Raw genomic sequence first — 55,518 nt, 5'->3', positions numbered from 1 at the left:
TCCCGCCATCCGGGCACGCGTCCACCGCCGTCCCTCCCGTACCCTCGACCTCATGTCGCTCTACGCCGCGTACGCCGGCAACCTCGACCCGCGGCTGATGACGCGCCGCGCTCCGCATTCCCCGCTGCGCGGAACGGGGTGGCTGAACGACTGGCGGCTGACGTTCGGCGGGGAACAGATGGGCTGGGAAGGCGCGCTCGCCACGATCGTGGAAGCACCCCGCCACCAGGTCTTCGTCGCCCTGTACGACATCGCGCCGCTGGACGAGGAGTCCATGGACCGGTGGGAGGGCGTCGGGCTCGACATCTACCGCCGGATGCGGGTGCGGGTGCACACCCTGGACGGCGAGGAAGCCGCCTGGGTGTACGTCCTGAACGGGTACGAGGGCGGCCTGCCGTCGGCCCGGTACCTCGGGGAGCTGGCGGACGCCGCCGAATCCGCGGGCGCGCCGCACGACTATGTGATGGAACTCCGCAAGCGGCCCTGCTGAGCCTGCGCCCCGGCGGGGGCCCGCGCCCTGGCCCCGCCCCCGCCAGGGCATTCGGCCGGACCCGCCGGGACAATTGGTCGGAAACGACAAAGCAACGATCCGAACACCGTGAGCTGTGCCATCTACGCGCGTAGGGGCAGAGCGGTTACGCTCGTCCGCGTGAACGCATCTGTTACCGATCCCCACGCCGCCGCCGACGCCGCGGCCGCGCGTCTGCGTGAGCTCACCGGCGCCGAAACCCACGACGTCGCCCTCGTCATGGGCTCCGGCTGGGCGCCCGCCGCCGAGGCGCTCGGCGCCCCCGAGGCCGAGTTCCCGGTCACCGAACTCCCGGGCTTCCCCCCGCCCGCCGTCGAAGGACACGGCGGCAAGATCCGCTCGTACAAGATCGGCGACAAGCGCGCGCTGCTCTTCCTCGGCCGGACCCACTACTACGAGGGCCGCGGCGTCGCCGCCGTCGCGCACGGCGTCCGTACCGCCGTCGCCGCCGGCTGCAAGACCATCGTCCTCACCAACGGCTGTGGCGGCCTGCGCCCGGGCATGCGCCCCGGCCAGCCGGTCCTGATCAGCGACCACCTCAACCTGACGGCCACCTCGCCCATCATCGGCGCGAACTTCGTGGACCTGACCGACCTGTACTCGCCGCGCCTGCGCGCGATGTGCAAGGAGATCGACCCGTCGCTGGAAGAGGGCGTCTACGTCCAGTTCCCCGGCCCGCACTACGAGACCCCGGCCGAGATCAACATGATCCGCGTCATGGGCGCGGACCTGGTCGGCATGTCCACCGTGCTGGAGGCCATCGCGGCCCGTGAGGCCGGCGCCGAGGTCCTGGGCATCTCCCTGGTCACCAACCTGGCGGCGGGCCTGTCCGGCGAGCCGCTCAACCACGAAGAGGTCCTGCAGGCCGGCCGCGACTCGGCCGCCCGCATGGGTCAGCTGCTCACCCAGGTCCTCGCCCGGATCTGAGCCATCCGAGCCGGCCGTACGCAAGGCCGCGAGGCCGCGAGGTTACGAGAAGTAAGGCGGAAGCAGTGCAGGAACAGGACGACCTGATCGGCCGGGCCCAGGCCTGGCTGGCGGAGGACCCGGACCCGGAGACCGCCGAGGAGCTGGCGCAGCTCATCGAGAAGCGGGATCTGGACGAGCTGGCGGACCGGTTCTCCGGTCTGCTCCAGTTCGGCACCGCCGGCCTCCGCGGCGAGCTGGGCGCGGGCCCCATGCGGATGAACCGCAACGTGGTCATCCGTGCCGCGGCGGGCCTCGCGGCCTACCTGAAGGCACAGGGACACGCGGGCGGCCTCGTGGTCGTCGGCTACGACGCGCGCTACAAGTCGGCGGACTTCGCGCGGGACACCGCGGCCGTGATGACCGGCGCCGGTCTGCGCGCGGCCGTCCTGCCCCGCCCGCTGCCGACGCCGGTCCTCGCCTACGCCATAAGGCACCTGGGCGCCGTCGCCGGCGTCGAGGTGACCGCGAGCCACAACCCTCCCCGGGACAACGGCTACAAGGTCTACCTCGGCGACGGCTCGCAGATCGTGTCCCCCGCGGACACGGAGATCGCGGCGCAGATCGACGCGATCGGCGCGCTGGCCGACGTACCGCGTCCGGAGAGCGGCTGGGAGGACCTCGGCGACGAGGTCCTGGAGGCCTACCTGGCGCGTACGGACGCGGTCCTGACCCCTGGGTCGCCCAGGACCGTACGGACCGTCTACACGGCCATGCACGGCGTCGGCAAGGACGTCGTGATGGCGGCCTTCGCCCGGCACGGCTTCCCGGCGCCGGTGCTCGTCGCCGAGCAGGCCGAGCCGGACCCGGCCTTCCCGACGGTGGCCTTCCCCAACCCGGAAGAGCCGGGTGCGATGGACCTGTCCTTCGCAACGGCCGCCCGGGTCAATCCGGACATCGTGATCGCGAACGACCCGGACGCGGACCGCTGCGCGGTCGCCGTCCCGGACGACTCGGCCGCCTCCGGCTGGCGGATGCTGCGCGGCGACGAGGTCGGCGCGCTGCTCGCGGCGCACCTGGTGGCCAAGGGCGCCCGCGGCACCTTCGCGGAATCGATCGTCTCGTCCTCGCTCCTGGGCCGGATCGCGGAGGCGGCGGGCGTCGGCTACGAGGAGACCCTGACCGGCTTCAAGTGGATCGCCCGGGTCGAGGGCCTGCGCTACGGGTACGAGGAAGCGCTCGGCTACTGCGTGGACCCCGAGGGCGTCCGCGACAAGGACGGCGTCACGGCCGCCCTGCTGGTGGCGGAGCTGGCCTCGGTCCTCAAGGAGCAGGGCCGCACCCTGACCGACCTGCTGGACGACCTGGCGATGGCCCACGGCCTGCACGCCACCGACCAGCTGTCGGTCCGCGTCGAGGACCTCTCGGTCATCGCCTCGGCGATGGCGGCACTGCGCGCGCGCCCGCCGGTCTCCCTGGCGGGCCTGCGGGTGGTCTCGGCGGAGGACCTGAACGAGGGCACGGCGTCACTGCCGCCCACCGACGGCCTGCGCTACTACCTCGACGGCGCCTACAAGGCCCGCGTGATCGTCCGCCCCTCCGGCACCGAGCCCAAGCTCAAGTGCTACCTGGAGGTAGTCGTCCCGGTCCCGGACGCCCCCGCCCTGACCGGGGCCCGCACCCGCGGCCAGGAAATCCTGGACGCGATCAAGAAGGACCTGTCGGAGGCGGCGGGCATTTAGCCCTTCGCCGCAGACACCCGAAGGCCCCCCGAGCACCGGGCGGTTTCTAGGGATCGTTGCAACACGTGGTTGTGTTGATCAGACCGCGAGCAGTTTGTGCAGGCGCTCGGCTGGGGTTTCCCAGCCGAGCGTTTTGCGTGGGCGGCCGTTGAGCTGTGCGGCGATTGCGGCGGATCTCCCGGCTGACTGTGGACGGGCTGCGGCCCAGCTCGGCTGCGATCGTACGGATGGTGGCGGCAACGTCGCCCTATTCGTCATCCTGACATGAATTGGCCCGAACCTGGCTGCCGTTCGATCTGACTCTGCGATGCTGGAGGCCGATCGAGAGGGGCGGCAGCGATGCAGTGGAAGATCCACGGGGAACGTCCGATCTACGAGAACAAGTGGGTGAACCTCTGGCTCACCGACATCGAGACGCCGGACGGGAACCGCTGGGAACACCACGTCGTCAAGCTCCGCCACCTGGCCGTGGCCGCTGTCATCAATGACCGCCAAGAGGTCCTGATGATGTGGCGCCACCGCTTCATCACGGACGCGTGGGCTTGGGAGCTGCCCATGGGTCTGGTGGAGGCGGACGAGACGCCCGGCGAGGCTGCCGCTCGTGAAGTCCTCGAAGAGACCGGCTGGCGTCCGGGTCCGATGAAGCCGCTGATCTACGCCGAACCGGCAAACGGCATCACGGACTCACAGCACCACCTGTTCCGCGCGGACAGTGCGACGTACGAGGGGCCGCCGACCGAGAAGAACGAGTCGGACCGGATCGAGTGGATCCCGCTGGCGAACATCCGGGGCATGATCGACCGCCGCGAGATCGTCAGCAGCGGCTCCCTCGTAGGCCTCCTCTACGTCCTGATGGACGAAGGGGTTCGCTGACCCGGCGGGGGGAGCATCGCTCGTAGGCGTGCCTCGAAGGCAACCGCGGCCGGCACCTCGCGATAGGGCGCAAGCTGCTCGTAGAACTCGCGAAGGTGTCCGGTCACCCGCTCGGACGACACGGCTGCGGCGGGTACCAGTGCCTCGATCGCCGTGTGGCACGCCTGGTCGAGCTTGCCCCGCTGGAGCTGGGTACGGGCCAACCAGAAGGCGTGAAGCGCCCTACCGCGCTGGTTCGCGGGGTCCTCCCGCTCCAGTGCATCCGCGATCAACGGTTCGGCAATCGCCGCCTCGCCGAGACGGCCGTGCGCGATGCCCGTGTCCACGATGAGCTTCAGCTCGTCGAAGTACGCCACCCATGCCGGGTCCGGGTCATCCGCTTTGATCCGCCCGTACTGACTGTGCGCCTCCGAGATCGCGGTGTGGGTCGCTGTCCGGTCACCCAAGGTCGCATGGGCGAACGCCTCCCGCATGGCCAGCATGGCCCGGACTCTCGGCGTAGTGCCGAGGGCCGCTCGGGCCTGGTCCTGGGCAGCAGACACCAGCGCAAGCGCGTCCGCCGGCTTGTCCTGGTACGTCGCTTGCAGGCTCATGCACGCCAGCACGTTGGCCATGAATGGGTGGTCGTCAATCTCACGGGCCAGTCGCAGAGCCTCCGCGAAGTACGCGCGGGCCTGGTGGTACTGCCGGGCATCGAAGAACGTCCACCCGGTCAACCGCGCCAGCTCCGCCGCGATGCCGTACAGGCCGTGCTGGATCAGCCTCGGCCGCTGGTCCTTGAGCAGCCCCTCGACATATCGCAGCTGGCCGACGACGGCGGGTCGAAGCGTCTCGCCCCCGTGCTCGTCATCGCGACGCCAGTAGTCCTCGATCGAAGAGCGTAGGGCGTGCAGCGTGGATGGGCTGGGGTTCGTCCCGGCGGCCAAGGCCAGGATGCTGTCCACCTCCACGCTTGGTAAGACGCTGAGGGGTTTGGGTTCAGCCGCCAGGTGGCCGAACTCCGGCCTCCCCTGCTCGGCCGCTGCCAAGACAGCGGGCGTCTCCCACGTGCGGCGGGCAAGCCCAAGCATGTGCCCCGGGATGCGCAATCCATCGGCGATCCGCTCGATCACTTCCATGTGGAGGAGCTGCCGCTGGCCCGCGATCACCTCACCCACTCGGCTCGGCGTCAGTTCGCACTGCCGCGCGATCATCGACGGGTAGATGCCCGCCCGCGTCTTCACCAGCCGGAAGACCCTCGCGAAGTCACGGGCGCGGCAAGCGTCGATCATCTCGGGCTCGGTGAGCAGACTCGCCGGAAGTTCCTTCGTGCGACGTGACTCGGGCATCGGGGCACGCTCCGGAGGAAGACTACGGATCGCTGCAAGGTCTCAACCGAACGTGATGTTACCCAAGTTGGGTAATCCGCTGGACCTTTCTGGCCCGTCGTCCTGATCGCGATCCTTCTGGACATGGCGAAGCGACCGAGGACGACCGCCTTAAACGAGTCGGCGGGCACTCCTGACACAGAGCGAACGGCCCTCGGAAAGACCTCTGACCTGGGCATAGAACCCCGCGTCCGGATGAGCATCCGGGTGTCTCGGGACTCGGGCCGGACGTGGTCGCCGAGCACGCGGGTCCTGGAAGGCGACCCGTTCGACATCCTTTCCAACCCCGGCCGCTACCCACCGTGCGAGTGCCCCCGCTGTGGCGGTACGTCGTCGTCGGCCCGTGCCCTTCGGCCGGCATCCATCGCGCCGGGGGCGGCGTAGTGACCGCTTCGGCACGAATCCCGAGTTCGCGCGATCCGTGGCCTCGCGCCACCCCCGTCTCCTCACCGGCCCGGAATCACCAGGCGCTGGTGAGGCACGCCCCATCGGGGCTGGGCCGGCACCCGTCGGCCCTGGACTTCCAGGAAATGGAGACACACATGGCAGCACAGAAGGAAGACCTGCTGATCGGCGTCGAGAGCCTGATCAAGGTCCAGGACCGCTTTACCGCTGCGGCGGCGGAGTCCGACTCCACCGGCACCTCCGCGGGCGACGACGGCGAGAACCGCGACGGCCTGAACCTCCCGCAGGAGTAGCCCCGCCAGTACGCCACAGCACCACCCGGGGGCCCGTCATCCACAGCGGGCCCCCGGCCTTCACCCGCTATGACACCGACCGGAGGAACACGTGGACCACCTCTTCGTCACCGCACTGGAGAAAGCCCTCGGCTGGGACGGGCCCGGTGAACTCGGAGCCGCTTTCGCCCGGGGAACGATCGAAGACCTTGCTCTGCTCGATCGCCTGCTCAACCCCAGGAAGCTGCTGGACCTGGTGATGCGCCGCAGCGTCACCACGCCCCAGTTCCGCATCTTCCAGGGCGGGGCCGAACTGCACCCCGGCCGCTACATCCACCCCTCCGTCACCCGGCGGGGACAGGCCATCCCCATGGCCGACATGCGCCGCGTCGGCGGGCTGATGCGCGAGGGCTGCACCATGGTCCTGGACGAGGTCGACTTCTTCGACCCGGCCATGGAAGCCACTTGCCGCGCCCTCCAGTGGTGGGCCCGCGAGCTGGTGCAGGTGAACGCCTACCTGACCACCCAGGACGCCAGCGGCTTCAAGCTCCACTGGGACGACCACGACACCGTGATCGTCCAGCTCGCCGGCCGCAAGAGCTGGGAAGTCCGCGGTACCTCGCGCAAGGTTCCGATGTACCGCGACTCCGCCCCCAACGCCGAGCCCAGCGAGGACATCGTGTGGCAGGGCGTCATGGAGCCCGGCGACGTGATGCACATCCCGCGCGGCTTCTGGCACCAGGCCACCCGCCACGACCAGGGCGACGGCTACAGCCTCCACGCCACCTTCGGCATCGTGAAGCGCGTCGGCGTGAACTGGCTGGCCTGGCTCGCCGACCAGGCCCGCACGCAGGACCTGTTCCGGTACGACCTGGACCGCTGGAACTCCCCCGGCCAGTGGGACGGGCAACAGCAGCTCCTGGCCGACGCTGTCGCCGAGATGGCTACGAAGCTGCCCCCGCAGGCCTTCTTCAATTCCCGTGAGCGGGAACGGCTGGCCGCCCGGCACGTCCCGGCAACCGGCCTGTTCGGCAAGCCCGCGGCCGTCGTGTGCGTCACCGACTTCGAGCCCGTGATCGAGCAGCACCACGACACCGTGGACGTGCTCGCCGCGGGCAAGAAGCTCACGTTCACAGGCAAGGCGTACCCCGCCCTCACCCTGCTGCTGAGCGGCCACCCCGTCGATATCGCCGACGCCACCGAGAAGACCGGCCTGGACGTGGATCAGCTGGCCGAGAACCTGCTGAAGGAGGAACTGTGCACGGAGCTGACCCCCGCCTTGTCCTCGGCCTACACCGGTCTCGTCACCACCGCGACATCCTGACGGCCGCACTCGACCTCGGCATCACCACCCTGGACACTGCGGCTCCCTACCTCGGCTTCCGCTCTCACGCGGTGCTGGCCGAGACGGCCGCCGATCTGCTGCCGAAGTTCACCCTCTCCACGAAGGTGGGCTTCTTCCCAAGCCCCGGAGGTGCTGAGCACTCCCTTGATCCGGTCCGGCTGCGACTGGCCGTTGAGCGAGCGGCCCGCGAACTCGGCAGGGAACCTGACACCGTGCTCCTCCACAACCCCGAACGGAGCCTCGCGGGTCTGTCCCATGCCGATGGCCACGCCCTCCTCGGCCATGCCTGCACCGCCCTGGCCGACGCCGCCCGCGACGGTCTGTGCCGCGTCTGGGGTGTGGCCTCCTGGGATACCCGGTCGCTCGGAATGGTCCAGGTGGACGACCTGCCGTCCCCGGACGTCTTGATGGTCCGGGCCGGGTTCCTCGTGGGCGTCGACCTCCTCGACGCCACAACCGCCCTGCGCGCCGTCTGGCAGGCGGGAGAGACCTGGGGCATGAGCCCCTTCGGCGGCGGCCACAGGAAGGTGTGGGAGGAGTTCGACCCCCGCCCGTTCCTCCGATCGCCCCACGATGGGTTGTCCCGCGTGCAGGCGGCATTCCGTACGGCGTTCCACTTGCCGAGCGCTGCTGCGGTCGCGGTTGGAACCGACGACCCTGGGCACCTGGCCCAGTTGGTCGAGGCCTTGGGCGCGGAGGTGGACGCCTCCGCCGTCAGTCAGTACGTGCGGGCCCTCCATGGACACCGTCAGAGCTGAAGCTCGGCCACCAGACGCTCGGCTTCCTTCCGGGCCGGCGCCAGCAGCGGATCCTCCTCGTACGCGTAGGGTCCGACGATCTTCGACAGGAAGAACAGCGACATCAGCTTGCCGTCCCGGCTCTCCAAGTCCGCACGCCGCTCCTGGTGGACGCGGTCCGCGAGCCCCGGGACGGCCAGCGCGTTGCCCCACAGCGTTGCCGCGTCCAGGCCCCGGGGCGCCATGCCCCAGTCCTCCCAGTCGATGAGGGAGAACTCCGGTCCCATCACGTTGGCCCAGGTCAGGTCCGCATGAGCCGGCGCCCACCGCTCGATCTGTGTGTCGGCCACCCCGGGGAAGACCGCCCCGAGAGTCTGGGTCACCTGCTCCTGCGTGATCGTCACCGTGTCCGGCGTCGCGATCCGCGGTGTCTGCTGTGAGGCAAGCGCGTCCAGCGAGGCGTTCAACGTCTCCCACCACTCGACCGGCAGGCCCGGGTCTTCGAGCACCAGGGCGCCCTTGCCGACAGACGGCGACGCAAGCAGCTCCAGCTCATCCGCGCGCCACATCACCGGCTCGCCCGGCTCGCGCCACGCCACGCCCTGGTACCACTCGGGCATCGCGACCCCTTGCAGCACAGCGGCGGCCTCGGTCCCGTTCCAGCCCTGCTGGCCGATCCGCTCGAATCCCCGCCGCTCGATACGTACCCACGTACCCCGCTCCGTAGGGCCTCCCAAGGAACGGCGCTTGCGTACGAGCGCCTGCCGATCCAGTCGTACGTGCAGGGCCTCTTCTACCCGCTCCAGCACGTCTTCCACCGGCTGACGGCGCAGATCCACGTGGGCAGCGATGGGCAGGGATCCATTCATCACAACCTCCTTGGCGAACGGATGACCGTAGCAGGAAGAGGCCCAGCCACACGATTGGCGCGTCGACACGGAGTCCATCAACTTCCTCCGCTCCGCTGACCGTTGCAAGAACGACCATCGCCTCGCCCGGCGGTCCCCAGGGGCTGTCGCCGCCCCCGGCCCCTGGCACGGCTCCGCGCGCCGACGTGATCATTAAGGTTCGGTCATGACCACACGGGACGACTTGCTCATCGATCTGATCAACCGGACGGAGATGGAGGGCCAGGGGCCGCGCATCACGGTCGTCGCGCAGGGCGTGGTGATAACCGGTCGCATCGCTGCCCGTCGGCACTGGGCGACGGGCCTTGCCGGGCGGCTCGGCGACGCGGAGCTGCCCGACGAGCGGTTCGCCGAGGACTTCGCCCGGGAGGCCGGGGAGATCCCCGATTACCCTCCGGCCTTCCTCCACCTCCAGGGCTGCCAGCTCATCTCCGGCTCCAGCAGCCTCCCCGCCGCGCTGGGCGAGTCCTTCAAGGTCCCGCTCGCCGCGATCAGCGCGTGGAGCGTGCGGTAAGCGGCGCCGCGGGGCCCCTTACGCCCCTGGTCCCGCGCTCGGCGGCGCTGCCGCCGAGCGGCTTGGTTTGACCACGTCGCCCAGGGTCGGGATGGATTCCGGGCGGGCGCGGACGGCTTCCGTGCATTCCCAGGTGCGCGGCGGGTCCGCGTCGGGGCCGCCCAGGGTGACGGGGCCCGCGCCCAGGCCCGCCGCTTCGTTGCCCGCGAGCGTGCACACGATCTGGGACAGGGCGATCGGCGGCAGGTCCTCCGGCTTGCGGCTCAGGCGCAGCGTGCCCTTGGGGTCGCCGGGGCGCGCCGTACCGGCCGCGAGGTTCTGCGGCACCCCCGTGCTGAACCCGGCGTCGGTCTCCTGCGCGGACGGCGCCCGTTCCAGTGCCTCCAGCAGGGCCTGCGCGACCAGGGCCAGCGGGTCGCGCACGGTGCTCTTCTCCGGGAGCGGAACCACCCGGTCGACGCCGACCAGCTGCGATCCGCACACCAGCTGCACGGTGGCCCGGAAGCCCTGGGCGTCCGCGCCGTTCTGGGCGGGCGTGTCGCAGGAGACCCGCGAGGGCGCCGCCCCGACGTCCACCGGGACCGTCGTGGCCCGGATCCCGCAGCCTGCCGTGCCGGCCAGCAGCCCCGCGGCGGCCACGCCGAAGAGCAGCCCGTTGCGCAGCCCGTTGCGCATCCGCCTCATCCGTCCGAAGCGATCCCTCATCCGCCCGCACCTCCTCCCAGGTCCATCGGCAGCCGCAGCGTGAACACCGCGCCGCCGCCGTCCCCGTTGGCGGCGGTGATGTCACCGCCCTGGATGTGGGCGTTCTCCACCGCGATGGACAGGCCCAGCCCGCTGCCGTCCGACCGCGGCCGGGAGGCGCTCGCCTTGTAGAACCGGTCGAAGACGTGCGGCAGCACCTCCTCGGGGATTCCGGGCCCGTTGTCCTTGACCTCGATGACCAGCCACGACAGGCCCTCTTCGCGGTCCTCCGAGCGGTCCTCCGAGGGGTCGGAGACCCGCACCGAGACCCGCACCGGCGAGCCGCCGTGCTTGAGGGCGTTGCCGATCAGGTTCGCGAGGATCACGTCGAGGCGGCGCGGGTCGAGGCGCGCCACGATGCCGCGCTCCGCGTCCAGTTCCACCGCGTCCAGCCAGGCCCGCGCGTCGATGCAGGCCGTGACCTGGTCGGCGACGTCGACGTCGTCCAGCACCAGCCGGGCCGTCCCCGCGTCGAAGCGGGTGACCTCCATCAGGTTCTCGACCAGGATGTTGAGCCGCCGGGTCTCGCTCACGACCAGCCCGACCGCCGGTGCGATCATCGGATCCAGCGTGTCGGCTTCCTCTTCCAGCACCTCGGCCACCGCCGTCAACGCCGTCAGCGGAGTGCGCAATTCATGCGACATGTCGGCGACGAAGCGCCGGCTCGACTCCTCCCGCGCGCTCATGTCGGCGACCTTCTTCTCCAGCGCCTCGGCCGTCTTGTTGAAGGTGTGCGACAGATCGGCCAGTTCGTCCGTCCCGGACACCTCCAGCCGGGTGTCCAGCTCGCCCTCGCCGAGCTTGCGCGCCGCGTCCCCGAGCCGCTGCACGGGCTTGAGCACGGTGCGCGCCGCCGCCTGCGCGAGCAGCGCCGAGCCCAGCAGGGCGAGCCCGGTCGCGATGCACAGCGACCAGGCCAGCGCGTTCAGGTCGTCCCGTTCCTGGGCGAGCGACTTGTACATGTACCCGGTCGGCCCGCCGCCCACGATCCGCGTCCCGCCGACGAGGTACGGGTGGCCCCGTGGCGTCGTACGCTGCCAGTACATGTGGTACTCGGCGTTGTTGGCGGACGTGGTCTTCTGCCGGTCGTTGACGGCCTGTTGCAGGGACTTCGGTACGTCGTCCAGCCCGAAGGAGTCGGGACCCGCGGCCCCGAACACCTTGCGCCCGTCCTTGCCCTCGCGCACCAGCAGCACGCTGTAGCCGGGGCTGCTGCCCGCCATCAGCTCGGCGGTGCGCTGCAGCTCCTCCTGCGAGGGGTCGGCGGGCAGCGCCGCCGCCCGGTTCTGCATCTCCTGCCGGAAGTCGCCGAGCGCCGCGTCCTGGGTACGGGTGAGGACCGCCTCGCGGTTGAGCCAGTACGCGATCCCCGACGCCGAGACGGCCGCCGTCAGCGCGACCAGCGCGAAGACCAGGAGCAGCCGCAGCCGCAGACTCGTCCAGCGCCGGCCCGCGAGCAGCGACACCGCCGCCGCACGGATCACTGCGGGGAGTCCAGGCGGTAGCCGACGCCGCGCACGGTGCGGATGAGCGTCGGCGAGGAGGGGATCTCCTCCACCTTGGCGCGCAGCCGCTGGACGCACGCGTCGACCAGGCGCGAGTCGCCGAGGTAGTCGTGCTCCCAGACCAGGCGCAGCAGCTGCTGGCGCGAGAGCGCCTGCCCGGGCCGCCGGCTCAGCTCCAGGAGCAGCCGCAGCTCGGTGGGCGTGAGCTGGAGGTCCTCGCCGTTCTTGGTCACGGTCATGGCGGCGCGGTCGATCACCAGCGAGCCGAAGACCGCCGAATCGGTCGCCTCGCGCTCGCCGCGGCGCAGCACGGCCCGGATCCGGGCGTCGAGCACCCGGCCCTGGACGGGTTTGACGACGTAGTCGTCGGCCCCCGACTCCAGGCCCACGACGACATCGATGTCGTCGTTGCGCGCGGTCAGCAGGATGATCGGCAGCTGGTCGGTGCGCCGGATCCGGCGGCACACCTCGAAACCGTCGATCCCGGGCAGCATCACATCCAGCACGATCAGATCCGGCCGCTGCTCGCGCAGCAGTTTCAGGCCGTCCTCACCCGTCGCCGCGGTGGCCACACGGTGGCCCTGGCGTGACAGGGAGAGTTCGAGGGCCGTGCGGATGGCGTCGTCGTCCTCGATCAGCAACAGGAAAGGCACGGGCTCATTCTGTCCCATCGACCGTCCGGCGTACGACCGTCGCGCGGACCGTCCTGCGGCGAACCTGCGGCGAACTCCGGCCACGGGCACATCCACAGGTGGCTGTGACAGGCCTGTGACAGTCGAAGGACACCCCGGTTATCTGCCGTGGGCAGTCTTCTACCAACGCACAAGACGCAGGACCAGCAGGACCCAGCAGGACCAGCGGGACCGAAGCAGACACACACACTCCACGACGGGGGGCGCGAGATGAACACGCTGTACGGCACCACGACCAGCGCGGTTGTCACGCGGCTGCACGATGTGAACCGACGGGCGGGTGTCCGTCCGGTCACCGTCGCCCGGCAGCGGCCGGCGCACACGGTAGCCATCGACGCACAGAAGTACTCCGCCCCCTCCGTGGCCCCCGCGGCCGCACCCGTCCCGTCGGTCACGGCGGAAGCCGAGTTCACGGCGTACGTCGAACAGCGCCGGGCCTCGCTCTACGCGACCGCCTTCCACCTCACCGGTGACCGCCACGAGGCGGAGGACCTGCTCCAGAGCGCACTGTTCTCCACGTACCGCGCCTGGGACCGGATCAGCGACAAGGCGGCCGTCGGCGGCTACCTGCGCCGCACCATGACCAACCTGCACATCAGCGCCTGGCGCCGCCGCAAGCTGAACGAGTACCCGACCGAGGAACTGCCGGAGACGGCCTCCGACACGGACGCGATGCGCGGCACCGAGCTGCGCGCCGTCCTGTGGCAGGCCCTGACCCGCCTCCCGGAGCCGCAGCGCACGATGCTGGTGCTGCGCTACTACGAGGGCCGCACCGACCCGGAGATCGCCGAGATCCTGGACATCAGCGTCGGCACGGTCAAGTCGAGCATCTGGCGCTCCCTGCGCCGCCTGCGCGAGGACGAGGCCCTGAGCTTCGGCGCGGACGAGGCGGAGTCGTTCGAGGAGCTGGTGGCGTAACGCCACGGAGACCACACGGCCGGGGGGACCGTCCTACGGGGGTGGGACGGCGGCCACGGAGGGGGAACGAGCGGGATCAGGCGGCCGGGGGTCCGCGTGATCCCGCTCGTTTTTTACGTCCTGGAGTTACGCCGCTTTTACGTACCCGGAGCTACGCCGCCGCGCCGCTGCGCGTCGTACGGTGACGCCCTGCCGCGGCGGCGGCCAGCCGGCCGAGGGCCTCGTCCCGGGCGCAGGCGTGCGCGCCCAGCGCGGTGTGCCGCGCCACGATCCCGCGCTCGGCCCGCATCAGCCGCCAGCCCCTGCGCAGCAGGAACGGCACCGACTTGCGGCCCTCCCGCAGATCGCGCGCGAGGCGCCGCCGGAAGGTGGTCGCGGGCCGCCCGCGCAGACAGATCGCGTCGGCCAGCAGGCCCAGCTCCTGGCACCGGGCCACGATGTCCGCGGCGAAGATGCCCTCCGCGATGAACAGCGGGGTGCGCGCTATGTCGAGGGTCTCGGAGCCGGTCCGCGAGCTGGTGGCGATGTCGTACACCGGCACCTCGGTCCGGCCGCCCGCGCACAGCTCGGCGACGGCCGCGACCGCCGCGTCGGTGTCCCAGGACAGCGGCGAGTCCCAGTCGATGTCGGAGCTGCCTTCCACCAGCGGCAGGCTGGGGTCGTCGCCCTCTTTGTAGAAGTCGTCGAGGCGCAGCACGGGCAGCCCGGAGCGCGCGGCCAGCGAGGATTTTCCGGAGCCCGACGGACCGGTCAGCAGGACGACTCGGGTCGGGGAGGGAGAGGAACAGCTCACGGGACACCAGTCTGAACCATTAACCCGCGTAGGGAGTCCCCCAGGTGGCCGGTTGGTATCCAGGATCACACCTCCACTACGCTGCGTGCGCACGCGACTACGACCGCAGACGCAACCACAGGTGGAATTCCATGGCACGTCACGCAGCCTCCTCGTCGGTCCTGCGCACCGCAGGCCTCACCCTCACGATGGCCGGTGCGGCCCTCGCCCTGGCCGCGGGCGCGGCCCAGGCGGGTGAGCTGGACGTTCCGGCCGCGCTGGCCGGGGTCACCGACCCGATCAAGAACCTCCAGGTCAACCCGCTGGCCAACACCGGTGTGGACCCGCTGAACAACGGCATCGCCACGAAGGTCGCGGACTTCCCGTCGGTCGGCACGAACATGGTCACCGACAGCGTGACCAAGGGCGCCAAGGTCGGCGAACTCCCCCGGGCGGCGGCCGCCTCGCTGCTGGGGCCGCTGCTCCCCGGCGCCGTGAAATAGACGTGAAGTAGACCCGGGAGCGGGTACGGGAAGGCCCCGACAGCACGGGGGTCGCTGTCGGGGCCGGTCTCAGGAGGCCCGTAGGCCGGTCAGGGGCTGGGCCCCGTCGACCTAGTAAGCGGAGCCGGAGGCGCCCAGCGAGCCCGTGGGGTGCCAGACCGTCTTCGTCTCCAGGAACGCGGTCATCCGCTTCGTCCCCGGGTCGGCGCTCCAGTCGTCCGCGGACGACCGGCGCAGCACGCGCTTGAGGTTGTCCGCCGCCGCGATCTCCAGCTCCTTGGCCAGCGCCTCGTCGGCACCCGCCAGGTCGATCGCGTTGACGTCCTGGTGCGAGGCCAGGTGCGGGCCCATCTCGGCGGCCTTGCCGGACAGGATGTTGACCACACCGCCGGGCAGGTCGGAGGTGGCGAGCACCTCGCCCAGGGAGAGGGCGGGGAGCGGGGACTTCTCCGAGGCGATGACGACCGCGGTGTTGCCGGTCGCGATCACCGGGGCGATCACCGAGACCAGGCCCAGGAAGGACGAGTCCTGCGGGGCCACGACCGTGACCACACCGGTCGGCTCAGGGGTGGAGAGGTTGAAGAACGGCCCCGCGACCGGGTTCGCCCCGCCCACGAGCTGCGCGATCTTGTCGGTCCAGCCCGCGTACCAGACCCAGCGGTCGATGGCCGCGTCCACGACGGCGGCCGCCTTCGACTTGGACAGCCCCTCGGCCTCGCCGACCTCGCGGACGAACTGGTCCTTGCGGCCCTCCAGCATCTCGGCGACGCGGTAGAGGATCTGGCCGCGGTTGTAGGCGGTGGCGCCCGACCAGCCGCCGAAGGCCTTGCGGGCGGCGACGACCGCGTCACGGGCGTCCTTGCGGGAGGACAGCGGGGCGTTGGCCAGCCACTTGCCCTTCGAATCGCTCACCTCGTACACCCGGCCGCTCTCGGAGCGGGGGAACTTCCCCCCGACGTACAGCTTGTAGGTCTTGAAGACGCTCAGCCGCGTCGCGGCAGAAGACTCAGACATCGAGGTAACCCTCCAGGCCGTGGCGGCCACCTTCGCGGCCGAAGCCCGACTCCTTGTAGCCACCGAAGGGCGAGGTCGGGTCGAACTTGTTGAACGTGTTGGCCCAGACGACACCCGCGCGGAGCTTGTTCGCGACCGCGAGGATGCGGGAGCCCTTCTCCGTCCAGATGCCGGCGGAGAGCCCGTACTGGCTGTTGTTCGCCTTGGCGACCGCCTCGTCCGGGGTACGGAACGACAGCACCGACAGCACCGGGCCGAAGATCTCGTCGCGGGCGATGGTGTGCGCCTGGGTGACGTTGGTGAACAGCGTCGGGGCGAACCAGTAACCGGCGGACGGCAGCTCGCACGCCGGGGACCAGCGCTCGGCGCCCTCGGCCTCGCCGGTCTCGGCGAGCGCGGTGATCCGGGCCAGCTGCGCCGCGGAGTTGATCGCGCCGATGTCGGTGTTCTTGTCCAGCGGGTCGCCGAGGCGCAGCGTGGACAGGCGGCGCTTGAGCGCGTCGAGCAGCTCGTCCTGGATCGACTCCTGGACCAGCAGGCGCGAGCCCGCGCAGCAGACCTGGCCCTGGTTGAAGAAGATGCCGGTGACGATGCCCTCGACGGCCTGGTCGATGGGGGCGTCGTCGAAGACGATGTTGGCGCCCTTGCCGCCCAGCTCCAGGGTCACCTTCTTGTCCGTACCGGCGATCTGGCGCGCGATGGCCTTCCCGACGGCGGTGGAGCCGGTGAAGGCGACCTTGTTGACGTCCGGGTGCTCGACGAGGGCCGCGCCCGCGTCGCCGTAACCGGTGAGGATGTTGACGACGCCCTTGGGCAGGCCCGCCTGACGGCAGGTGTCCGCGAAGAACAGGGCCGAGAGCGGGGTGGTCTCCGCCGGCTTCAGCACGACCGTGTTGCCGGTCGCCAGCGCCGGGGCGATCTTCCACGCGAGCATCAGCAGCGGGAAGTTCCAGGGGATGACCTGGCCGGCCACACCCAGCGGGCGCGGGTTCGCGCCGTAGCCAGCGTGGTCGAGCTTGTCGGCCCAGCCCGCGTAGTAGAAGAAGTGTGCGGCGACCAGCGGGAGGTCCGCGTCGCGGGTCTCCTTGATCGGCTTGCCGTTGTCCAGGGTCTCCAGGACGGCCAGCTCGCGGCTGCGCTCCTGGATGATCCGGGCGATCCGGAAGAGGTACTTGGCGCGCTCGGAACCGGGCAGCGCGGACCACTTCTCGAAGGCCTTGCGGGCGGCCTTCACGGCGCGGTCGACATCGGCGGCGCCCGCCTGGGCGACCTCCGCCAGGACCTCCTCGGAGGACGGCGAGATGGTCTTGAAGACCTTGCCGTCGGCGGCGTCGGTGAACTCGCCGTCGATGAACAGCCCGTAGGAGGGGGCGATGTCGACGACCGAGCGGGACTCGGGAGCCGGTGCGTACTCGAAAAGGGAAGCCATGGTGATCAGTCCACCGTCACGTAGTCGGGACCGGAGTAACGCCCGGTGCTCAGCTTCTGGCGCTGCATGAGCAGGTCGTTCAGCAGGCTGGAGGCGCCGAAGCGGAACCACTCGTTGGTCAGCCAGTCCTCGCCCACGGTCTCGTTGACCAGGACCAGGAACTTGAGCGCGTCCTTGGTCGTACGGATGCCGCCCGCGGGCTTCACGCCGATCTGTACGCCGGTCTGCGCACGGAAGTCGCGTACGGCCTCCAGCATCAGCAGCGTGTTGGCGGGCGTGGCGTTCACGCCGACCTTGCCGGTGGAGGTCTTGATGAAGTCGGCTCCGGCCATCATGCCGATCCAGGAGGCGCGGCGGATGTTGTCGTACGTCGACAGCTCACCGGTCTCGAAGATGACCTTGAGGCGGGCGGCCGTCCCGTCGGGGCGGACGCACGCCTCCTTCACGGCCTTGATCAGCTCGAAGGTGTCCAGGTACCGGCCCGCGAGGAAGGCGCCACGGTCGATGACCATGTCGATCTCGTCCGCGCCCGCCGCGACGGCGTCACGGGTGTCCGCGAGCTTGACCGGCAGGGCCGCGCGGCCGGCGGGGAACGCCGTCGCCACGGAGGCCACCTTGACGCCGGTCCCGGCGAGCGACTCGTGCGCGATGCCGGCCATGTCGGGATAGACGCAGATGGCGGCCGTGCGCGGGGTGGTCCGGTCGGTCGGGTCGGGGTTCGCGCCCTTGGCGCAGAGCGCCCGGACCTTGCCCGGGGTGTCCGCGCCCTCAAGCGTGGTCAGGTCGATCATCGAGATGGCCAGGTCGATGGCGAACGCCTTGGCCGTCGTCTTGATCGAACGGGTGCCGAGAGCTGCGGCGCGCGCTTCCAGGCCGACGGCGTCGACGCCGGGCAGCCCGTGCAGGAAGCGGCGCAGCGCGCTGTCGGACGTCGTCACGTCAGCGAATGCGGGGAGTGTGGTGGGCATGGTCACCAGATGAGCATATCTACGCGCGTAGCGGCCTGTCACCCCCTCCCCTGTAACTGACCGATATCGGTCACGGGCGCGGTCACCGAACGGTCTCCCCCGACGCCGGGGCGTGACGGGGGTGCGGGGTCGGGGCCGGGGTGGGACGGTTGCGGGTAGCGGTTTTCCACCTGACACCCACCTGTCGCCCTGCGGCCACGACACGAACCGGAGTCGTCATGGGTCACACCCTCCGCACCTCCCTCGTCACCGCCGCCCTGACCGGAGCCCTGGCCGCGACCCTGCTCACACCGGCCACGCCAGCGTCGTACGCGGCCACGGGCCCGGCGGTGGCAGCGCCGCCCTCCCCCTCCGGCACCGCAACCGATGGCAGCCGCTACGAAGGGGTGCCGGTCTACATCGGCAAGGGACTGGTCGCAGTGCTGCGCAACAAGGCGGAGGGCCCCGAAGCCTGGATCCGGTACGTGGGAACGGGCTGGAAGCCCGGCAATCCGTACCTGGTCCGCGTGATGGACAAACTCGACCGCACCCACCCGACCACGACACTCAGCGGCCTCCACCTCGCCCTCACCAAGACGAACACCAGGACGCCGGTACTGACGGTCACGGGGCCGGGGTCGGGAACCCGGGCGACGGCGTCGTATCCGCTGCCGAGCGCGGGCGGGTAGTGGGGCCCGGCTGCGCCGGGTGCGGCTTCGCCGCAGAGGCGGTGGCTTCGGGTGTCCGGGGTCGGGGAGGTTCCGGGGGCTGCCCGCCAGTTCAACTGTCTCTTCGTGGTGCCGTGACCTGTCAAGGGCGCTCCCTGCGGTCGCGTCGCTTCGCGATGGCCTTCGGCCACCCTTGACAGATCCCGTCCCCACGAAAAGCCAAGAACTGTCGGGCGGCCCCCGGGGGAAGGCAGGGGGGACCGACAGCACTTGCCAGGGGTGGGAGCGGCCCAGCCCGGTCCCGGATGCGGCCAAACCGCGCCCTCCGGGCGGACAGGCGACAGACGACAAGCGCGCGGGCAGATCGCTACACAGTTGCGCTCAGAGAGGCGTCTGCGGGCTGTTTGGGGCTGGCGGGCGGTGCGGGAAGGCCGAAAGCTCGGCCAGATGAGCATGGAGTCGGGTCAAGCAACTCTCGACACTCAACACCACTCCAAAGCGCCCTTTTTGTGACGATTTGGACCCTTCATCTTGGGGCGGACGGCCGCCAGACCCCTCTCCACTTCGGCCTGACGGAAGTCCCAGGCACAAACAGCCCGCAGACGCCTCCCTGACCCGGACTGTGTAGCGATCTGCCCGCGTGCTTGTCGCTTGTCGTCTGTGGTCTGTCCGCCCGGAGGGCGCGGCTTGGCCGCACCCGGCCGCTGGGCCACCCGCCCGGAATCCCGGCTCATGGGTCAGGTCCCCCATGCCTTCCCCCGGGGGCCGCCCGACAGTTCTTGGCTTTTCGTGACGGGGCGCGCTGTCAAGGGTGGCCGAAGGCCATCGCGAAGCGACGCGACCGCAGGGAGCGCCCTTGACAGGGTGACCCGGCACGAAGAGACAGTTGAACTGGCGGGCAGCCCCCGGAACCTCCCCGACCCCGGACGCGCACAACGAACCTCTCGCGGCGCAGCCGCGCCCCGGCGGAGCCGGGGTCCCTCGGTCCCTCGGTACCCAATTTCGCGCGACATCGCGCCACCCGTCTGGAACGCTGCCCTCGGGCGGACGGACGTTCCTTTGGCTGCGGGTGGATGGGTGACGATGAGTTTCACGTTTGCGGGACCGGTTCTGGAAGGCTCGCTCATGCGGCTGGAGCCGCTCGGGCACCAGCACGCGGCGGACCTGGCGGTGGCGGCGGAGGAGGACCGGGGGTCCTACGGGCTGACGTGGGTGCCCGGCGCGGCCGAGGTCGCGGGGTACGTCGAGACCCAGCTCGGCCGTGCGGCCGCCGGGCAGGTGGTTCCGTACGCGCAGGTCGACCGGGTGTCCGGGCGTGCGGTCGGGGCCACGGCCTTCCTCGATCCGCGGCTGTGGCCCGGGGAGGAGCGGCTGTGCGCGGTCGAGGTCGGGTTCACCTGGCTCGCGGCGTCGGCTCAGGGGTCGGGGGTGAACACGGAGGCGAAGTACCTGCTGTTCCGGCATGCGTTCGAGGCGTGGGGCGTGGCGCGGCTCGACCTGAAGACGGACGCGCGCAACGGCCGTTCGCGGGCCGCGATAGAGGGCGCGGGCGCGCGTTTCGAGGGCGTGCTGCGGAACTGGGCGAAGTCGTGGGCTCCGGGTGAGGACGGCAGGCTCCGGGATTCCGCGATCTTTTCCGTCACCGCGGCGGAGTGGCCGGACTGCCGGGCCCACCTTGAGGAGCGGATCGCCCGGGTGCTCGATCGGCGCGCCCTGCCGGTCGGCGGGCCGTCCCGCCCGTAGTGACCGCGCGGTCCGGCGGAGCCGGGCCGCCCGGGCGAACCGGCCGTGCGGCAGAATCGGGGCATGACGAGCCCCGTGCCCCCCGCTGCCGACGAGCCGGTCTACGACGACCGGGTCTACCGCTCCCCCATGGCCATGGTGACCGGGGTGCTGATGCTGGCGCTGGTCGCCTGGCTGTGCGGGGACGCGCTGGTGCGGGGGTCCGGGTCGGCCCCGTGGATCGCCGGGTCGGTGCTGCTGTGCGCGGTGCCGCTGATCGTCGCGTTCACGCTGCGGCCCGCGGTGTTCGCGAACGACAACCGGATGCGCGTGCGGAACCCCTTCCGCACCGTCGAGCTGCCCTGGGCCGCGGTGGACGCGGTGCGCGCCGGGTACTCGGCCGAGGTGCTGGCCGAGGGGGCGAAGTACCAGCTGTGGTCCATTCCGGTCTCGCTGCGCGAGCGGAAGAAGGCGAACCGCCGGGCCGGGCGTGCCGCGGCCGCGGAGACCCCCAAGAACGCGGCGGATGCCGCTCAGGCCGGGGCGGACAAGGCCGTGCACGAGCTGATGGAGCTGGCCGAGCGCGGGGCCTCGCGGGCTGGGGCGCAGGGCAGTGTGCGGGTGCGATGGTCGTACGAGATCATCGCGCCGGCGGCCATCGGAGCGGTCGCTCTCATCGTGCTCCTCGCCACACGCTGAACCGGCCGGAACCGCGGCTACCGGCTGTGGCGTCTTCGCAGGTGTGCAGCGTCATGAAGCCGGCGGCAGCGCCGCCATTCAACTCCGGCTCCGGCTCGTGGGCGGCGGTCTGCTGGCCGTCCACCTCCTGCTCGTCGCCTGGGTGACCCTGCGACCCCTGGACGTGCCATGGGCCGCCTCCGCCAATCTGACCCCCTTCGCCGGGATCAGATCCGACCTGGCGTACGGGCCGCTGGAGGCGGCGCGGCGGATCGGCTCTTCGCTGGTTCTCCTCGCCCCGCTCGGGGTGCTCTTTCCCCTGGTCAGCGGTCGGCTCGCGCCGTCGCCGCTGGCGGCGTGGGCCTCGCTGACCCGGACCGTCGCGGCGGGTGTGCTGATCTCGGTGAGCATCGGGATGCTCCAGACGGCGGTGCCGGGGCGGGTGGTCGACGTCGACGAGGTGCTGCTGAACGTGGCGGGTGTGGTGCTGGCCCACCTGGCCGTCGTACCGGCCCTGCGCGCCCGGCTGCGGCGCTCCGGGAAGCGGGTCGCGGTGCGGACCGCTTCCCCTGATCCTTCCCCCTCCCCCGCTCCCGCTCCGGTGCGGTCTCAGGGGCCGACCCCGAGAGTTGCCAGGGTCGGTATCGGCCCCTGGACCGAGGTGCTGTCGGCGATTCACCGGGAGTATTGAGGCATCGCAAGAAAGCGATCCCTACGAAGGAGAAACCATGAGCGCCCTTGCCCGCCCCCGTGACGGACGATGGATCGGCGGAGTCTGTGCCGGTCTGGCGCGACGCTTCGGGATTTCCGCGAACACGATGCGTCTCATATTCGTCGTCTCCTGCCTGCTGCCCGGCCCGCAGTTCCTGGTCTACCTGGCCCTGTGGGTGGTCCTGCCGAACGAGAAGACCGGTGCCGGTTCCAGTTCCTGGTAAAGCCCAGCCTGGTAAAGCCCAGCCTGGTAAAGGGCCACGGCTCGGGTGATCCCGCTGCGCCGACCCCTCAGCGGATGGTCCGCTTGATCTTCTGGATCTGCTTGTCCGTGAGGTCGTGCGGTACTTCCGCCTTCTTCTGGGCGTCCGCGACATTGACCGCCATCAGGCGCACGACCGTCGAGCCCTGGCGTACGAGGACCAGGTGGACGTGGGCCGAGACGCCCTGGGCGGCCGCGACGACCGTCCAGCTCACGCTCTCGTCGCCGCCCGCCTGGTAGGCGACCGGTTTCACCTCGCGGTAGCTGCCGGTCTGGTGCGCGATGGTGGCGTTGAAGCCCGCGCCGCAGGCGGCGACCGCCGCCTTCAGGCGGGCGATGAGCTGCTTCGCGTCGCTCTCGGCGTAGGAGCTGACCGAGTCCGAGATGGCGAGGCCCGACTGGGTCTGGGAGCCGACGCCCCGGTCCACGGTCTCCCGTGCGGCCGGGTCCGGCTTGTCGCCCATGACGTCGGCGAGCGGCTGGCAGGCTTTCTTGTCGGCCTGCGGCTGGCCGGAGGGGGCGCCCGGGTTCTTGCCCTGGGCCGAGATCTGGTAGCCGACGAGGTCGCCCTGTTCCAGGGCGGACTTCTCCAGCGCGCTGCCGCTGCGCGGCGCGGCGGAGGGTGCCGCGGGGGTGCTCGCGGGGCCGTGCGCGCTGGTGCCCTGCGAGGCGGCGGAGGCCTTCGGGTCCGGGCTCTTCCCCGGGCGCCCGTCCGCTGCCGTGCCGCCCGCGGAGGTGCAGCCGACGGCGGCGGTCAGGAGTAGGGGCGCCAGCGATGCGATCGCGGCCGCTCGTGCCTTCATGCGCATGTCCTCGACCTCATACCCGGTGCGTGGGTGAGCAGTTCGGGGTGATCGTGGCACATGCCACAGCGGGGCGCACACCCCGTCGAAGGGGTGTGCGCCCCGCGTGTGTACGTGCGGATCCGTGTGCGATTCCGCGTGCGTCGGCGGTCGTACCGCCGCGCGGCGGGTCAGCCGCCGAGGCCGCCCGGGAGGTTGCTGGTCGGCAGGCCGCCGAGCAGGCCGGTGACGGGCTTGAGGGCCTCGGCCGGGTCGCTCGACTGGGTCTTGCCCTCCTCGCCGGGGGCGACGTGCTGCTGGCTGGTGACGCCCTGGGCCGCGGAGGTCACGGCGCCGAGCGCGTCGGTGACGCCGATCGCAGGCACGGCGGCGGAGGCGGTACCGGCGGCGGCCGCGGCGAAGGCGGCACCGATGACGGCGACACCGAGGGTCTTGGCAGCTGACTGCTTCATGGAGAGTTCGTCCTTGCGACGGGGAAATGGGCGGCTCCGCAAGCTAGTCACTTCAAACCCCATCCCGCAAACATCCGTAAATATGAGAAAGCGCCCGGGAATTGCTCCTCCCGGGCGCTTTCAGTACGTCATGCCATGGCCTAAGCCGAGACAGAACCGCTGGTCGAAGCGGTCTGCCGGAACAGCCACTCAGACTTCAGCTCCGCATAACCCGGCTTGATCACGTCGTTGATCATGGCCAGTCGTTCATCGAAAGGAATGAACGCGGACTTCATCGCATTGACCGTGAACCACTGCATGTCGTCGAGCGAGTACCCGAAGGTGTCGACCAGGTGCTCGAACTCCCGGCTCATGCTCGTACCGCTCATCAGCCGGTTGTCGGTGTTGACCGTGAGACGGAAGTGCAGCTTGCGCAGCAGCCCGATCGGGTGCTCGGCGTAGGAGAGCGCCGCGCCCGTCTGCAGGTTCGAGGTCGGGCACATCTCCAGGGGGATGCGCTTGTCCCGGACGTACGAGGCCAGGCGGCCCAGCGTCACCGAGCCGTCGGCGGCGACCTCGATGTCATCGATGATCTTCACGCCGTGACCGAGCCGGTCGGCGCCGCACCACTGCAGGGCCTGCCAGATCGACGGCAGGCCGAAGGCCTCGCCCGCGTGGATCGTGAAGTGGTTGTTCTCGCGCTTGAGGTACTCGAAGGCGTCGAGGTGGCGGGTGGGAGGGAACCCGGCCTCGGCGCCCGCGATGTCGAAGCCGACCACGCCGTTGTCGCGGTAGCGGTTCGCCAGCTCGGCGATCTCCAGCGCGCGGGCCGCGTGGCGCATCGCGGTGAGCAGCGCGCCGATGCGGATCCGGTTGCCGTTGGTCCGCGCGCGGCGCTCGCCCTCGCGGAAGCCCTCGTTGACCGCCTCGACGACCTCTTCGAGGGTCAGACCGGCTTCGAGGTGCTGCTCGGGGGCGTAACGGATCTCGGCGTACACGACGCCGTCCTCGGCCAGGTCCTGGGCGCACTCGGAGGCGACCCGGAAGAGGGCCTCCTTCGTCTGCATGACGGCGCAGGTGTGCGCGAACGTCTCCAGGTAGCGCGGCAGGGAGCCGGAGTCGGCGGCTTCGCGGAACCAGACGCCCAGCTTGTCGGCGTCGGTCTCGGGAAGGTTCTCGTAGCCGACCTTGTGCGCCAGCTCGATGATGGTCCCGGGGCGCAGTCCACCGTCGAGGTGGTCGTGGAGGAGCACCTTCGGGGAGCGGCGGATCTGATCCGGGGTGGGCAGGTTGGGGGTCTCGCTCGTCATCTGCGCACTCTAGCTCCTACGCGCGTAGAGCACGGGACAGGCGGCCTGGGTCGATACGTAACAGTGACCGTGCGGACGGGTGGCGTACACCTGTCAGTCTGAGACTGTTCCGCCATGGCACAGCATGCGCCGCCGGCGCGCGGGGCCCGCCTGGGGCGGGCGGCCGGCGCGAACGGGCCGGGCTCGACAGTCAATGGTGTGGTGCTCCTGCTCCCCGGGGCATCCAGATTCTCCGCCGGCCCCCTGCGGCCGCTCGCACGGGCGCTGGCCCGGGCGGGCGGAGCCGAGGGGCTGGTCACGCACACCGTCCAGCACGGGCGGGAAGGCCGGGAGGAAGCCGCGCGGTGGGCCGTGGACGAGGCGTTACGACGCTACGGCGACGTCCCCGCGTGCCTCGTCGGCTACGACGCGGGCGGCCGGGCGGCGCTGGCGGCGGCCGGGCACGAGGCCGTCAACTGCGTGGTGGCGCTCGCCCCTTGCCTGCCGGAGGTGGTCTCTGGCGGGGCGCCCGAACCGGTGAAACAGCTGTCGGGGCGGCAGGTGTTGATCGTGCACGGCACGAACGACGCGCGCAGCGACCCGGAGTTGTCGTTCCGGCTGGCGACGCGGGCGAAGAAGGCGAACCGGTCCACCTGCCGGTTCGAGGTTCATTCGGACGGGCACGGGCTGCGGGAGCACCAGGGGGAAGTGGTCGCGCTGGCGCTGGACTTCGTCCTCGGGACGGTGGGGTCGGGGCGGTATTCGCGGCCGGTGACCGATGCGCTTGCGGCTCCGCCGCCTTTGGGGTTGCGCATGCCGTTGGGTTCCGGCTTCGGGCGGTCGTTGCGGGGGTGAGCCCCCGGCCCCGGGGGGTGGGGTGCCCGGTGCGGGCCTTGTGGTTCGGGTGCGGCGCCGTTGCCGGGGCGCTGCCCCGGGCCCCGCGCCTCAAACGCCGGCGGGGCTGATTTTGCCCCGCGGGGCTGGATTTGCCTCGCGGGCTGGATTTGCCCTGCGGGCTGGATTTGCCCTGCGGGGCTGTTGGTGCCCTCCGGGGGCGCCTCAAACGCCCGCGGGGCTATTTTTGCCGCGCTGGGCTGGATAACGCCCGGGCCGCGTGGGTCAGGGCCGTGGTCAGGGCTTGGGCCGTGGGGGCTGTGGCGAGGATGTAGGGGTGGGGGTGGGAGAGGTGGACGCGGATGACGCCGGGGACGGCTCGGGCGGCGGCGAGGGCGGTGGGGCGGGACGGGGACGGGGGGAAGTCGACGTAGCGGAGGCCCGCGTGGGCCGCGCGGGGGTGGAGCGGCGGGGGCGGGAGGTCCAGGCCCGCGGCGACCGTGAGGGCGAGGACGTCGATGCCGGTGGCGAGGCGGAGCAGGTCCGGTTCCAGGACCCCGGGGCGGGCGTGGGTCTCGACCAGGCGGGGGCCCCGGGCGGTGAGGATGACTTCGGTGTGGGAGGGGCCGTCGTGGTGCCGGGCCAGGTCGAGCACGTGGCGTACGAGGGCCCGTACGGACGCGGCGGGCCGGGGCTCCAGTGGCACCGGGAGCTGGTGGCCCGCGGTGGTGAGCCGGGGGCCGGGCAGGCGGCGGGTCCAGCCGAGGATGCGGTGGCGGCCCGCGCGGGAGAGGGCTTCGACGGTGAGTTCGGGGCCTTCGAGGAACTCCTCGACGAGCAGGTCGGTGATCTCGGGGTAGAGGTGGGCGGCGGCCCGTGCGTCCGCCGGGCCGGTGAGTTTGCGTACGCCCTCGCCGTCGGCGCCCGCGCGCGGTTTGACCACGCAGGGGTAGCCGATGAGTCCGGCGATGAAGGGGAGCAAGGCGGCGCGTCCGCAGCGGGCGAAGGAGACGGGATGGCCGGGGAGCAGGACGTCGTTGGTACGGGCGCGCAGGGCGGCCTTGTCCATGAGTGCGGTGACGGCGGCGCTGGAGGTGCCGGGCAGGCCCAGGGCCTCGTTGGCGCGGGCGGCCGCCAGTGCGCTGGGCGCGGCGAAGCCGAAGACGGCGGCCCGGCCCTCGCGGACCGCGGGCAGCCGGGCGAGTGCGCCGGTCAGCGACTGGTGGTCGCGCCAGTCCGTCCGTACCGGCCGTTCCGCCCCCTCTCGGACGGACGGTACGTACGCGGCCGGCGCGACCACCACGGGACGCGCGCCCGCACGGCGGGCGGCGGCGACCACGGCCGGGCGCGGGCTCAGCAGGATCGCGACAGGTCTGCCGCTGGGTCTGGGGCTGGAGCTGTCGCTGGTCACCGTGTCCCCCCGAGACCTGTCGCCGTCCTGCTCGCGCCTCCCCCCGGAGGCCCGAAGCCGCTTGGGCCGTGGCTTCACTGTGCCGGTTCGGCATATGCCTCGGGGCTGTGGCCAGGCATCGCATTGGCGCCGTGCGTGAACCCGAGGGGTTTACAACCCCTTCGATTCCGGGACGAATATGCACATGCCTGCCGATGACGAAGGGGACGGACTGAGTCCGGCCGCCCGGCGCCTGTACGCGTACGCCGTCGAGCGGCACTCCTTCGCCGTGGCCGAGGCCACCACCGCCCTGGGCGTGCGGGCCGCGGCCGCCGTCACCGAGCTGGTGGCGGCGCAGCTGCTCCAGCCCGCCCCGGCGGGCCCCGGCGGGGACGGCGCCGTGCGGTGGAGCGTGGTGTCCCCGCGGGCCGCGGTCGCGCGGGCGCTGGCCCCGCTGGCGCTGCGGGTGCGCGAGACGCACGACGAGATGGACAAGGTGCGCAGGCGGCTGGACGCGCTGGTGCCGGAGTACGAGGCCGGGGCCGCCCGGCGGGACCTGGGCGGGCTGGCCCCGCTGGAGCTGGTCACGGACCTGGGCGCCGTGCGGGGGCTGATCGCGGAGCTGGTCGCGTCCTGCGAGCGGGAGGTGCTGACCTCGCAGCCGGGCGGCGGGCGTCCGGCGGACGCGCTGGAGGAGGCGATCGGGCGGGACGAGTCGGTGCTGGCGCGCGGGGTGCGGATGCGGACGCTGTACCAGCACACGGCGCGCTACTCCCGGCCGACGGCGGCGTACGTCGACCGGGTGACGGCGCGCGGAGCGCAGGTCCGCACCCTCGGTGACGGGCTGATGCGGATGATCGTGATCGACGGGCGTACGGCGCTGATGGCGGTCCCGGACACGGCCGGGGCGGCGCTGGTGGTGCGCGAGCCGGCGGTCCTGCACTTCATGACGGAGGCGTTCGAGCGGTCCTGGGTGGAGGCGGAGCCCTTCGCGTCGAGCGTCAGCCCGGACCAGGCGCGGCTGCTGTCGGACGAGCTGCGCCGGATGATCGTGCGGATGCTGGCGGAAGGGCTGGAGGACAAGGTGATCGCGCGGCGCCTGGGCATGTCGGAGCGGACGTGCCAGCGGCACATCGCGGAGGTCATGCGGGCGGTGGGGGCGAAGTCCCGCTTCCACGCCGGGTACCTGCTGGCGACGGTCACCGTGGAAAAGGAGTAGGCCGCTGAGGGGCCCGCCCCACCGGCCCTCAGAGTTCCGGGATCAGGCGGCCGCGGCGGGAGAGCAGGAAGCGTTTGAACTCGGCGACCGGTGGGGTGTCCGGGTGGCCGTCGAGCCAGGCGAGGCCGATCTCGCGGACCGCGCGCGGGGCGGTGACGGTCAGTTCGACCACGCCGGGGCGGGGTACGGCGGGCGGCGGGAGGAGGGCGACGCCGAGGCCCGCGGCGACCAGGCCGCGCAGGGTTTCGGCTTCCTCGCCCTCGAAGGCGACCCGGGGCGTGAAGCCCGCCTCGGCGCACAGGTCGTCGGTGATCCGGCGGAGGCCGTAGCCGGATTCCAGGGTGACGAAGGTTTCGTCGGCGGCTTCGGCGAGCCGGATCCGTTTGCGGCCGGCGAGCCGGTGGTCGTCGGGGACCACCAGGCGCAGCCGCTGTTCGTCCAGGCGGCGGGCGACCAGGTCGGGGGCGACAGGGATGGGGGAGGTCAGGCAGAGGTCGAGTTCTCCGGCGCGCAGCCGTTCCAGCATGGCCTCGCCGTAGTTCTGGACGAGGGAGAAGCGGACCTTGGGGTGGTCGGCGCGGAAGGCGCGGATGAGGCCGGGGACGGTTTCGGGGCCGAGGGTGTGCAGGAAGCCGAAGGCGACCTTGCCGGCCCGGGGGTCCGCGTCGTGCTGGAGGGATTCGGCGGCGCGGGCGATGGAGTCGAGGGCCTGTTCGGCGGAGGCGAGGAAGGTGCGGCCCGCGGTGGTGAGGGCGACGGTGCGGCCCTTGCGGGCGAACAGGGGGACGCCCAGGTCCCGTTCGAGGCGCACGATGGCCCGGGAGACAGTGGGCTGCGGCACGCCGAGTTCCTGGGCGGCGCGGGTGACGTGTTCGTGCCGGGCGACGGCGACGAAGTACGCGAGGCGCGGGGCCAGCGAACTTGTCACGCTCATGTCTTCTTCGTAACGAGTCATTGACAGGCGCTCCCCTGAGCTGCACTCATGCGTGGATGAATCAATTATCGCCGATTCACACATTGGACGCATAAAATGGGCGGTCCTATTTTGGACGTATGCCTCCCGCTCATACCGGGGCGTCCACCACCGTGGCCGCCTCCACCCTGCCGTTCCCCGCCCCGCCGCTCCCCACTCCGGAGGGCCTCTCCCCCGGCCGTCCCGGCTACCGCCGGATGAGCCTCGCGCTCTTCGCCGCCGGTCTGGCCACCTTCACCCTCCTCTACTCCACGCAGGCACTGCTGCCCGCGATCTCCGACGGCTTCGGGGTGACGGCGGGTCAGGCCAGCTGGACGGTGTCCGCGGCCACCGGCGCGCTCGCCCTCTTCGTCCTGCCGCTCAGCGCGCTCTCGGAGCGCTTCGGGCGGACCCGGATGATGACCTGGTCGATGGTGACCGCCGTCGTCCTCGGCCTGCTGGTGCCCTTCGCGCCGAACCTGGAGTGGCTGGTGGTCCTGCGCGCGGTGCAGGGTGCGGCGATCGCGGGCGTTCCCGCCTCGGCGATGGCCTACCTCGCCGAAGAGGTCAAGCCGAAGGCGCTGGTCGGGGCGATCGGTCTGTTCGTCGCGGGCAATGCCATCGGCGGGATGAGCGGCCGGCTGGTGACCGGCTGGGCGGCGCAGGCCTGGGGCTGGCGCGGCGGGCTGCTGACGGTCGGCGTGATGTCGCTGCTCTGCGCGGTGGCCTTCCTGGTGCTGCTGCCCCGGGCGCGGTTCTTCCGCCCGGCCTCGCTGAACCCGCGCGCGGTGGGACGTACCGTCGCCGGACACCTGCGCGATCCGCTGCTGCTGCGGCTGTACGGGATCGGCGCGCTGTTCATGACCGTCTTCGGGGCGGTGTACACGGTGATCGGCTACCGGCTGGTGGAGGAGCCGTTCTCGCTCGGGCAGGGCGTGATCGGGTCCGTCTTCCTGGTGTACCTGGTGGGTACGGTCTCCTCCGCGGCCGCCGGTCAGCTGGTGGCCCGGACCGGGCGCCGGGGCGCGCTCTACCTGGCCGTGACGACGACCGCCGCGGGTCTGCTGCTGTCGCTGTCCGACGCGCTGCCCTCGATCCTGGCGGGGCTGGTGCTGATCACGGCGGGCTTCTTCGCCGGGCACGCCGTCGCCTCGTCCGCGGTGAGCCGGACCGCGAAGACGGGCCGCGCGCAGGCCTCCGCGCTGTACCAGTCGGCGTACTACCTGGGCAGCAGCGCGGGCGGCACGCTCGGCGCGCTCGCCTACCACTGGGCGGGCTGGGGGGCGACGGTGGGCATCGCGCTGCTCGCCGTGGCGGGCGTCGTGTCGATCACCCTGTACGGGTCCCACGCGGCCCGCGCCGAGCGCCGCAGCCCGCACCTGGCGGCGGCCGCCCGCTGACGCCCGTACCCCTTCGGGCCGGGCGGGGCGTCGTGCCGGTTCCCGTGCTCAGCGGCTCGCATCCTCGGGCCAGAGCACGCCACTCCTTTGGCGCGCCCACGAGCTGTGCCCGCTCGCGCAGCTCGCGCTCCGCCCGCACGCCACCATGCGGACGGAGCCGAAGGTTCATCACCTCGAAGTGCTCGTCGCCGCGCGTGCGCGGCGGGCGCCTTGACCCAGAAGGGAAACTCTCACCGCACCGTGATCAGGTGGCGCCCGTCATGGCTCCGGACGCGGGGCCCGTTCCCGTCCAGGGCGTCCAGCAGCCGGATCGCGTAGACCTCGGACATCCGCTCGGACACCTCTTCGGGCGTGAGCCACTGGACTGCCGTCGACTCGTCGGACGTGCGCTCGGCGCCCCCGGAAGGCTTGCACCGGAAGACCATGGCGAGCACTCCGACGGTGATGTTCTTGTACACGCCGGTCAGCTCCGCGACCTCGACTTCGATCCCGGTCTCCTCCAGGACCTCCCGCCGTACGCCTTCCTCGGGGGTCTCCTCAAGCTCCAGCACCCCGCCCGGCAGCTCCCACGCTCCGTTGTCGGCACGCCGGATCGCCAACAGCCGGCCATCCGCCCGTACGACTGCACCTGCCACGGACACCGAATGGCGGGGTGGGCTCTCTGCGCCGCGTGGATGAGTCATCCCGTGCTCCCTGGGCGTGTCCGATTCTTCCGGGGCAGCTGCTTAGCTAACCCGCAGGACGTTGGCTAACGTGGTACCACCCTAGGGAGAAATGGAGGTCGATCATGCCCGAGACGGCGCGACAGATCGCCGACGACTTGCGGGCACGGATCGACTCCGGCGAGTTCGGTCCCGGTGCTCGGCTGCCCGGCGAACCCGCACTGGTCAAGCAGTACGGCGTGGCCAAGATGACGGCGGCCAACGCCTTGAAGCTCCTCGTCGGCGAAGGCGCTGCCTACTCGCGCCCGGGTTCCGGGACGTACGTTCGCGAGTTCAAGCCGATCCGCCGGGTGGCGGACAGGCGGCTGGCCCAGTCGCAGTGGTCTTCCGGGAACTCGATCTGGTCCGCCGATGTGAGTGGCCGTCCGATGGATGTCGTGGACATCGAGGTCTACGAGTCCGTCGCACCGCGCTGGGTGGCGCGCGCCCTCGCTCTGGAGGAAGGCGCGGCGGTGCTGGTGCGTAGTCGCCGGTACGTGGTGGAGGGCTCGGCGGTGCAGAAGGCCACGTCGTATTTCGCCGCGGACCTGGTGCGGAGCACCCCGATCGCCGAAGCGAACCCCGGCCCCGGCGGGGTCTACGCCCGGCTCGCCGACATCGGCCGCGGGCCGGTCGACTTCGTGGAGGAGCTGCGGGCTCGTATGCCCAGTCCGGAGGAGTCCGAGGCCCTTGACCTGCTGCCTGGCACTCCGGTCGTGGAGATCTACCGGACGGCCCTCACGGCTGAGGGAAACCCGGTAGAGGTCAACCACATGCTTCTCGACGCCGGTTCGTACGTGATGCAGTACAACTTCCAGAGCCAGGACGCTCACAGGGTGTGAGGATATCGCCCAACTGGCCTGGTAACGAAGGGCGCCCCGTGCCCTACAGGACCAACTCACCGACCGCGTCCAGCGCCAGCCCCATCGGTCCTACCCCTTGAGCGCGCCGACGACCTGTGCACGCTCACGCAGCTCGCGCACCGCCCGCACGCCACCATGTGGACGGAGCCGAAGGTTCATCACCTCGAAGTGCTCGTCGCCGCGCGCCGACGACAGCGCCTCGTAGTCGTCCAGGAACCGTCCCCACGACTCGCACGCCGCCTCCACGTGGCCGATGGACAGCTGGCGTTGAGCCAGCAGCCCGTATGCGTGCAAACGCCCTTGCCGCTCGTTGGCGGGCTGCACGCGGATCGACTCGCGCAGGGTGCGCACCGAGCCGGGCACGTCCTTCGTCTCGTTCTGCACGTGCGCGACGTGGAACAGGTAGGCGGTGCGGTCGTACCCGCCGATGCTCTCCCGGCGGTCGTCCGCGCGCGCGAGCGCCTCCTCCGCCTCCCGCAGCCGCGCGAACGCCTGCCGCTTGTCGCCCACCATCGCGGCGCCGTGCGCCTGCTGCCCCCGCAGGAAGGCCACGAGACGCGGCCCGGCGGCCGGGGCCGCCTCGGCGGCGGAGTCGGCGAGTTCCAGGGCCCGGCGACCGTAGCCGAGGTTCGAAGCCTGCAACGACATACCGCGCAGGGTCCGGCAGTAGGTCACGTGCTCCTCCGCCTCCCCAGCCAGTTTCAGCGCGGACACGTAGTAGTCCTGACCGAGCCGGTGCTGGCGCTCGAACATGGCCATCCACCCGGTGAGATAGACGAGGTCCGAAGCGGCGGCGAGCATGCTGCGCCGGACGGGCGCGGCGGCCTCGGCTTTCAGCCACGGGCCGACCGTGTTGACGAGGAACGCCGCGGCCATAGGACGGGCGTGCCCGGCCCCGAGTTCGTCGAGGATGTCGGCGATCCGGTCCGTCATCGTCTGCACGGCGTCGACCTGGGCCTGCCCCACACGGGTGGTGGCCTTCCCGGGCCGCACGGGCTCCGGGCTGTCGGCCCGGGCGAGCGTCGGGAACAGTGGAATGGCGAGCGCCGCGGAGAAGACGCCGGCCGCGATGACGCGACGCCGGGAGGGATCCATGTCCGCCCTTCCTAGATCTACGAGTTCTCGGACCGCGTCCGGCTCCTCGGCGCCGAGGGGAGCGGCAAAGCCCGCCTCGGTGTAGGTGACCGGCCGACCGAGCTTCCGTTCGAACGCCTCGATGACGATGGCTCTGACCCGCAGTCGCGGCTGGTGTCCGGCGACCCACTGGGAAACGGCGGGCTGGCCGTAGGAGAGGGCGAGTCCAGCCTCTGCGCCGATGCGATTGACGATCATCGAGAGCTGGGTCCGGGACCAGCCGGCCTGCGCAAGGAGGTTTCTCAGCCCGGCATTTGGTGTGCGCGAGTCCTGTGCCATGTGCAACTCCCGACAAGTGCATGGGTTGCATGGTTCTCCGACCCTCCAACGGTACTCGCGGAGGACCGGCTGCGGTTCTCTCTTCACACGGAGCGACGAGAGTGCGGGGACGGTCCCGCCCGTCGAAGACGGTAGGGAGCGCAGGGATGGAAGTACGCGAGAGCAGGCCGACCGAAACCTTCGGGCACGTCGATCACCCTCTCCTGCACCGGCGAGTCCGTGACCCCAGGTCCGACCGCGAGGGCGAGTTGATGGCCGTGGTCGAGGAGTTCGTCGGCACCGTCGCCGGGACCCCGAAGCACACCCGGACCGCATACGTTCGGGCAGCCAACGGCCTGGAGTTCACGGCGGCGCCCGACACTCTGGTCGCAGTCAGTCGGATCTGCGCCGTGTGCGACCGCCCCATCCTCACCGGCGGGCGGGAGTTGATCCGGCACTCGGCGTCTGGGGCCCGCCCCTCGGACTGGGTGCACGATCTCCGGGACCCGTCGTGCAAGCCGGTACGGGCGGGCGCGCGGTGAGCCGGGAGTCGCGGCTCGCCCAAGAGGCGGCGTACGTACTCGCCCACGCCGAGCATCCGCCGGACAGCGCGGTCACCGCGCAGTGGCTGGCGTACCTCAGCGACGGCGGCAGCCTCGCCGCCCACGGCGTGCGGTGCTTCCACTTCCAGGCGGAGGGCCGCCGAACCATGGAGGCCGCGGCCGCCCTGGCCGCCTGGCACATCGCGGCCCGCCTCCCGGACGGCTGGCCGAAGGCCGTCGCCCTCGCCGAAGCGATCCACGCCCTCCTCACCGAAGAAGACCGGCACCAGGCCCGCCGCCGCGCACGGCGGGAACAGGCACAGGAACAGCCGCGGTGAGCGAGTGGCCGCGCCAGGTCCTGTACGTCCTGATCGTGATCGGCATCTTCACCGCCATCGCCGTCGGAACCCGCTGACCAGCACGCACCTTCCTGCACACAACGCGGGTTCGTCGTCGCCCGCTGACCCCTCGTATCCCTGTACCGAAGGCCCCGCGCGCCCCTCGTTTCGAGTGGTCGGCGGGGCCTTCGGCGCGTTCCGGGGCCCGTACGGGCCCCGTGCGCAGGAACGTTCACTCATGCGCAGTGCGCAGACCTGAGCCTTGGCCTCCCTTTCACCGCACCGTCGCGCCGCGTCACGCTGTGTGCATGAAGCGATATCCGTGACGGGACCGACCGGGAGGTAGTCATGAAGGGCACGGCGCAAGCCACCGCCGGCATTGACGAGTTGCGCGCGAAGCTCGACCGGATCGACGAGCGGCTCCTCGAAGAACTACGGGCGCGCATCGGCGTATGTGTCGAGATCGCCCTCGTGAAGAAGGACCAGGGCATTCCGATGATGCAGCCGCACCGCATCGGGCTGGTCCAGGAACGGGCCGCGGCCTTCGGGACCGCCCACGGGATCGACACGGACTTCCTGCGCACTCTCTATGACCTGGTGATCGCGGAGACCTGCCGGGTCGAGGACTTGGTGATCGGCTCATGAGCACTCCACGCACCATGCGAACTCTTCTGATCGACAACCACGATTCGTTCACCTACAACCTCTACCAGCTGCTCGGGGAGGTGAACGGCCGCCCGCCGGTCGTCGTCACCAACGAGACCGACTGGTCGACGCTGTCGATGGACGACTACGACGCGATCGTCATCTCCCCCGGCCCCGGCCGCCCCGAGCGCGCACGCGACTTCGGCATCAGCGCCCGCGCCATCCTGGAGAGCGGTCTGCCCGTCCTCGGCGTCTGCCTCGGCCACCAGGGCATCTGCCACCTCTTCGGCGGCGAGGTCGGCCACGCGCCGCAGCCCATGCACGGCCGGGTATCCGAGATCACCCACACCGGTGGGGAGATCTTCGCGGGCATCCCCTCCCCCTATCCGGTGGTCCGCTACCACTCGCTGGCGGCGATCCGGCTGCCCGAGGAGCTGGAGCCGACCGCCTGGACCGCCGACGGCGTGGTGATGGCGGTGCGCCACCGCACCCTGCCCGTCTGGGGGGTGCAGTTCCACCCCGAGTCGATCAGCAGCGGCTACGGCCGCGAACTCCTCGCGAACTTCCGCGATCTGGCCCTGGCCGAGGGCGCCCGGAAGGACACCGTCCCGCAGGGGGCGTACGCCGTCCAGGTCCGCAAGGTCGGGATGCTGCCCGACACCGAGGAGGCCTACCGGGAGCTGTTCGCCGGGAACGACCACGGCTTCTGGCTGGACAGCAGCAACGTCACCGAGGGCCTCTCCCGGTTCTCCTTCATGGGCGACGGCACCGGCCCGCTCGCCGAGTACCTCACCTACCAGGTGCTGGAGCACACCGTCCGGATCCAGCGCCGCGACGGCCGCGACGAACTCGTCGAGGAGAGCGTCTTCGACTACCTGGAGAAGCAGCTCACCGACCGCCGGATCGAGGTGCCCGAAGGGCTGCCCTTCGAGTTCAACCTCGGTTACGTCGGCTACCTCGGCTACGAGCTGAAGGCGGACACCGGCGGCCACCAGGCCCACAAGGCCGACACCCCGGACGCCGCCCTCCTCTTCGCGGACCGCATGGTCGCCTTCGACCACGCCGAGGGCGCCACCTACCTGCTCGCCCTCACCCGGGGAGCCGCCACCGAGGCCGAGACGGCCGACTGGCTCGACCGGACCGCGGCCCGCCTGATGGCGCTGGGCCCGGCCCCGGCCGCGGCCGTCGGCGCCGCCCCGCGCAGCTTCGCCACCACCGGGATGACGGACCCCGCGCTCGCCGACATCATCCGGATGCGGCACGACCGGACCGGCTACCTGGACCGGATCGCCGAGATCCACCAGGAGATCCACGACGGCGAGAGCTACGAGGTGTGCCTGACCAACCAGGTCGGGATCAAGGCGCGGATCGACCCGCTGGAGACCTACGCGGCGCTGCGCCGGATCAGCCCGGTCCCCTACGGCGCGCTCCTCGACTTCCCCGGGGTCTCGGTGCTGAGCGGCTCCCCCGAGCGGTTCATGACCATCGGCACCGACCGCACCGCCGAGTCCAAGCCCATCAAGGGCACCCGGCCGCGCGGGGCGACCCCGGCCGAGGACGAGGCGCTGCGCCAGGACCTGCTCGGCAACGAGAAGGACCAGGCGGAGAACCTGATGATCGTGGACCTGATCCGCAACGACCTCAACATCGTCGCCGAGGTGGGCTCGGTCCACGTGCCCAAGCTGTTCCACGTGGAGACGTACGCGCCCGTGCACCAGCTGGTCTCCACCGTGCGCGGCACGCTGCGCGACGGCGAGTCCGCGGTCACCGCGGTACGGGCCGCCTTCCCCGGCGGTTCGATGACGGGCGCGCCCAAGGTGCGCACGATGGAGATCATCGACCGGCTGGAGGAGGGCGCCCGCGGGGTGTACTCCGGCTCGCTCGGCTGGTTCGCGCTCTCCGGGGCCGCGGACCTGAACATCGTCATCCGCACCCTGGTGGCGACCGAGGACCGGGTCACCTTCGGGGTCGGCGGCGCGGTCATCGCGCTGTCGGACGCCGACGAGGAGTTCGAGGAGACCGTCGTGAAGTCCCGGGCCATGGTCCAGGCCGTGGTGGGCACCGCACTGCACCCGGTCGCGGCTCCTGCTCAACTCCCGGCGCCCAGCGCCTCCTTGGCACCCCATACCGCCGGGAGTGCGGCGTGATCCGCCGCGCGGTCATCGTCGGCGGGCAGGGCGCGGTCGGCCGGCTCTTCACCGAGAAGCTGTTCGGCAGCGGGATCATGATCTGCGTGGTGGACCCGGCGGGCGCCGGGGAACCCGCCGCGGGCGGTGCCCGCCGGATCCACGGCGACATCACCGACATCTCCCCGGCCCTGGAGAAGGAACTGCGGCTCGCCGACGTGGTGATGCTGGCGGTGCCGGAACCGGTGGCGCTCGCCTCGATCAAGGGGGTGGCGGCCGCGATGCGGCCCGGCACCCTGCTGGTCGACACCCTCTCGGTGAAGCAGCGGATCGCGGAGGAACTGAGCGCCCACCTCGACGGGGTGGAGGGCCTCGGCCTGAACCCCATGTTCGCCCCGGCCCTCGGTTTCGAGGGCCGGGTGGTGGCCGCGTCGGTGACCTACGACGGGCCGCTCACCACCGAACTGCTGGGCCTGGTCGAGTCCTGGGGGGCCCGGGTCGTCCGGGTCGACGCCGTCGAACACGACCGGCTGACCGCCGTCTCCCAGGCGCTCACCCACGCCACCGTCCTCTCCTTCGGGCTGGCCCTGCACGGGCTCGGCACCGACAGCGTCGAGGTCGGCCGGATCGCCCCGCCCCCGCACAAGACCCTCGCGTCCCTGCTCGCCCGGGTCTCCTCCGGCACCCCGGAGGTGTACTGGGACGTCCAGGCCGCCAACCCGCAGGCCGCGGGCGCCCGTACGGCGCTCGCCGAGGCCGCCCGGCGGCTCGCCGACACCGTCAAGGACGGTGACGAGGCGGACTTCGCGGCCCTGATGGCCACGGTCCGCGGCGCGCTGGGCGCCGAACTCGACAACTACCGCGAACTCTGCGCGCGGATCTTCGCCTCGGTCTGACCCCGGACCGCACCCGTACACACACCGCACACCGCACACCGCATGCCGTACTTCGACTGAGAGGCACGAGAGACATGACCGACTCCCGCCCGGGCTTCGCCGACACCGTCCTCAACCCCGCACAGCGCGCCGCGCTCGCGGCCGACGAGAGCGTCGGCGGCGGAAACCTGCTGCGCTCCGCGCTCGCCGCCAGCCCGAGCCCGACGACCCCCTTCGTCCACTCCACCCGGCCGATCACCAACCTGGAGGGGGTGGAGCAGTACGACTACAGCCTTGCGGAGATCGAGCGGCTCGCCCAGTCCTGGTCCGCCTGGTACCTGAGCCAGGGCGTGCAGCCCAAGGACCGGGTCGCGGTCTGGTTCGAGGACTCCTTCGCGTACTCCGTGCACTTCTACGCGATCGCCCAGATCGGCGCGATAGCCGTCCTCATCAACAGCAAGGCCACCCCCGCGATCGCCGAGTCCCTGCTGGAGCAGACCGCCCCCGTCGGCCTGTACGCCGACCAGGCGCGGCTCGACGGTCTGGCCGCGACCGGCACCATCCTGGACGCCCTGGACTGGACGCAGACCGAGGAGGCGCTGCCCGCGCCGCCCGCGGCGGAGCTGCCCGAGACCTCGTACTGGCAGCACGTGGGCGAGGACCCGGTGGTGATCCTGCACTCCTCCGGGACCACGGGCCGCCCCAAGCCGACGATCCACACCCACAAGACCATCGTGGCGGGACCGCAGTTCCGGCTGGTGGACTTCAAGGAGAACCCGGGCGCGCTGATGCTCACCGCGCTCCCGCAGTCCCACCTGGGCTGCATCGCCTTCACCGTCTACGCGGTGCTGGCCGGGACCCCGGTCGTCGCGCACAGCGACCGCGACGGCGCCGACCTGGCGGCGACGGTGGCCGCGCACCGGCCGACCGCGGTGATGGCCTTCGCGCACTCCTACGCCGAACTGGCCTCCCTGGACGGCGCGGACGGCGCCCTCGACAGCGTCAACTCCTGGGTGTCCATCGGTGACGCCGTCCACCAGGCGCACATCAACAAGGTGCTCTCGCTGCGCTCGCCCGAGCTGGACTCGGCGCAGTTCTTCGACCGGCTCGGCACCACGGAGCTGGGCTGGGGCGTGCTGCTGAAGATCCGCACCCGTGACTCCGAGCGCAACGACCGCTGCGCCGGCCAGCCGGTGGGCGTCGCCGAGGTGGCGATCCTGCGCAAGGACGGCAGCCACGCCGACATCGGCGAGGTGGGCTTCCTGGCCGCGCGCGGCCCGGCCATCACCCCCGGCTACTGGGGCGACTCCGCCACCACCTACCGCTACAAGCTGGCGGGTCACTGGCTGCCGGGCGACATGGCCTACAAGGACGCGAACGGCGACTTCTTCCTGGTGGACCGCGCCGCCGACCAGATCCAGACCGCCCAGGGGCCCGCGTACTCGGTGCTCATGGAGGAGGTCCTGCTCAACGACGTGCCCGCCTTCGAGGACGTCGCGGTGGTCGCGGGCGGCGAGGGCGAGGCCATCGTGCCGGTCGCCGTGGTGACCACCAAGGAGGGCGCCGAGGACGTCGAGAAGCTCCTGATCCGCGCGAACGAGGCCCTGACGGCGGCCGGTCACCCGGCGCTGAGGCTGCTCGAAGTCGCCGCGGACGAGGCGGACTTCCCGGTCGGCGTCACCGGCAAGGTGCTCAAGCGCAAGCTGCGCGAGAAGTACGCCGACCTCGGCGCCTACCTCCAGGACGGCGCGGACAAGACCATCGCGGCGGCGGGCTAGGCGCAACCACATGGAACGGCCCTGTCCCGGACCGACGAGGGGCGGACCGGGACAGGGCGGCGGGACGATGAGTGCAGGGACGGGGTCCGGATCAGGAACGGGGCGCGAAGGCGGCGGCCACCGCGAGAGCGGTGTCGTTGGCCTCCGGGGTACCGATCGTGATCCGGACCCCCTCGCCGGGGAAGGCCCGAACGGCCACCCCGGCTTCCGCGCATGCGGCGCCGAACTCCGCGGCCCGGTCGCCGAGTCCGAGCCACAGGAAGTTGGCCTCGCTCCGGGCGGGGGCCAGCCCCAGGTCGGCGAGCGCGAGCGCGGTCCGCTCCCGCTCCTTGACCAGCTCCTCGACCCGCGCGAGCAGCTCGGCCTCCGCGTCCAGCGAGGCCACCGCCCCGGCCTGGGCGGCGCTGTTCACGCCGTAGGGCACGACGGCCGCCCGGATCCGCGCGGCCACCGGCTCGTGGGCGACGGCGTACCCGATCCGCAGGCCCGCGAGACCGTAGGCCTTGGAGAAGGTGCGGACGACGACCAGGTCCGGGCGGCCGGGCAGCAGCGACGCCCCGTCGGCGGACAGCGGGTCGGTGACGAACTCCCGGTAGGCCTCGTCCAGTACGACGAGCACCCCGGCCGGTATCCGGTCCAGGAACCGCTCCAGGTCAGCGCCGGGGACGGTGGTGCCGGTCGGGTTGTTCGGATTGCAGACGATGACCACGCGGGTGTGCTCCCCGACCGCGGCGGCCATCGCGTCGAGGTCGTGGACGGCGCCGGGGCCGAGCGGGACGCGCACGCTGACGCCCCGGGCGATGTCGGTGAGGTGCGGGTAGGCCTCGAAGGACGGCCAGGCGTACAGGACTTCGTCGCCGTCCTCGCGCACGAACGACTGGAGGAGGTGCTGGAACACCCCGACCGAGCCCGCGCCGAGCGCGAGCTGCCCGGCCGGGACCCCGAGCCGGTCCGCGAGGCGGTCGGTGAGCTGTGCGGAGGAGCGGTCGGGGTAGCGGTTGACCCGTCCGGCGGCTTCGGTGAGCGCCTCGGCGACCGATGGCAGCGGCGGGTAGGGGTTCTCGTTGGCGGCGAGCAGGTACATGGTGGATTCCTTTCGGGGAAGGGGTTGTGGCAGGACAGGGGGCCGGGGCGCGCTCAGGACTCCTCGCGCTCGGCCAGGCCCATCAGGTAGCCGAGCTGGAAGCGGTGCTGGGCCCCGAACTCGTCGCGCAGGCAGGACACATGACCCTGGACCGAGCGCAGGCTGATGCCGAGCCGGCGGGCGATGGCCTTGTCGGAGCGGCCCTCGATGAGGAGCTTGCGGATGGCCCGGCGCATGTCCGGGATCACCTCGCAGGCGGCGTCGGCGGCGCGGACCGGGCGGAAGGGGTAGGGCTCGGCGCGGTCCCAGGCCTTCTCGAACACGTCGGCGAGGAAGCGGTTGACGGCCGGATCGCGGACGAGGACGGCGGAGGAGCGCGCCTCGTCGGCGGGGATGAAGGCCACCTCGCCGTCGATGACGATCATCCGGTTGAAGAACTCGGGGAGGGTGCGGACCTGGGCGCCGCGCGCCTGTACGCAGCCCACGTACCGCTTGGTGGCCTCGTGGAAGCGCGAGCTGTGCTGGTAGAGGGTGCGCATCGCGACCCCGCGGTCGAGGTGGCCGCGGACGGCCTCGTACGCCTCGTCGAGGGTGGCGTCGGGCCGGGGGCCGTCGGGCTGGGCGGTGAGTATCTCGTGGCGGGCCTCGCGCAGGGCCTCGTGGATGGCGCGGGTGATCTCGGGGCCGCCGTGCAGGTATTCGATGCCGGCGGACGGGGCGAGGGCCGGCGGTAAACCGGCGGTGGCGTGCTCGGCGCTCTCGGCGGCGTACCGGGAGAGGCTGCCGAGGGTGTCGGCCATGCGCAGGAGGGTGTCGAGCGGGTCGATGGTGGAGGTGGCTCCCTGGGCGGCGTTCATGGCGTGACCTCTCGTGGGGAAAGGGCGTACTCGGTGGACAACGGGCGGGACAACGGGCAGGGCCGCGGGGGGATGCAGCATCCCCACGCGGCCCTCGATGTGTGCGTGTTCACTCCCCGGGCTCCGGTATCGCCGGGGTGGCGCGCAGTGCCAGCAGGGCCAGCACGGTGGCCAGGAGGGAGATCCCGCCGACGGCGTACCAGAAGGAGTGGCCGAGGGCGGCGAACAGCCAGCCGCCCGCCACCGGGCCGAGGGCGGAGCCCAGGCCGAAGGCGAAGTGGAAGCTGCCCAGGTAGTGGCTCTTGAGCCGGGCGGGCGCGATCACCGCCGGGTACGAGAAGATCGCGGGCCCGCCGATGATCTCGCCCAGGGTCCAGACGAGGGTGCCGATGACGATGACGGCCGGGCCCATCGGCAGCCCGTAGAGGGCGACTCCGCCGCCCAGCAGGGCGAAGGCCAGGCCGATGGTGACCCGTACCGGCCAGTCCTGGGTGACCTTGGTGAGCAGCAGCTCGAAGGCGATGACGAGCAGGCCGTTGAGGGACACGGCGGCGGTGTACCAGATGAGGCCCAGTCCGGCGGCGGCCACGTCGAGCGGCAGCGTGGACAGGTACTGGGCGTAGACGGCGGTGTGCAGGACGGTGGCGATCAGGTAGAGGGTGAAGCGGCGGTCGCGCAGGACCGCCAGGTAGCTGCCCGCGGGGAGGGTGGTGTCCGGCGTGGCGGCCTTGCCCGCGGGCAGGGTGCGCCAGGCGAGCAGGGCGAAGGCCAGGGCGATCAGGGCCTCGCCCCAGAACAGCAGGTCGTAGGAGTCGCCGCCGAGCCGGAAGAGGCCGAAGCCGACGAGCGGCGCGGCCATCGCGCCGAGGTTCAGCCCGAACCGGTACATGGCGAAGACCATGACCTGCCGGTCGGGGCCCGCGAGTTCGGAGAGCAGGGCCGCCGAGGCGGGCCGGAACATCTGCCCGGCGAGCCCGGCGAGGACGACCACGGCGAGCAGGGCGCCGTAGTCGGTGAGGTAGAGCAGGGCGGCGGTGAGCGCGGCCGACCCGGCCATGCTGACGGCGCTGGTGTTGCGGGCGCCGAGGCGGGCGGAGAACGAGCCGCCGATGAGGACGCCGAGGACGGTGCCCGCGCCGTAGGCGCCGAGCGCGAGGGTGGCCTTGCCCGCGGAGTGCCCGAGCGAGGTGAGGTAGAGGACGAGGAAGATGTTGAGGAAGCCGCCGAGCCGGTTGATGAACACCCCGGCGAGCAGGGTCTTCACGGCGAGCGGCGCTTCGCTGAAGGTGGCGCGTACGGAGGCCCGCGCGGCCGGGGGGACGGCCGCGCGGGTTCCGGCGGCCGGGGCCGGGGCGGCCGGAGCCGGGACCTCGGGGGTCCCGGTCTCCGGCCCTGGTGCGGTGTGCGTCACGCCCCGGCCACCGCCTTCGGTTCGGGCCCGGCGGGCGAGGTGCGGATGGTGATCGCGGCCCGGACGCGGGCCTCCAGGGCGTCGAGGGCGACGCCGGTCGGGGCGTCGATGAAGAAGTTCGCGACCCGGTCCTCGGAGCTGAGCAACGGGCCGACCTCGGTGCCCTTCTCCTTCTGGGCGAAGACGGCGCGCAGGGTCGGCGGGTCGTTGGGCCGGCCGACCGGGACCTCGGGCCACAGGTCGCCCTCGCCGGCCCATTCGACGACGGCGCCGGGCCAGTCGACGCTGATCTCGTCGAGGATGCCGGGGTCGTGTTCGAGGTAGACCTGGCGGGCGTGGCGTACCGGCTTGGGGTATTCGGCGGCCTCGCCGAGGGCGATCCGGATGATCTCCGGCTCCAGCGGGCGGCCGGTGGCCAGGTGGTAGAGGACGGTCAGGCCGTCGCCGGGGGTGCGGGCGGCGATCTCCATCAGCCGGGGGTGGCCGTCCGCGTCGAGGCGCCACTCGGAGTGGGTCATGCCGTCCTTGAAGTCCAGCAGCTTCAGGGTGCAGCGGTTGGCGGCGAGGAGCGTCTTGCGTTCCAGGCCGACGGCGCCGGAGACGGTGTGGGACAGCTCGACGAAGGTGTCGGCGTGGGAGTCGGTGGTCTCCTTGACAGTGACGGACTCGAAGACGACCTTGCCGTGCTGGATCAGGGCCTCGACGGAGAACTCCTGGCCGGGGACCTTCTCCTCGACCAGGATCGTCTCGTGCTCCGGGTATCCGGCGAGGAGTTCGGTGAGCTGCGCCGCGTCGGTGGCGGTCGCGACGCCCGAGCTGGAGTGCCGGGTGGCGGGCTTGACCACGACGGGGAAAGGCACCGACGAGGGGTCGAAGCCTTCCCGGGCGCCGGGCGGCAGGACCACCGACGCCGGGTTGAACTCGCCGAGGTGGAGCCGCTGGAGGTACTTGCTGCGGCAGACCCGGCTGGCGCGCAGGCCCGGTCCGGGCAGGCCGAGGGCGTCGGCTATCAGGCCGGTGGGCTCGACGAGGGTCTCGCCCGCCGCGTAGGCGCCGACGATCTCGTACGAGGCCTCCCAGCCGCGGACGGCCGCGACGACCCCGGCGGTGAAGGAGCCCTCGCGGTCGACGGAGCCGTCGACGAAGGCGATGTCGGCGATGTCGGCGGCGGGGTGGCCGGGCTCGGCGAGCCCGGCCAGGGCCTGCTCCCGCCACACGGACGGGGTGATGACGAGGATCTTCAGCCCGCGCGCGGTCAGTTCACTGAGGTAGCGCGGGGCCCGGCAGATCGCCAGGAAGGATCCGGTGAGGAGGAAGGCCGAGGGTCTCCCCGACAACGGCGGCAGGGTCTCGGTCACGGGTGAGGTGCTCATCGTGCGGGCCTCCACAGGTCGGCGGCCAGGAAGGCCATGTCGAGTGCCTGGCCGCGGTTGAGGCGCGGGTCGCAGGCGGTGGTGTAGTTGCGGTCGAGGTCGTCGAGGGTCACCGGGTCCGTGCCGCCGACGCATTCGGTGACGTGGCTGCCGGTGAGTTCCAGGTGCAGGCCGCCCGGGTGGGTGCCGAGCGAGCGGTGGATCTCGACGAACGCCCGGATCTCGGCGGTGATGTCGCCGAGGCTGCGGGTCTTGAGGCCGCCGGGGGCGACCTGGGTGTTGCCGTGCATGGGGTCGCAGACCCACAGCACCTGCGCGCCGGAGGCGGTGACCTTCTCGACCAGGCCGGGCAGGACGGCGTGGATCCGGTCGGCGCCCATGCGGGTGATGAAGGTGAGGCGGCCCGGCTCGCGGTCGGGGTCGATGATGTCGGTGAGGGCGAGGAGTTCGTCGGCGCTGGCGCCGGGGCCGACCTTGACGCCGATGGGGTTGGCGACGGAGGCGGCGAAGGCGACGTGTCCGCCGTCGAGCTGGCGGGTGCGTTCGCCGATCCACACGAGGTGGCCGGAGCCCGCGTAGCGGCGGCCGCTGTCGGGGTCGGTGCGCACGAGCGGGGTCTCGTAGTCGAGGAGCAGCGCTTCGTGGCTGACGTGGAAGGGCGCTCCGGCGGGGCTCCCGGTGAGGCCGTCGGGGCCGCCCGGGCCGGTGAGGTCGTCGTCGGCGCCGGGGAGCAGCCGGATGCGTTCCAGGGTGCGGGCGGCGGTGCGGTAGGCGGTCTCCATCCGCCAGGGGTCGGGGATGCGGTCGGCGGCGGTGAAGCCGAGGCCGTTGACGGAGTCGCCGCGGTAGGCGGGGAGTTCGACGCCGCCGCGGGTCTCGGTGGGGCTGGAGCGCGGCTTGGCGTACTGGCCGGCCATGCGGCCGAGCGGTACGACGGGCACGGCGGCGCCGTAGGAGATGATCTCCGCCATCTGGCGCAGGGTGGTGACCGTGCTCTCGGCTTCGCCGAGGGCGCGGGGGCCGAACTCCTCCGCGCAGTGGCCGCCCTGGAGCAGGAGCGCCTCCCCGCGGGCGGCGGCGGCCAGCCGCTCGCGCAGGGCGTCGGCTTCCGGCAGCGGTACCAGGGCTGGCAGCGCGGCGAGCCGGTCGGTGACGGTGGCCAGGATCTGCGGGTCGGGCCAGTCCGGCTGCTGAGCCGAGTGGAGGGTCCCGCTGGGGGCAGTGATCATCGTGTACTCGCTCCTCGCTTCAGGGCCCGGTCGGTCAGCGGACCGGCCACCCCGGTGTATTGGGCGGGTTCCAGCAGGTCGCGCAGGTGCTCCGGGGTGAGGTCGGTGGTGCCCGACAGGGTTGTGGTCAGCAGGTCGGTCAGGGTGGCGGAGAGGTCGGTCCCGGTGGTGTGCGCCGTGGCCGCGGCCTCGGTGAGGAGCCGGCGGGCCGCCGTCTTGCCCAGGTGCGGGGCGAGGACGGCGGCGATCCGTTCGGTGACGATGCCGCTGCCGGTGAGGGCGAGGTTGGCGCGCATCCGGTCGGGGTCGGGTTGGAGGCCTTCGGCGAGTTCGACGGCGGTGTGGGCGGCCCCGCCCGCCAGGCGCAGGCATTCGCGCAGGGCGTGCCATTCGCTGTGCCAGACACCGGCGGAGCGTTCCTCCTCGGTGACGAGCGCCTGCGCGAGGACGGCGGCCAGGGCGGGGACGGTGAGGGCGGCCGACCGGATCAGGGTGGCCAGGACGGGGTTGCGCTTGTGGGGCATGGCGGAGGAGGCGCCGCGGCCGGACGGTGCGGGTTCGGCGGCCTCGGCGGTCTCGGTGCGGGCGAGCAGCAGGACGTCGGCGGCGAACTTGCCGAGGGTGCCGGTGGTGTGGGCGAGTACGGCGCCCAGGTCGGCGACCGGGGTGCGCAGCGCGTGCCAGGGCAGCAGGGGCGCGGCGAGCCCGGTCTCGGCGGCGAAGGCGGCGGCGAGCCGGTCGTGGAATTCCTCGGTGTCGAGAGCGGACGCGGTACGGGCGTACTCCAGGTAGCCGCCGAGGGTGCCGGCGGCCCCGCCGAGGGAGACCGGCAGCCCGCCGTCGAGCAGCCGGTCGATGCGCTGCACGGAGTCGAGCAGCCCGTGCCGCCAGCCCGCGGCCTTGAGCCCGAAGGTGGTGGGCACGGCGTGCAGGGCCAGGGTGCGGCCCGCGATGACGGTGTCCCGGTGGGCGGCGGCGAGCCGGGCCAGGGCGTCGGCGGTGCGCAGCAGGTCGGCGCGGAGCGGGGCCAGGGTGCGGGCGGCGACCAGCATCATGGCGGTGTCGAGGATGTCCTGGCTGGTGGAGCCGCGGTGGACGTATTCGGCGGCGCTCTGGCGGTCGAGGTGTGCGGTGAGGGCGGCGACCAGGCCGACGACGGGGTTGGCGGTCTCGCGGGCGGCGAGGGCCAGGGCCCGTACGTCGAAGTGCTCGGCGCGGGCGGCGGCGGTGATCGCCCCGGCGGCGTCCGGGGGGACCGTGCCGAGGCGGGCCTGGGCCCGGGCGAGGGCGGCCTCGGCGTCCAGCATGGCCTGGAGCCATGCGGTGTCCGAGGTGGTGGTCTCGGCCGGGGTGCCGGCCCGGACCGGGGAGAGCAGCCCGACGTCGGTGTCGGCCCCGGTGGCGGGTCCTGGGCGGGGCGCGGTCACGGCCGGGCCTCCGCGCCCGGGCCGCCGGAGGCGCTCGCCAGGTCTTCGGTGACCGCCGGGAGGGCCAGCGCGGCGTGGGCGATGGCGTCGGAGTCCTCCAGGGTGACCGAGCCGACGCCGGGGCGGATGCCCGCGGCGGTGACCCAGTGGACGGATTCGGTGGGGACGCCGTAGGCGAAGCGGCGCGGGTGTTCGCGGCCCTCGGCGTCGACGAGGCGGTAGGGGCGTTCGGAGACGGCCAGGCCCCCGGTCTCGTACTCGATGCCGCAGGCGCCCATGATCTTGTAGGGGCGGCACTGGCCGCTCGCCAGCAGCTGGACGAGCAGCGCGTCGGTGGTGCGGCGCAGGTCGGGGTGGGGCAGGCGGGCCTCGATGAGGGCGGTGGTGCGGATGTCGGGGGCGTCGACGCCGGAGGCGGTGGCGACGAAGGCGGGTCCGTCGGGGCCGTCGGGGTCGGCGGTGACGCGCAGGCCGGGGCCGGTGAATTCGACGATGCCCGCGGAGGCCAGCGCGATGAGTTCGTCGATGCGGGAGACGGGCGGGCCGATGGAGAGGAAGGCGTTGAGCGGGGTGTACCAGCCTTCGAGGTCGTCGCGGTGGGAGTTCGCTTCGAGGCCGCCGTGGTCGACGGCTATGCGGATCTCGTTGCGCAGGTCGCGCAGGACGTCGAGGGCGGCCTTCAGGGGGCCGCTGACATTGCCCGCGCGGGCTTCGTGGGCGTCGCGCAGCAGGTAGGCGAGCATCCAGCGGCGGAAGTCGTCGCGGCCGGTGAAGCGCAGGTCGCCGTAGGGGCGGGAGAGGGTTTCCCAGTTCCAGCGCTGGCCGTCTTCGACGCCCGCTTCGAGCAGCAGGAGGTCTTCGGCGTCCTCGTCGGGGGCGGCGAGGTAGCGGTCGGTGAAGGCGGCGACGGCGGCGGGGTCCTCTCCACGGGCGGCGAGGAGGCGCTCGTAGTAGACGCTCTGGACCTCCTTCTGGATCAGCGGCCAGATGTGGATGCCGAAGTGGATCCAGTCGCCTTCCTTGGCGGCGGCGCGCATCGCGTCGACCCGGGCGACGGTGAGCAGCCGGGGGGCGTAGCGCCCGTCGGGGCCCTTCTCGTTCTCGCCGCGCGCCTGGTAGGGGATGCCCCGGCGGGACCCGGCGTACATCTTGGGTTCCAGGCCGGAGGGCCGGTAGACGAGGCGGCCGTCCGCCCTGCGCTCGAAGAAGCCGCCGCGGCCGAGGGTGAACAGGGCCATGTAGTCGAAGAAGTTGAGGCCGAGGCCGCGCAGCAGGACGGGCCGGCCGGGGGTGATCGCGGTCAGGTCGGTGTCGGCGGGGTTGGCGGGGCCGGTGTACGAGAGTCCGTACTCGGTGGCGAAGTCGGCGAGCCGCTGCTCCTCGGGGGTGAGCTTGGCGGGCAGGTGGCCCTGGGCGAGGATCACCGCGGACAGCCCCGACAGGCGGACGCCGTCGGCGAGTTCGACGGACTGGGCGCCGCCGGGGACGCCCGAGTCGTGCAGGGCGATGGCGCGGGTGCGGTGGACCTGGATGTCCATGTGCGCGGGGGCCGCGTCGAGGGCCTCTTCGAAGGCCCACTGGAGGTAGTGGCCGTAGAAGGCGCGGGTGGGGTAGGTGTCGGGGCCCAGCTCGCGGGCCTCGGCGAGGGTCTGGGCGCCGTAGCGCTCCTCGTGACCCGGGTTCGAGGGGTCCAGGCGGCGGGCCCAGGCGTAGAGGCTGGGACCTTCCTCGATGGGGCCTTCGATGCGCACGCTGTCGTCGGTGAACAGGGTGATCTGTGAGGCGACGGTGTTCATCAGGAGGTGGCGGGGCTGGGCGGTGCGCCACACGTTTCCGGCGCCCGGCGGGGCCGGGTCGACGATGTGGACGGTCAGGGCGTCGTGGGCCGGGGACTTGCGCTCCTGGGCGCAGAGCCGTTCGAGGACGGACAAGCCCCGGGGGCCTGCCCCGACAATGCAGATCTGGGCGTGGCTGTGCTGCATGGCTGATCCTTCTGTTCGGGCCGCGGATCACGCGGAGGGGATGTTCCAGCCGACGTCGGAGAGTCCGCACCTGGTACACATGGCCGCTCCTTTCAGTCGCGGATGACGGTCTTGCTGCGCATGAGGAATTCGGCGAGGTAGCCGTCGTGCGGGAGTCCGGGGCCCATCCAGTACGTGGGGTGGTCGCCGGCGTGGACATTGCCGATGGAGGGTTCCGCGACGAGTTCGCCGAGGAGGTGTTCGTCGTGGGTGAGGGCGGTGACGACGAGGCTGCCGCGCAGGGCCGCGATGCCGTCGGCGGGGTCCCAGGGGGCCACCCACACGCAGGGGAAGGGGAGTTCGATGCCCGCCCGGGGGTCGTCGGCGCGCTCCAGCTGGTGGACGGCGGGGCGCAGGGCGGCGCTGCCGTCGCCGAGTTCCTCGGCGACGCCGTCGCCGCCGAGCCAGGCCCGGGCGCCCTCGGTGTGGGAGAGCAGGTAGCGCTCGATGGCGAGGGCGCTGTCGAGGGGCTGGACGGGCAGCACCGCCTTGTCGTCCTCGGGGGGCAGGGCGGGGAGTACGGCGAGACGCTGGGCGAGCTGTTCGGCCAGCGCGGTGGCGGCGTCGGTGCCTTCGACGAGGACGGTGGTGGTGTTCACGCAGCCGGTGCCGCCGTGTCCGGCGACGGAGGCGACGACGGTGTCGAGGTGCTCGCGCCAGTCGGTGTCGGCGGTGATCAGGATCTTGCTGCGGCCGGGGCCCTGGAGGTGGACGGCGGGGTCGCCGCCGTACTTGCGGATGACGTCCTCGCCGCCGTAGACCATGGCGCGGTCCACGGCGCGTACGAGGGTGTCGGCTTCGGCGTGGTCGGTGGGCAGCAGCACGATGTGGTCGTCGCCGAACCCGGCGGCGCGCAGGGCGGTGACCAGCCGGTGCGGGGTGAAGGGTTCACGGCGGGAGGGACGGACGGCGACCCGGTAGCCCAGCGCCAGGGCTTCGGGCCACAGGCTGTGGGTGCCGGGGTGGTTCCCGGCGGCGAGGACCGCGAAGGTCTCGCCGCGGCGGGTCCACACGGCGCGGCCGGTGCGGGTGAGCGGGGAGCGCCAGTCCTCGGCGGCGCCTGCCGGGCGGGCCTGGGCGAGGCTGTCGTAGACGCGGGTGAGGCGGGCGGCGATGCTGGCGGTGGTGGCGCGTACGACGGACAGCGGGACGCCGCCGACCCGGCTGACGGCGCGCTCGTGGGCGGTGATGCTCCGGCCGTCGAGTTCGGCGGTGGCGAAGAGGCGGGCGGCGCGCAGGATCGCGGCGATGCGGGCGTCGGCGTCCAGCGGCCGGGCCCGGTGCAGGGCTTTGGCGGCGCGGTCGACGAACAGGGCGGGGACCAGGCTGAGTTCGGCCGCCGGGGCGCCGGAGACGTCGGTGACGGTGAGCCGTTTGCGGGCGCGGAAGGCGCCGCGGGGGCCGAGGGCGTCCAGGCGCGGGACGGTGCTCACTAGTAGACCCCCTCGATGACGGGCTCGTCCTCGAAGGTGGCGACGGGGGCGATGTCGGCGACGGCGTCCCCGACGAGGGCGCCGTTGGCGGGGAGCCGGGTGGCGAGGTCGCGCTCCAGGTTGTTGGGGAGCAGGAAGCCCTTGCTGACGTGGCTGACCAGGACCTGGCCGCGTTCGCCGTAGGCCACCGGTTCGCGGGTGGCGGGGTCGACGACGGAGAAGGTGACGTAGGGGCTGAGCGGGTCGAAGACGCAGGGTTCGTCGTCGGGCAGGCCGGCCCGCTCGCCCGCGAAGCCGAGGATCATCGTGCTGCCGTAGTTCCCGCAGAACGCGACGTCGGGGAAGATCTCCGTCTTGTACAGGTGGCGGGAGTCGGGGTCGAGCTGGGTGCCGCCCCAGCGGATCGCCTTCACCTTGTGGTTGACCAGCTCGACGAGGTCCTCGCGGCCCGCGAGGCGTTCCAGGACGGACGGGGTGATGGTGAGGACGCCGATGTCCTGGGAGCGCAGCACGAACTCGGCCTGCTCCAGCAGGTGCAGGGCGTAGGCCCCGGCGTCGGCGCCGCGGCCCTGGGCGATCAGCTTCTTCACCCAGCGGGGGTCGAGGTCGATGGTGAAGCCGCGGGAGCCGTGGGTGGTGGCGGAGCGGTGGAAGAACTCGCCGACGATGTGCGGGCCGGTGGGGACCAGGCCGAGCCAGTTCGCGCCGCGGGGGAAGCCGTGGGCGTCGATGTTGGCGTTGGACCACGCCACCATGCGCTCCAGCCAGTCGCGGGTGAGGACGACCCGCTTGGGGGCGCCGGTGGTGCCGCCGCTCTCGAAGACGCCGACGACGTCGGGGCCGGAGCCGTAGCCGCGCGGGATGAGGTCCTCGGCGCGGACGTGGCGCAGCTCGCCGGTGACGTTGGGGAAGAGGCGCAGGTCCGCGTGGGACTTGATGTCGGTGCGCGGATCGAAGTCGAGGGTCTCGGCCCGCCGCAGCCAGAACGGCGATCCGGTCTCCGGGTTGAAGTGCCACTCCATCGCGGCCCGCAGGAACTCGTCCGGATCGGGCTGCACGTCGTACGGAAGGTCCAGGATCGGGTGGGCGGGCGAGGGCACGGTGGTCTCCTTCGGGCGGGGCAGCGGGTACGCCGGCGGGGCCCGGCACGGGGGAATGGACGGCCCCGCCGGCGTACGCGCTGGTCTGGTGGCCCGGGTGACCGGGCGGATCTCTTTAGATGCGGATCAAGGTGGCGCACCAGCGGCCGGTGGAGATCCCGCACAGGGCCACCAGGTCGCCGGGGTTCAGTTCGCCGCTCTCCACCTGGAGACCGAGCGAGATCAGCTGGTCGGCGCCGCCCATGTGGCCGTGGCCGGGGGCGATGGCCGCGTTGGTGCGTTCCAGCGGGATGCCGAGCGGTCCGGCGACGGCGGCGATGCTGGAGGGGACGTCGTTGAGGTAGATGACGTGGTCGATGTCGGTGCGCGGGACTCCGGCCCGGCGGCAGGCGCCCTCGATGACCTCGACGAGGCGGGTGTAGCGCTCGCCGATGAAGGTGCGCAGCGCGGCGGGGTTGCCGCCGAACTGTTCGCGCACCTGGTCGTAGGCGGAGGGGGCATCGGCGCTGGTCCAGCCGACGGGGGGCAGCGGGGTGACGGCGCCGCCGAAGTCGAGGCGCAGCAGGTCGCTGTACTCGGGGTCGGTGAACTGTTCGCTGGCCAGCCACCGGTTGGCGGTGTGGCCGCGCCGGACGACGACGGCGACGGCCGCGTCGGACAGCACGGTGTTGATGACGTTCATCCGGTTGCGGTGGAACTCGCTGACCCGGTTGACGACCACGAACAGGGCGTATTCGGCTTCGGGTTGCAGGGCGAGGGTGGAGGCGACGTAGAAGAGGCCGTTGACCCCGGACCCGCACCCTTCCTGCAGGAGCAGGGTCTGGGTGCGGCCGATCTTCAGCTCCCGGGCCAGTGCGGAGGCGCTGTCCCAGTAGGAGTATTCGGGCATGTCCGTGATCGCGACGACGACCAGGTCGAGGGCGTCGGCGGTGATCCCGGCGCGGGACAGGGCCTGTTCGGCGGCGCCGCGCGAGAGGTCGGTGCCGGTGACTCCGTCGGGGGCGCGGTGGAAGGTGTGGTAGCCCCACTTCACGACCCGGTCGGGGTCGCTGACGTAGTCGGCCGCGGCACCGGCGACGCTCGTGTCCTCCCCGAAGGCGTAGCCGAAGGAGACGATTCCGATGTCCACCACGGCGGCCTCAGGCGGCTTCCGCGTCGGCGGCGGTGATCCGGGCGATCCGCTCGGTCAGCTCGTCGGCGGCCTCGCCGAGCGGGCGCTCGAAGAGGACCAGCAGGTCGTATTCGATGCCGAAGCGTTCGTGGGCGTACCGGCCGAGCTGGAGGGCGAGGGCGGAGTGCCCGCCCAGTTCCAGGAAGGTGTCCTCCAGGGTGACGTCGGGCTCTTCGAGCAGCTCGGCCACCCAGGCGCGGGTGGCCTCGCGGACCTCCTCGGGCAGTGCGGCGGTGGTCGTGTGGTGCTGGGGGATGCTCATGCGGACTGGCTCCTCTGCTCTTCCCAGATGCGGGCCACCTCGGCCCGGTTGACCTTTCCGTTGACGGTGCGCGGCAGGTAGGCCAGCGGCAGCGCCTGGTAGACCGACGGGTGCATGTACGACGGCAGGAGGTCGCGGACGTGCCCGCGCAGGGTGCGGGGGCGGGGGTCCTCGGCGCCCTGGGCGACGGTGTAGGCGCAGGCGAGCCGGTCGTCGCCGGGCTTGAAGGTGTGCACCCAGACGACGGCGTCGGCGACGTCCGGGTGGGCCTGGACGGCGAGTTCGATGTCGCTGAGTTCGATGCGGTGGCCGCGCAGCTTGACCTGGAGGTCGGCGCGGCCGCGGTAGACGAACCGGTCGTCGTGGCGGCGGGTGACCAGGTCGCCGCTGCGGTAGTGGCGTACGCCGTCCACGGACGGGAAGCGTTCGGCGGTCAGCTCGGGGCGGCCGAGGTAGCCGTCGGTGACCTGCGGCCCGGCCAGCCACAGTTCGCCCTCCTCGCCGGGGGCGGCGTCGAGGCCGTCCGCGGTGACCACGCGGGCGCTGCCGGAGAGCAGGATGCCGATGGGGAGGTCGTCGCGGTCGAGGTCCTCCTCGGTCACCGGGTGGTAGGTGCTGAGGACGGTGGCTTCGGTGACCCCGTACATGTTGACCAGGGCCGGGTTCGCGAGGCCGAACCGCTTGGACCAGGGGCGGACGGTCTCGGGGGTGAGCTTCTCGCCGCCGAAGATGACGTAGCGCAGGGCCGGCAGGGCCGTGTCCTCGCGCAGCACCATGGTGGTGAGCGCGCCGAAGGCGGTCGGGGTCTGGTTGAGGACGGTGATGCCCTCCTGCTCGATGAAGCGCAGGGTGGCCTCGGGCGAGCGGGCGGTGCCCGCGGGCAGCACCACGCAGCGGGCGCCGGTGGACAGCGGGCCCCAGATCTCCCAGACGGAGAAGTCGAAGGAGATGGAGTGGAACAGCAGCCAGCTGTCCCGCTCGTTGAAGGCGAACGGCCCGTCGGCGCTGGCCAGCAGGACGCCCGCGGCGCCGTGCGGGACCAGGACGCCCTTGGGGCGGCCGGTGGTCCCGGAGGTGTAGATGATGTAGGCGGTGTCGCGCGGGTCCGGCCCGGGCCCGGCGGGCGGGGCGACAGTGTTGATGACGGGGCTGTCCAGCAGGGCCGCGAGGGTGTCCTCGGCGAGGACCGGGATACCGCCGGTGGGGCAGCCGTCGGGGTCGCCGAGGAAGGCGGCCACCGTGCTGTCGGTGACGATGAACTCGTTGCGCGAGGGCGGGTTGCGCACATCGAGCGGGACGTAGGCGGCGCCCGCCTTCATCACGCCGATCATCGCGGCGATGGCTGTGGCGCCCGGCGGCAGCCGCAGCGCCACCCGGTCCCCGCCGCCCACGCCGTGGCGCTTCAGCAGGGCGGCGATGGCGTTCGCCCAGCCGTCGAGGAGGCGGTAGGTGTACGAGATCCCGTCGGCCGATACCGCGGTGTGCTCCGGGAAGCGCGCGACGGACCCGGCGAGGAGGTCGGTGAGCGTGCGGTAGTCGGTGGCGCGTTCGGTGTGCGGCGGGCCGATGGTGGCGATGGTCATGGCGGGCTCCGGGGCTCCGGGGTGCGGGCGGGCTGGTGCTTCGGCTGGTCGGGCGGTCGGCTGGTCGGCCGGGGTGCGGGAGGTCAGGCGTGCTTCACGGCGCGGGCGAACCGGACGACGCGCTGCGCCTGGGCGCGGGCGGCGTTGCGGGTGGTGTCGTCCACGGGCCGCGAACCCTTGCCGCCGGACCAGTGGGCCGTGCCGTAGGGGTTGCCGTCGGTGAACTTGTCGGGGTGCGTGTAGCCGGGGGCGACGACGATGCCGCCGAAGTGGTGGAAGGAGGCGGTCAGGGCGAGCAGCGTGGATTCCTGGCCGCCGTGCTCGCTGGCGGTGGAGGTGAAGCCGCCGTAGACCTTGTCGGCGAGCAGGCCCTGGCTCCAGGCCGGGCCGAGGGAGTCGAGGAACTGCTTGAGCTGGGCGGAGACGTTGCCGAAGCGGGTGGGCGAGCCGAAGAGGACCGCGTCGGCCCACAGCAGGTCGTCGGGGGTGGCCACCGGGATGGCGGCGGTCTCGGCGGCGTGCCGGGCCCACACCGGGTTGGCGTCGATCGCGGACTGCTGGGCGAGTTCGGCGACCTTGCGCAGCCGGACCTCGGCGCCCGCCTTCTCGGCGGTCTCGGCGATCTCCCGGGCGATCTCGGTGACGTGCCCGGTGGCCGAGTAGTAGATCACGGCGACGTTCACGGCGAGGCTCTGGTTGGTGGGCCCTGGGGCGGGCACGGCGGTGGGCGCTGCGGTGGTCACGGCGTACGTCTCCTCGGCTCGAAGGTTCACCAGTCGGTGGTTCACCAGTCGGCGATGTGGCAGGCGCTGAAGTCCTGTTCGGC

General features: G+C 71.9%; 55 protein-coding genes and 1 pseudogene (1 of these 56 cut by a window edge). 25 read left to right on the top strand and 31 right to left on the bottom strand.

From position 1 onward, the window contains the following. The first annotated feature begins 52 nt into the window (after positions 1-52). From OHS33_RS22855 to OHS33_RS22845, 3 genes are all read left to right on the top strand, one after another. Positions 53-490: a gamma-glutamylcyclotransferase gene (locus OHS33_RS22855; RefSeq protein WP_330332265.1), complete on the top strand. Its 438-nt coding sequence runs from the start codon at positions 53-55 to the stop codon at positions 488-490. A 159-nt stretch (positions 491-649) separates the two neighbouring features. After that, positions 650-1,456 carry a purine-nucleoside phosphorylase gene (locus OHS33_RS22850; protein WP_330332264.1) on the top strand — a complete coding sequence of 269 codons (807 nt, stop codon included), beginning with the start codon at positions 650-652 and terminating at the stop codon, positions 1,454-1,456. 65 nt (positions 1,457-1,521) lie between these two features. Further along, the gene (locus OHS33_RS22845) at positions 1,522-3,177 is read left to right on the top strand and encodes a phospho-sugar mutase (protein WP_330332263.1); all 1,656 of its coding nucleotides are present in this window, start codon (positions 1,522-1,524) and stop codon (positions 3,175-3,177) included. A 160-nt stretch (positions 3,178-3,337) separates the two neighbouring features. Here the strand turns inward: OHS33_RS22845 and OHS33_RS39855 are convergent. Further along, a pseudogene (locus OHS33_RS39855) lies at positions 3,338-3,412 on the bottom strand (helix-turn-helix domain-containing protein); the annotation flags it as partial. Positions 3,413-3,516: 104 nt separating this feature from the next. Between OHS33_RS39855 and OHS33_RS22840 the strand changes: the two are divergent. Continuing rightward, entirely contained in the window at positions 3,517-4,050 is a 534-nt protein-coding gene (locus OHS33_RS22840) for an NUDIX hydrolase (protein ID WP_330332262.1), read from the top strand. On the opposite strand, the gene OHS33_RS22835 is transcribed toward OHS33_RS22840, so the two are convergent. Further along, a complete protein-coding gene (locus OHS33_RS22835; protein WP_330332261.1) occupies positions 4,020-5,378 on the bottom strand; it encodes a hypothetical protein in 1,359 nt (452 codons plus the stop codon). The genes OHS33_RS22840 and OHS33_RS22835 overlap by 31 nt on opposite strands. A gap of 581 nt (positions 5,379-5,959) precedes the next feature. Between OHS33_RS22835 and OHS33_RS22830 the strand changes: the two genes are divergently transcribed. The 3 genes from OHS33_RS22830 to OHS33_RS22820 all read left to right on the top strand — a co-directional run bounded on the left by OHS33_RS22830 (position 5,960) and on the right by OHS33_RS22820 (position 8,197). Next, a complete protein-coding gene (locus OHS33_RS22830; RefSeq protein WP_157853303.1) occupies positions 5,960-6,115 on the top strand; it encodes a hypothetical protein in 156 nt (51 codons plus the stop codon). Between the two features lie 91 nt (positions 6,116-6,206). Beyond that, positions 6,207-7,418 (top strand): JmjC domain-containing protein, encoded by a 1,212-nt coding sequence (locus OHS33_RS22825; RefSeq protein ID WP_330332260.1) that lies wholly within the window; start codon positions 6,207-6,209, stop codon positions 7,416-7,418. Further along, on the top strand, positions 7,352-8,197 hold the full coding sequence (locus OHS33_RS22820) for an aldo/keto reductase (protein ID WP_330332259.1): 846 nt from the start codon (positions 7,352-7,354) through the stop codon (positions 8,195-8,197). The genes OHS33_RS22825 and OHS33_RS22820 overlap by 67 nt, the downstream gene beginning before the upstream one ends. Here the strand turns inward: OHS33_RS22820 and OHS33_RS22815 are convergent. Then, the gene (locus OHS33_RS22815; protein ID WP_330332258.1) at positions 8,188-9,045 is read right to left on the bottom strand and encodes a hypothetical protein; all 858 of its coding nucleotides are present in this window, start codon (positions 9,043-9,045) and stop codon (positions 8,188-8,190) included. The genes OHS33_RS22820 and OHS33_RS22815 overlap by 10 nt on opposite strands. A gap of 205 nt (positions 9,046-9,250) precedes the next feature. On the opposite strand from OHS33_RS22815, the gene OHS33_RS22810 reads away from it, so the two are divergent. Continuing rightward, on the top strand, positions 9,251-9,598 hold the full coding sequence (locus tag OHS33_RS22810; RefSeq protein WP_330332257.1) for a hypothetical protein: 348 nt from the start codon (positions 9,251-9,253) through the stop codon (positions 9,596-9,598). Positions 9,599-9,616: 18 nt separating this feature from the next. On the opposite strand, the gene OHS33_RS22805 is transcribed toward OHS33_RS22810, so the two are convergent. From OHS33_RS22805 to afsQ1, 3 genes are read right to left on the bottom strand one after another with little or no spacing between them, the layout of a single operon-like run. Next, positions 9,617-10,303: a hypothetical protein gene (locus OHS33_RS22805; RefSeq protein ID WP_330332256.1), complete on the bottom strand. Its 687-nt coding sequence runs from the start codon at positions 10,301-10,303 to the stop codon at positions 9,617-9,619. Further along, on the bottom strand, positions 10,300-11,826 hold the full coding sequence (locus tag OHS33_RS22800; RefSeq protein WP_330332255.1) for a HAMP domain-containing sensor histidine kinase: 1,527 nt from the start codon (positions 11,824-11,826) through the stop codon (positions 10,300-10,302). Before OHS33_RS22800 ends, OHS33_RS22805 begins: the two co-directional genes overlap by 4 nt. After that, on the bottom strand, positions 11,823-12,500 hold the full coding sequence (afsQ1, locus tag OHS33_RS22795; RefSeq protein WP_283460500.1) for a two-component system response regulator AfsQ1: 678 nt from the start codon (positions 12,498-12,500) through the stop codon (positions 11,823-11,825). Before afsQ1 ends, OHS33_RS22800 begins: the two co-directional genes overlap by 4 nt. A 249-nt stretch (positions 12,501-12,749) precedes the next feature. On the opposite strand from afsQ1, the gene OHS33_RS22790 reads away from it, so the two are divergent. Beyond that, on the top strand, positions 12,750-13,457 hold the full coding sequence (locus OHS33_RS22790; protein ID WP_330332254.1) for a SigE family RNA polymerase sigma factor: 708 nt from the start codon (positions 12,750-12,752) through the stop codon (positions 13,455-13,457). Positions 13,458-13,608: 151 nt separating this feature from the next. Here the strand turns inward: OHS33_RS22790 and OHS33_RS22785 are convergent, their stop codons facing one another. Then, positions 13,609-14,316 carry a uridine kinase family protein gene (locus OHS33_RS22785; RefSeq protein ID WP_330335153.1) on the bottom strand — a complete coding sequence of 236 codons (708 nt, stop codon included), beginning with the start codon at positions 14,314-14,316 and terminating at the stop codon, positions 13,609-13,611. A 65-nt stretch (positions 14,317-14,381) separates the two neighbouring features. Between OHS33_RS22785 and OHS33_RS22780 the strand changes: the two genes are divergently transcribed. Next, entirely contained in the window at positions 14,382-14,732 is a 351-nt protein-coding gene (locus OHS33_RS22780) for a hypothetical protein (RefSeq protein WP_330332253.1), read from the top strand. A 111-nt stretch (positions 14,733-14,843) separates the two neighbouring features. Here OHS33_RS22780 and OHS33_RS22775 read toward each other — a convergent pair whose 3' ends face one another. Genes OHS33_RS22775 through deoC form a run of 3 tightly spaced genes read right to left on the bottom strand, consistent with a single transcriptional unit; the run spans position 14,844 to position 18,143 of the window. Beyond that, complete coding sequence (locus OHS33_RS22775; RefSeq protein WP_330332252.1) at positions 14,844-15,746, bottom strand: aldehyde dehydrogenase family protein; 903 nt, start codon at positions 15,744-15,746, stop codon at positions 14,844-14,846. Next, the gene (locus OHS33_RS22770) at positions 15,739-17,175 is read right to left on the bottom strand and encodes an aldehyde dehydrogenase family protein (protein ID WP_330332251.1); all 1,437 of its coding nucleotides are present in this window, start codon (positions 17,173-17,175) and stop codon (positions 15,739-15,741) included. The genes OHS33_RS22775 and OHS33_RS22770 overlap by 8 nt, the downstream gene beginning before the upstream one ends. A 5-nt stretch (positions 17,176-17,180) precedes the next feature. Beyond that, positions 17,181-18,143, bottom strand: coding sequence for a deoxyribose-phosphate aldolase (gene deoC / locus OHS33_RS22765; RefSeq protein WP_330335152.1), 963 nt, complete (start codon positions 18,141-18,143; stop codon positions 17,181-17,183). Positions 18,144-18,361: 218 nt separating this feature from the next. Here deoC and OHS33_RS22760 point away from each other — a divergent pair, with 218 nt between their 5' ends. The 5 genes from OHS33_RS22760 (at position 18,362) to OHS33_RS22740 (ending at position 22,125) form a co-directional block, all read left to right on the top strand. After that, positions 18,362-18,811, top strand: a complete 450-nt coding sequence (locus OHS33_RS22760; RefSeq protein ID WP_330332250.1) for a hypothetical protein — start codon at positions 18,362-18,364, stop codon at positions 18,809-18,811. Between the two features lie 1,062 nt (positions 18,812-19,873). Beyond that, on the top strand, positions 19,874-20,533 hold the full coding sequence (locus OHS33_RS22755) for a GNAT family N-acetyltransferase (protein ID WP_330332249.1): 660 nt from the start codon (positions 19,874-19,876) through the stop codon (positions 20,531-20,533). A gap of 63 nt (positions 20,534-20,596) precedes the next feature. Then, complete coding sequence (locus tag OHS33_RS22750; protein ID WP_330332248.1) at positions 20,597-21,211, top strand: PH domain-containing protein; 615 nt, start codon at positions 20,597-20,599, stop codon at positions 21,209-21,211. A 43-nt stretch (positions 21,212-21,254) separates the two neighbouring features. Beyond that, positions 21,255-21,881, top strand: a complete 627-nt coding sequence (locus OHS33_RS22745; protein ID WP_330332247.1) for a VanZ family protein — start codon at positions 21,255-21,257, stop codon at positions 21,879-21,881. 37 nt (positions 21,882-21,918) lie between these two features. Continuing rightward, positions 21,919-22,125 (top strand): PspC domain-containing protein, encoded by a 207-nt coding sequence (locus OHS33_RS22740; RefSeq protein ID WP_330332246.1) that lies wholly within the window; start codon positions 21,919-21,921, stop codon positions 22,123-22,125. A gap of 67 nt (positions 22,126-22,192) precedes the next feature. Here the strand turns inward: OHS33_RS22740 and OHS33_RS22735 are convergent, their stop codons facing one another. The 3 genes from OHS33_RS22735 to OHS33_RS22725 all read right to left on the bottom strand — a co-directional run bounded on the left by OHS33_RS22735 (position 22,193) and on the right by OHS33_RS22725 (position 24,707). Then, positions 22,193-22,966: a hypothetical protein gene (locus tag OHS33_RS22735; RefSeq protein ID WP_330332245.1), complete on the bottom strand. Its 774-nt coding sequence runs from the start codon at positions 22,964-22,966 to the stop codon at positions 22,193-22,195. A gap of 170 nt (positions 22,967-23,136) precedes the next feature. Next, positions 23,137-23,418 carry a hypothetical protein gene (locus OHS33_RS22730; RefSeq protein ID WP_330332244.1) on the bottom strand — a complete coding sequence of 94 codons (282 nt, stop codon included), beginning with the start codon at positions 23,416-23,418 and terminating at the stop codon, positions 23,137-23,139. A 140-nt stretch (positions 23,419-23,558) separates the two neighbouring features. Beyond that, positions 23,559-24,707: an adenosine deaminase gene (locus tag OHS33_RS22725; RefSeq protein WP_330332243.1), complete on the bottom strand. Its 1,149-nt coding sequence runs from the start codon at positions 24,705-24,707 to the stop codon at positions 23,559-23,561. Positions 24,708-24,821: 114 nt separating this feature from the next. Here OHS33_RS22725 and OHS33_RS22720 point away from each other — a divergent pair, with 114 nt between their 5' ends. Next, positions 24,822-25,541 carry an alpha/beta hydrolase gene (locus tag OHS33_RS22720; RefSeq protein WP_330332242.1) on the top strand — a complete coding sequence of 240 codons (720 nt, stop codon included), beginning with the start codon at positions 24,822-24,824 and terminating at the stop codon, positions 25,539-25,541. 220 nt (positions 25,542-25,761) lie between these two features. On the opposite strand, the gene OHS33_RS22715 is transcribed toward OHS33_RS22720, so the two are convergent. Beyond that, positions 25,762-26,931, bottom strand: a complete 1,170-nt coding sequence (locus OHS33_RS22715; RefSeq protein ID WP_330332241.1) for an ATP-grasp domain-containing protein — start codon at positions 26,929-26,931, stop codon at positions 25,762-25,764. Between the two features lie 184 nt (positions 26,932-27,115). On the opposite strand from OHS33_RS22715, the gene OHS33_RS22710 reads away from it, so the two are divergent. Then, a complete protein-coding gene (locus tag OHS33_RS22710) occupies positions 27,116-28,129 on the top strand; it encodes a helix-turn-helix transcriptional regulator (protein ID WP_330332240.1) in 1,014 nt (337 codons plus the stop codon). A 28-nt stretch (positions 28,130-28,157) separates the two neighbouring features. On the opposite strand, the gene OHS33_RS22705 is transcribed toward OHS33_RS22710, so the two are convergent. After that, a complete protein-coding gene (locus OHS33_RS22705) occupies positions 28,158-29,084 on the bottom strand; it encodes a LysR family transcriptional regulator (protein ID WP_330332239.1) in 927 nt (308 codons plus the stop codon). Between the two features lie 98 nt (positions 29,085-29,182). Here OHS33_RS22705 and OHS33_RS22700 point away from each other — a divergent pair, with 98 nt between their 5' ends. After that, the gene (locus tag OHS33_RS22700) at positions 29,183-30,481 is read left to right on the top strand and encodes an MFS transporter (RefSeq protein ID WP_330332238.1); all 1,299 of its coding nucleotides are present in this window, start codon (positions 29,183-29,185) and stop codon (positions 30,479-30,481) included. 230 nt (positions 30,482-30,711) lie between these two features. Here the strand turns inward: OHS33_RS22700 and OHS33_RS22695 are convergent, their stop codons facing one another. Then, positions 30,712-31,164 carry an NUDIX hydrolase gene (locus tag OHS33_RS22695; protein ID WP_330332237.1) on the bottom strand — a complete coding sequence of 151 codons (453 nt, stop codon included), beginning with the start codon at positions 31,162-31,164 and terminating at the stop codon, positions 30,712-30,714. Between the two features lie 104 nt (positions 31,165-31,268). Here OHS33_RS22695 and OHS33_RS22690 point away from each other — a divergent pair, with 104 nt between their 5' ends. Then, the gene (locus OHS33_RS22690) at positions 31,269-32,024 is read left to right on the top strand and encodes a GntR family transcriptional regulator (protein WP_330332236.1); all 756 of its coding nucleotides are present in this window, start codon (positions 31,269-31,271) and stop codon (positions 32,022-32,024) included. Positions 32,025-32,114: 90 nt separating this feature from the next. On the opposite strand, the gene OHS33_RS22685 is transcribed toward OHS33_RS22690, so the two are convergent. Continuing rightward, a complete protein-coding gene (locus tag OHS33_RS22685) occupies positions 32,115-33,458 on the bottom strand; it encodes a hypothetical protein (protein ID WP_330332235.1) in 1,344 nt (447 codons plus the stop codon). A gap of 146 nt (positions 33,459-33,604) precedes the next feature. On the opposite strand from OHS33_RS22685, the gene OHS33_RS22680 reads away from it, so the two are divergent. The 6 genes from OHS33_RS22680 (at position 33,605) to OHS33_RS22655 (ending at position 39,741) form a co-directional block, all read left to right on the top strand. Beyond that, positions 33,605-33,979, top strand: coding sequence for a hypothetical protein (locus OHS33_RS22680; protein ID WP_330332234.1), 375 nt, complete (start codon positions 33,605-33,607; stop codon positions 33,977-33,979). Beyond that, the gene (locus tag OHS33_RS22675; RefSeq protein ID WP_330332233.1) at positions 33,976-34,317 is read left to right on the top strand and encodes a hypothetical protein; all 342 of its coding nucleotides are present in this window, start codon (positions 33,976-33,978) and stop codon (positions 34,315-34,317) included. The genes OHS33_RS22680 and OHS33_RS22675 overlap by 4 nt, the downstream gene beginning before the upstream one ends. Positions 34,318-34,665: 348 nt before the next feature. Further along, the gene (locus OHS33_RS22670) at positions 34,666-34,962 is read left to right on the top strand and encodes a chorismate mutase family protein (RefSeq protein WP_330332232.1); all 297 of its coding nucleotides are present in this window, start codon (positions 34,666-34,668) and stop codon (positions 34,960-34,962) included. Positions 34,963-34,976: 14 nt separating this feature from the next. Then, positions 34,977-37,109, top strand: coding sequence for an aminodeoxychorismate synthase component I (pabB, locus tag OHS33_RS22665; RefSeq protein WP_330332231.1), 2,133 nt, complete (start codon positions 34,977-34,979; stop codon positions 37,107-37,109). Further along, positions 37,106-37,984 (top strand): prephenate dehydrogenase, encoded by an 879-nt coding sequence (locus tag OHS33_RS22660; protein WP_330332230.1) that lies wholly within the window; start codon positions 37,106-37,108, stop codon positions 37,982-37,984. The genes pabB and OHS33_RS22660 overlap by 4 nt, the downstream gene beginning before the upstream one ends. Before the next feature lie 74 nt (positions 37,985-38,058). Then, positions 38,059-39,741 (top strand): class I adenylate-forming enzyme family protein, encoded by a 1,683-nt coding sequence (locus OHS33_RS22655; RefSeq protein ID WP_330332229.1) that lies wholly within the window; start codon positions 38,059-38,061, stop codon positions 39,739-39,741. Between the two features lie 91 nt (positions 39,742-39,832). Here OHS33_RS22655 and OHS33_RS22650 read toward each other — a convergent pair whose 3' ends face one another. The 14 genes from OHS33_RS22650 to OHS33_RS22585 all read right to left on the bottom strand — a co-directional run. Beyond that, complete coding sequence (locus OHS33_RS22650; RefSeq protein ID WP_443065461.1) at positions 39,833-40,882, bottom strand: histidinol-phosphate transaminase; 1,050 nt, start codon at positions 40,880-40,882, stop codon at positions 39,833-39,835. Then, the gene (locus OHS33_RS22645; RefSeq protein ID WP_330332227.1) at positions 40,879-41,682 is read right to left on the bottom strand and encodes a LuxR family transcriptional regulator; all 804 of its coding nucleotides are present in this window, start codon (positions 41,680-41,682) and stop codon (positions 40,879-40,881) included. Before OHS33_RS22645 ends, OHS33_RS22650 begins: the two co-directional genes overlap by 4 nt. A 109-nt stretch (positions 41,683-41,791) precedes the next feature. After that, positions 41,792-43,093: an MFS transporter gene (locus OHS33_RS22640; RefSeq protein ID WP_330332226.1), complete on the bottom strand. Its 1,302-nt coding sequence runs from the start codon at positions 43,091-43,093 to the stop codon at positions 41,792-41,794. Then, on the bottom strand, positions 43,090-44,466 hold the full coding sequence (locus OHS33_RS22635) for an ATP-grasp domain-containing protein (protein WP_330332225.1): 1,377 nt from the start codon (positions 44,464-44,466) through the stop codon (positions 43,090-43,092). Before OHS33_RS22635 ends, OHS33_RS22640 begins: the two co-directional genes overlap by 4 nt. After that, a complete protein-coding gene (locus OHS33_RS22630; RefSeq protein ID WP_330332224.1) occupies positions 44,463-45,695 on the bottom strand; it encodes a 3-deoxy-7-phosphoheptulonate synthase class II in 1,233 nt (410 codons plus the stop codon). Before OHS33_RS22630 ends, OHS33_RS22635 begins: the two co-directional genes overlap by 4 nt. Next, entirely contained in the window at positions 45,692-47,122 is a 1,431-nt protein-coding gene (locus OHS33_RS22625; RefSeq protein ID WP_330332223.1) for a lyase family protein, read from the bottom strand. Before OHS33_RS22625 ends, OHS33_RS22630 begins: the two co-directional genes overlap by 4 nt. Further along, positions 47,119-49,104 (bottom strand): FAD/NAD(P)-binding protein, encoded by a 1,986-nt coding sequence (locus OHS33_RS22620; protein ID WP_330332222.1) that lies wholly within the window; start codon positions 49,102-49,104, stop codon positions 47,119-47,121. The genes OHS33_RS22625 and OHS33_RS22620 overlap by 4 nt, the downstream gene beginning before the upstream one ends. 92 nt (positions 49,105-49,196) lie before the next feature. Next, positions 49,197-50,576, bottom strand: coding sequence for an aldehyde dehydrogenase family protein (locus OHS33_RS22615; protein WP_330332221.1), 1,380 nt, complete (start codon positions 50,574-50,576; stop codon positions 49,197-49,199). Further along, a complete protein-coding gene (locus OHS33_RS22610; RefSeq protein WP_330332220.1) occupies positions 50,576-51,676 on the bottom strand; it encodes a phenazine antibiotic biosynthesis protein in 1,101 nt (366 codons plus the stop codon). Before OHS33_RS22610 ends, OHS33_RS22615 begins: the two co-directional genes overlap by 1 nt. A 115-nt stretch (positions 51,677-51,791) precedes the next feature. Further along, a complete protein-coding gene (locus OHS33_RS22605; RefSeq protein ID WP_330332219.1) occupies positions 51,792-52,808 on the bottom strand; it encodes a 3-oxoacyl-ACP synthase III family protein in 1,017 nt (338 codons plus the stop codon). Positions 52,809-52,815: 7 nt separating this feature from the next. Beyond that, complete coding sequence (locus OHS33_RS22600; protein WP_330332218.1) at positions 52,816-53,109, bottom strand: phosphopantetheine-binding protein; 294 nt, start codon at positions 53,107-53,109, stop codon at positions 52,816-52,818. After that, positions 53,106-54,692, bottom strand: coding sequence for an amino acid adenylation domain-containing protein (locus OHS33_RS22595; protein WP_330332217.1), 1,587 nt, complete (start codon positions 54,690-54,692; stop codon positions 53,106-53,108). The genes OHS33_RS22600 and OHS33_RS22595 overlap by 4 nt, the downstream gene beginning before the upstream one ends. Positions 54,693-54,775: 83 nt before the next feature. Beyond that, a complete protein-coding gene (gene wrbA, locus OHS33_RS22590) occupies positions 54,776-55,435 on the bottom strand; it encodes an NAD(P)H:quinone oxidoreductase (RefSeq protein WP_330332216.1) in 660 nt (219 codons plus the stop codon). A gap of 41 nt (positions 55,436-55,476) precedes the next feature. Next, positions 55,477-55,518: the 3' portion of a flavin reductase family protein gene (locus OHS33_RS22585; RefSeq protein ID WP_330332215.1), read on the bottom strand. 480 nt of this gene lie beyond the right edge of the window; 42 of the gene's 522 nt are visible here — the last part of the coding sequence; the start codon falls outside the window, past its right edge; its stop codon occupies positions 55,477-55,479.

The sequence above is a fragment of the Streptomyces sp. NBC_00536 genome (assembly GCF_036346295.1).
Lineage (GTDB): Bacteria > Actinomycetota > Actinomycetes > Streptomycetales > Streptomycetaceae > Streptomyces.
This window is presented reverse-complemented; position numbering and strand designations above follow the sequence as displayed.

Excerpts from the sequence above, each read along its gene's own strand:
- OHS33_RS22855 (WP_330332265.1), top strand. The coding sequence starts at position 53 with ATGTCGCTCTACGCCGCGTACGCCGGCAACCTCGACCCGCGGCTGATG.
- OHS33_RS22840 (WP_330332262.1), top strand. The coding sequence starts at position 3,517 with ATGCAGTGGAAGATCCACGGGGAACGTCCGATCTACGAGAACAAGTGG.
- OHS33_RS22835 (WP_330332261.1), bottom strand. The coding sequence starts at position 5,378 with ATGCCCGAGTCACGTCGCACGAAGGAACTTCCGGCGAGTCTGCTCACC.
- OHS33_RS22830 (WP_157853303.1), top strand. The coding sequence starts at position 5,960 with ATGGCAGCACAGAAGGAAGACCTGCTGATCGGCGTCGAGAGCCTGATC.
- OHS33_RS22815 (WP_330332258.1), bottom strand. The coding sequence starts at position 9,045 with ATGAATGGATCCCTGCCCATCGCTGCCCACGTGGATCTGCGCCGTCAG.
- OHS33_RS22810 (WP_330332257.1), top strand. The coding sequence starts at position 9,251 with ATGACCACACGGGACGACTTGCTCATCGATCTGATCAACCGGACGGAG.
- OHS33_RS22805 (WP_330332256.1), bottom strand. The coding sequence starts at position 10,303 with ATGAGGGATCGCTTCGGACGGATGAGGCGGATGCGCAACGGGCTGCGC.
- OHS33_RS22790 (WP_330332254.1), top strand. The coding sequence starts at position 12,750 with ATGAACACGCTGTACGGCACCACGACCAGCGCGGTTGTCACGCGGCTG.
- OHS33_RS22780 (WP_330332253.1), top strand. The coding sequence starts at position 14,382 with ATGGCACGTCACGCAGCCTCCTCGTCGGTCCTGCGCACCGCAGGCCTC.
- OHS33_RS22775 (WP_330332252.1), bottom strand. The coding sequence starts at position 15,746 with ATGTCTGAGTCTTCTGCCGCGACGCGGCTGAGCGTCTTCAAGACCTAC.
- OHS33_RS22770 (WP_330332251.1), bottom strand. The coding sequence starts at position 17,175 with ATGGCTTCCCTTTTCGAGTACGCACCGGCTCCCGAGTCCCGCTCGGTC.
- deoC (WP_330335152.1), bottom strand. The coding sequence starts at position 18,143 with ATGCCCACCACACTCCCCGCATTCGCTGACGTGACGACGTCCGACAGC.
- OHS33_RS22760 (WP_330332250.1), top strand. The coding sequence starts at position 18,362 with ATGGGTCACACCCTCCGCACCTCCCTCGTCACCGCCGCCCTGACCGGA.
- OHS33_RS22755 (WP_330332249.1), top strand. The coding sequence starts at position 19,874 with ATGAGTTTCACGTTTGCGGGACCGGTTCTGGAAGGCTCGCTCATGCGG.
- OHS33_RS22750 (WP_330332248.1), top strand. The coding sequence starts at position 20,597 with ATGACGAGCCCCGTGCCCCCCGCTGCCGACGAGCCGGTCTACGACGAC.
- OHS33_RS22740 (WP_330332246.1), top strand. The coding sequence starts at position 21,919 with ATGAGCGCCCTTGCCCGCCCCCGTGACGGACGATGGATCGGCGGAGTC.
- OHS33_RS22735 (WP_330332245.1), bottom strand. The coding sequence starts at position 22,966 with ATGAAGGCACGAGCGGCCGCGATCGCATCGCTGGCGCCCCTACTCCTG.
- OHS33_RS22730 (WP_330332244.1), bottom strand. The coding sequence starts at position 23,418 with ATGAAGCAGTCAGCTGCCAAGACCCTCGGTGTCGCCGTCATCGGTGCC.
- OHS33_RS22725 (WP_330332243.1), bottom strand. The coding sequence starts at position 24,707 with ATGACGAGCGAGACCCCCAACCTGCCCACCCCGGATCAGATCCGCCGC.
- OHS33_RS22720 (WP_330332242.1), top strand. The coding sequence starts at position 24,822 with ATGGCACAGCATGCGCCGCCGGCGCGCGGGGCCCGCCTGGGGCGGGCG.
- OHS33_RS22710 (WP_330332240.1), top strand. The coding sequence starts at position 27,116 with ATGCCTGCCGATGACGAAGGGGACGGACTGAGTCCGGCCGCCCGGCGC.
- OHS33_RS22705 (WP_330332239.1), bottom strand. The coding sequence starts at position 29,084 with ATGACTCGTTACGAAGAAGACATGAGCGTGACAAGTTCGCTGGCCCCG.
- OHS33_RS22700 (WP_330332238.1), top strand. The coding sequence starts at position 29,183 with ATGCCTCCCGCTCATACCGGGGCGTCCACCACCGTGGCCGCCTCCACC.
- OHS33_RS22695 (WP_330332237.1), bottom strand. The coding sequence starts at position 31,164 with ATGACTCATCCACGCGGCGCAGAGAGCCCACCCCGCCATTCGGTGTCC.
- OHS33_RS22690 (WP_330332236.1), top strand. The coding sequence starts at position 31,269 with ATGCCCGAGACGGCGCGACAGATCGCCGACGACTTGCGGGCACGGATC.
- OHS33_RS22685 (WP_330332235.1), bottom strand. The coding sequence starts at position 33,458 with ATGGCACAGGACTCGCGCACACCAAATGCCGGGCTGAGAAACCTCCTT.
- OHS33_RS22680 (WP_330332234.1), top strand. The coding sequence starts at position 33,605 with ATGGAAGTACGCGAGAGCAGGCCGACCGAAACCTTCGGGCACGTCGAT.
- OHS33_RS22670 (WP_330332232.1), top strand. The coding sequence starts at position 34,666 with ATGAAGGGCACGGCGCAAGCCACCGCCGGCATTGACGAGTTGCGCGCG.
- pabB (WP_330332231.1), top strand. The coding sequence starts at position 34,977 with ATGCGAACTCTTCTGATCGACAACCACGATTCGTTCACCTACAACCTC.
- OHS33_RS22655 (WP_330332229.1), top strand. The coding sequence starts at position 38,059 with ATGACCGACTCCCGCCCGGGCTTCGCCGACACCGTCCTCAACCCCGCA.
- OHS33_RS22645 (WP_330332227.1), bottom strand. The coding sequence starts at position 41,682 with ATGAACGCCGCCCAGGGAGCCACCTCCACCATCGACCCGCTCGACACC.
- OHS33_RS22635 (WP_330332225.1), bottom strand. The coding sequence starts at position 44,466 with ATGAGCACCTCACCCGTGACCGAGACCCTGCCGCCGTTGTCGGGGAGA.
- OHS33_RS22630 (WP_330332224.1), bottom strand. The coding sequence starts at position 45,695 with ATGATCACTGCCCCCAGCGGGACCCTCCACTCGGCTCAGCAGCCGGAC.
- OHS33_RS22620 (WP_330332222.1), bottom strand. The coding sequence starts at position 49,104 with ATGCAGCACAGCCACGCCCAGATCTGCATTGTCGGGGCAGGCCCCCGG.
- OHS33_RS22600 (WP_330332218.1), bottom strand. The coding sequence starts at position 53,109 with ATGAGCATCCCCCAGCACCACACGACCACCGCCGCACTGCCCGAGGAG.
- OHS33_RS22595 (WP_330332217.1), bottom strand. The coding sequence starts at position 54,692 with ATGACCATCGCCACCATCGGCCCGCCGCACACCGAACGCGCCACCGAC.